Genomic DNA, 47,769 nt, shown 5'->3' on the forward strand with positions numbered 1-47,769 from the left:
AAAGAATCTCATCAAGTAGTTCGACTGCATCGATCGGTGGTACTGAGCGGTCATATAAATCACCCGCTATCACAACAGCATCCGGTTTCTCATCCTCTACTAGTTTAACGAATTGGTTGAGGACTATACGTTGATCCTCTGTCATGTATAAACCATGAACAAGCTTCCCTAAGTGCCAATCGGCAGTATGAATAAATTTCATCATTCTCACCCCATCTTATCTTTCATCATTATACCAGTTTTAGAGATTGATGAAACTTTACAATTATAGGAATCTAAACAACCTAAAAACAGCCCAACCATGAGGTTGAGCTGTTCAACATTGACAATGAAATTAGCGTTTTACTACATTAGCCGCTTGCGGCCCACGAGCACCTTCAACAACTTCAAAAGATACTTCTTGGCCTTCTTCTAATGTTTTGAATCCTTCAGCTTGAATAGCAGAGTAATGTACGAATACATCATTTCCATCTTCAGATTCGATGAAGCCAAACCCTTTTTCTGCATTGAACCATTTTACTTTACCGTTTTTCATGAAAAAAAATCCTCCTAAATCGGCACAGGATAAGTGCCATGTGTAAAATTCACCATTTACAACGTATTGCATCTTCTTACATTACTCGAGTCCATTTCGTAAAGGCTTTCATCTATGAATAATGAGTTATGAAACTTCATTATTCTAGTACCTTTAGATTGTGAAATCATTCGAAACATTTTGGAACAAGTGTCTTGAAAAAAACAAACACGTGCTAACGGCTGTTTTTAATATAACATTTTCAGTCAATTCTGTCAATGTGGATAAATCCGACAAACCCTTATATATCAATGTTTAAACGTGTCGAATCATGACTAAACAACCCGAAAAATTATTATTCCATCCTTCTTTTTTAAGAAGAACATGTATTCCCATTTGCCTAATTTTTTAATTGTTCAGGGAGGTTTTGAATAGATTGCACAACGACATCCAGCTTGGCCTCGATTCGATAAAGCAAGTATAGAGTTACAATAACGGGAAACCCTACCTCGCTTATGAATGGAATGAATTGCTCCACCTCTCACTCCTCCTCTCCTTTTTCAGGTTTCCTTAAATACTCAAGTTTTTAACAATTTTTCAAAGATATGAATATGGAAACAATGTGCTGTTGAAACGCTATAGAATAGCTTTTGTTCTTTTTTAATTTCAAAATCAGCACAAAGCATTTTATCTTCCATTCGTTCAACACCATGCTTTCAAAAGGAGCCAGCTCATTCTTCTCCTGGCTCCTCCGAAAAAATTATATCTCATATTCCGTTACATTTCGCTCAATCACACGGGCACCTTTTATGTTTGCCAATCTTCCTTTAGAACTAAGGAAAGCATTTGAAGCGATAATAGTTTCCATAGCAGCTTTCACCATAGCCTCATCAATCGGTTCTTTCGGTGCATCTACGGTCAAATTTAGACCTTGTCCAAATTCTGTAAGAAACTGCAACTCCAATGTTTTCGCCATATTTTCACCTCCTCATTTAAAACTAAATAACGTGCGAAAAAAAGCTTTTCACACTAGCCAACAATTTCAAAACTATCCGTACGTTCTACGCCGAGAACCGGATAGATTGATAATTGTCCCAATGCTTGTGCAGTTTCAAAAAGCTTGTCTGCTGTTACATTTTTATCAATATTGTTGTAAGTCTTCGCCTTGTAGAGCGGCTCTCCTTTTTCATTCAAGCCTATCTCAAACAAAATTTTTAACTTTGAATCTAGAATCATCGTTTCAGCCATCCTTTTCACCTCCCTCCACCCTTTATATATAGTGAAGAGTAAAAAAAGGACAGGAAGAAAAAAGCTCCACTACAATGGAGCACTGGATGAAATAGCCGTGAGTCTGCTCGTGACGCTTGCTTTCTAGCGGCAGATGCCGAGACTAATCTTTCAGAAGTCAAGCATCTTCTGACTTAAGCAAGTTGTTTCCTTGCCAAGCAAGAATTTGCCAAGCTTTGACTTCATCAACATCCCAATGTCAAGGCACTCCTCCAAAATGAGATGCTAATTTAGCTCTGTCATTTCACTTTTATTCAAACCCTCTTGCAAGAACTTTGTAAACTTCTTCAAGTCGTCTATTGTCGAAATATCAGAATCGAGCATCGGAATCATAACTTTTCTTATTTTTGGAAATAACTTTTCAATTTCTAATCGATATGTCTGCTCATTCTCCTTTCTTTTTGCAATAAATACACCATCCGCTTCATTTGGGATTAACTTGTTGACAATAAGAGTTGTTACACTAATGCCATGATTTCTTAAAACATCCATTGCTTTCCTCGTTTCAAGGATTGGAAGTCTTTCCGCATTTAAAACAAAAAGATATTCTGTCAAATTGGAATCAAGCAAAAGTGTTCGCACCCTTAAAAATTTCCTTCTCCGCTCCTGCAACTTTTCATAAATCGGATCCTCTGTTTTTTCACCATCACCCATCCAACGATGATAGTTTTTTTCATTTACTTGTTGTCTTCTTTCTAGCATCCCATCGATCCATACTCCCATTAATTCAGGCAAAGTTAAAAGCCTGATCGTATGGCCAGTTGGTGCTGTATCAAAAACAATTGCATCATAATGATCGAATTCTTCAATAATGATCGAAGTTAAGCGATCAAAGAGAGCCGCCTCCTCCGCTCCAGGTGTTCCAGCCGCTAACTCAATTTGTCGTTCCACCTCCTGAACCATCGTTGCCTTAACAAGCCCATGTAAATTATTTTTCACTTCGTTTATATAACGCTTTGACTCCTTCTCCGAACTAATTTCAAGAAGGGTTAATTGTTCATTAATTGAAAGCAATTCTCCATTAGAATCAACATGAAATAAATCACCGGTGTTATGTGCCGGATCAGTTGATACAAGGAGAACTTTTTTCTGTAATGAAGATAAGTAGGTAGCTAATGCGGCGGAAGATGTACTCTTTCCAACCCCTCCTTTTCCTCCAACAAAATAGATTTTTTTATTTAGAAGGTCCATCATGACACCACCTTTAACAACAACGAATTCCATCTAAAGGAGAGGTTTTTAATCCCATCCGTAAATGCCATTGATGATAACGTTCAACGAGAAACGGATATAACTCAAGTGTATAATAGAAAGCCGGATTAGGAATTCCTACCATCTCTGAAAAACATATGAGCATAAACAAATCCTCTTCATCTCTAAGTTCTCTTGCAAGTTCAGTGCGATGAGGCTGTTCTAGTATTTCCTCATAGAGGGCAACTGCCTTTTTTAATTGTTCAAAAAAATTCATACTATACACTCCTCTTTTCATAAGGAAATAGAGACTAGTGCTATCTAGTCTCTATTTTTGCTTACATATCTTGTGAAACGGAAGGCGGGTCATTTCTGCGAAAAGCGTTGATTGCTTCTAATATAATCCAAATGACAAGAATCAAAATAATCCCGCCTAGAATAAAGAGTAATAGATTTGTATCGGTTGCACCTAGTCCTGACCAATCAAATACAACTTGCTGCACCATTGCCCACACTGTCATGGCAAAAATAAACACCATCGGAATAAAGGTTGGGAGAAAATTACGCCCTTGCCGTTTTAGCCAAATTGAAATGAGCAATAAGCTAACACCAGCTAATAATTGATTACTTGTTCCAAATAATGGCCATAGTAAATAGCCGCCTGAACCAAAACCATTTGGACCTTTCGGAAGCAAAACAAGAGCTGCGCTAGTACAAACAGCCAAGCTTGTTGCGACATGCACCTTTGATAAAGACCTAATTTTATATTCTTCACCGATTTCCGAAATGATATATCTCATCAAACGAACTGAAGTATCTAATGTCGTTGCCGCAAAGCTTACGACTATAACCGCTACAATTGTTCTTGCCACATCTTCAGGAATCCAGATTCCAGTTGCTAATTGAGCGGCACCGTTGACAAAGTTCCCAAGTCCTCCTCCATTCGCTGCTCCGAAACTGGAATAAGCCGCCATAAAGTCTCCTTTCGTTGCGAAAAGCGTAACACAGGCAATAATGGAAATGAGTGCGAGCGTCCCTTCTCCAACTGCACCAAAGTAACCGACGAATCGAGCATCTGTCTCTTTATTTAACTGTTTGGAAGTTGTTCCAGAAGAAACAAGTCCGTGAAAACCGGATATTGCCCCACACGCAATTGTGATAAATAGCAACGGGAGCCAGGAGGTATCTGTCGCTGCAGCATTCGTCATCGGTGCAGTCACTTTCGGTTGCAAAACAACAAGCCCAGCATAAAGAATAACTAAACCAACCACCAACTGATGGGAGTTAATAAAATCACGCGGCTGCAACAGCTTCCAGACTGGTAAAGTAGAAGCAATATAACAATAGACCATCAAAATAATAATCCAAATAAAGAAAGACATCGCTATCCCATCGAGACCAAATAAAACTGTATTTTCCGCTCCACCAAAAGCTTTTACTAAATCAATTTGCAAAGCTGGAACATTGCTTGCAATAATTGCAACCATATACATGATTGCTAAAGCGACTAGCGATGGGACAAGCATCTTCGCTTTCCTTTTATATACTGCATACCCAATCCAAATGGCTAATGGAATTTGGATAAAAACAGGTAGTACACTTGATGGAAATTGGATAAACAAATTGGAAATTACCCATGCAAAGACAGCATTTACCATTAAAACAAGGATGAGAATAATGAATAAGAACATATTTTTAGCACGACTACCGATAATTTTGCTTGTGATCGTTCCAACTGATTGACCTTTGTTACGAACTGATAATACAATCGTTCCAAAATCGTGTACCCCCGCTGCAAAAATCGTACCCAAAATAACCCATAGAAAAGCAGGTAACCAACCCCAATATACAGCTATTGCTGGTCCAACGATTGGTGCAGCGCCGGCAACAGACGTGAAGTGATGACCCCATAAGACGAGCTTGTTGGTTGGAACAAAATCAACTCCATCTTCAAATCGATGTGCCGGAGTTACATAGTTTGGATCAAGCCGATATATTTTTTCGGCTATCCACCTTGAATAAAAGCGATAACCAAGTGCAAATACAAACATTCCAATTATCGCGAGCCAAATCGAATTCACTTTTCTCTTACCTCCTTTTGTAAAAAATGTCCTACACACCCATGATAATGAAAGCGGATACACAAAGTCAATATATTCTGAATATTATAATTAAATAACGTTTGTTACACTACTTCTCTATTACAAATGAACAAGCATTAAGATAAATTCGGCATATAATATTGTACGCACCATCTATTAACTGGGTCGATTTTCTTACACTCAGACTTGTCATTAAAAATAAAACTACCAGTTGACCACAAACAAACTATAAAAGATTAATTATGGACTCAGAAAAAAGGAGGTTTATTTATGGATTTACTAGACTTCTTAAACAAAAACTATTATATTCTTGTCCCTGCACTGTGGGTAATTGGCTACGCTTTAAAGCAAACTCCAAAGATTGCAAACTGGACAATTATCTGGATTCTTCTAGGTTTATCGATTACAATTGGAACGTTTGCTTTTGGCTTTTCGCCTGATGCAATTCTTAATGGCATCATCGCAGCTGGGGTTGCCGTTCTTGGACACCAAATGTTTAAACAGACATTAGGCGGAAGAAATGGAAAGAGAAAGATCATTACCGTTGAGGAAAAAAAGACGGAGAAAATCGAAGAAACATAAGAAATAATATCATATTTTCTAGATGACTATTACTAAATCTTCGACTTTTTTGGTAATTCCTTTTATAAGCTAGCTTTACAAGCCATCCCTTGCCGATTCCTCCTCGACAGGGGATTTTTTTCACTAGATGTTCCTTTCAGAAACACTTACACCGTACCTAATTAACAAACACTGCTTTATTCAAAATGGACAGAAAGACAACAAAAACAGGTTTTTTGAGGTTTTTTCGATAGTTTATAATACTCCCATTATTTTACACCCCTCGACTCTATCGCTTCAGTTTACAAAGCCGGAGAGAAAAAAATAAATGTTATAATTTTCCGACCCACTCACGCAAAAATCACCATGCAATAATCGTACCAGTTTTATCTCATATTTATGGTTTTAAGCCTTTAGAACTACTTAAAACAAGTTAAACATGTTAAAAATGTAAACAATGATAATATTTTGTCGAAATATGTATAATTTTCGACAATTTTAGGTTATTATAGACGAAATATTGAATTTGGAAAGGGGCAGATATTCCTATGTCTAATGATGCGCTATTAAAAATTGATATTCGAAGGTTAATTACCAAAAGTAACTTAAAATGGTCCATTCGACGAAAAACTACTTTTATTATTTTAGGAGCCACTGTCTTTTCCCTCATCATGGGGGTACCCATTGCTTTCATACAACATCTCATTTTAGAAACAGCTTTATTCGATCTATTTGGACAAGGGATCAAAAGAATAATTGAGACTTATTTTACGATAATTGTTAATTTGCTAGTAATGATCGTGTTCATAGGATTTGGAATCAAACAAATTGTTGTGAAGCCCATCAATAAAATAATAGAAGACTTAAATAATATACAAGGAGAACAGATTGATCTTTCTAAGCAAATTAATGTTGGTACGAAGGATGAATTCAATCAATTAGCAAATGTTTTTAACGGAGTGCTATCACATTTGCACAATGTGATTGAATTAGTTAGAGAAAGCTCCGAACAATTGGCAAGCTCTACAGAAGAGGTCTCCTCTTCTACTCAACAAGTAAAAACCATTTCTAAAGAGGTTTCAGAAAATACATATCAATTGGCTTCTGAAGCTGAAAACGGCCATCGCTCAGTGTCAGAAGTATCCCAATCGTTAAAAGAACTCGTGTCGTTGATTGAAAAAAGTCAAGCTAGGGCATCTGCTACAAATGAAAATAGTAAGGAAACGGTGAGGATTGCGACAAAAGGGAAAGAAAGTGTCGGTCTAGTTATTACTAAAATGAATAATATTAAAGAGAAAGCAAGTGAAACAAAAGAGTTTATTATTGATTTAGATAAATATTCTAAAGAAATTACAGGGATTGCTGATTTGATTTCTAATATCGCAGCACAAACGAATCTGTTAGCTCTGAATGCCTCGATCGAAGCTTCAAGGGCTGGAGAAGCTGGAAAAGGGTTCGCTGTGGTTGCAGAAGAGGTGCGAAAATTGGCGGAAGAATCTACTGAAAGTACCGCAAAAGTGAAAGAAGTGATTAGTAAAATAACAGCAATTTTATCTAAAACGGTTTCAGTTACAGAAGAAAGCCAAAAAGAAGTTAGTGAAGGAGTAATTGTTGTAAATCAAGCTGGTGAATCATTGGATGACATTTTGCAAGCAATCAATGGGACTGTTACTGAGATAAATGAAATCTTAAGCGCTTCAAATGAAAATATCGCCACATCCGATAAAATTGTCCTTGCAATAAATGCATTAAATGATTTTATTGAACAAACCGTATCAAGTACAGAAGAAGTTTCAGCATCGACTCAAGAAACAACAGCATCCATCGATTCTATCGCTGATAACATCGTTCAGTTAAAAGAAATGTCGTCTGCCTTAAGAACAACCGTGCAGCAATTTGCACAAAAAGCATAAAGATGACTTTTTAAGGCTTTGTTAAACACTCCTCTTGCTCAAACCGTTTTTAGCTCATTTCGTGTGAAACCAAGGTTTCATTCGAAATGAGCCAAAAATCACTACCATCCTTTAACAAAGCCTTTTCAAAAGAAAATCCCTCCTAAGTATATAATGCAAGCGCTTTTTTGAGACCAATTTGAAAGAATCGTTCACTAACAAGGCAGTGTCTAAAAGCCATGAAAACTCTTTTTTTTATTCTGTCTCCAATCGCAATTAAATTGCTTCATATTGCCAAACTTTGTCAGATAGATATTTTCGACACTGATTATTAGCAACCAAATATTCTAAATGAGCCAGAGCCTCGCCGATTGCAAATCTCATTTGATGAACATTTACATGTTGAAATAATGAAAGTGTTACCTCATATATTGTTGCTGGTTGCTTAACGAGGAAATATGTAAACTCCAGCCTTTCTTCGTGATGATCAATCAATTCATCAATGCGGCTATTAGCATTTTTAAAAGGCTTAAAGTGCGACGGGAACACATATTGCGCATTTAATTTTTTAATCTTCTCCAATGAGGTAAGAAATGATTGCAATGGATTGGGATTCCCCCTAAACCTGTAAGAAATATTTGGTGATACTTTCGGAAGAATATGATCAGTTGAGAAGAGAATACTTTTCTCCTTATTATATAAAACAAATAATCCATCAGAGTGTCCAGGTGTGCTCATGACTTCGAATTCTAGCTTTCCAAACATAATTTTCATTCCTTCGATCACTTCATGCTGGACAATAGGATATGGCTCAACTCGCGCGGTGAAACTTTCTTCATCGGTCATGAGCTGATCTATTAATTCTTGTGGAAGGCCGCATGTTAAATAGTCTTGGCGCTTCCTTTTTAATGATTCCCTGCCCCAATAAGTTAAACCCACTTCAGCATCTGTTCTTGTCATCCACACATCTGCACCTGTTAACTTTTGCAAACTACCAGCATAGCCAAAATGATCGGGATGACAATGGGTGATGATTATATTTTTAATATGATTTTTAGCAACGATTGGAGCCCAAATATTCCTGGTTACTTCCGAATTCAATCCTGTATCTAAAACCGTTTTTCCATTACTGCCTTCGGCGATAAAACAATTGACATGATTTAGTCGGAAAGGTAAAGGGATGGTTATTTGTTCAATTCCAAACTCAGATAGCATGCTCTTCCTCCTCAATCAATCTCAGGTTGAATTTTATACAAATAAAATGATAGCAATTTTCAGAAACTTATACAATAACTTAAATTTTATCCAGTTAGTCAAAATCACCTTAGTGGTAAAAGGTCTGTCCTTATTGGTATTTAAAACTACATAAAAAACAACACATGTGTGCAGTATTTTTTACTGAAGTACATGTGTTGCCCCCATTTATATCTTTTTATCAACTTCTGACGTGTCAACATTTGTGCCAAACCAATGAACAAGCTTCTCTTTAGCCTTCCCTTTTACTTCATCATCAATATGAACAGCCACTTGAAATAAAGCAACACCAAGCGCTCCTAAGTCATCGGTAAAGCCTACACCTGCCATAAAGTCTGGGATTAAATCAATCGGAAGAATGAAGTATCCAAGTGCTGCTAAAATGGTTATGCGCGCTTTTTTAGGCAACTCAGGCTTCTGAAGTGTGTAATAGAGCAACAGTGCTGTATACACAACCGAATGCCCTGCCTTTAACGCAAATCGCTTTAATTTGCTCCAAAACTTTTGCTCTGAATAGTGCTTTTCCATTCCTTCCATCTCGATCACACCTTCTTTCAACTTGCCTTTTATTATATCTCATCTTCGGCATAATTACATGGACAAGCTAATAAACCTTTAACGCCTCAAACTTAAATCCACCGTATCGATAATTTTGGTTTTTGTACATTTCCTTAACGCTATCCTCTCCATCTGCTACTAAAATAACTTGTTTGTCAGGAAACTCGTCCATGATAAACTGTTGAAGTTGGCTTGCAACTCCTCTCCGTCGATAAGAAGGTAAGATAACGAGGCCGTCTATTTCAACCGTTTCTTTCCCAATAATAGCGTCGACCATGCCAGCTGGATTACCATCATAGTAAGCCATCAACTGCATAAATTTTTGAGTGCCGAAGTTTTTCACATGTATATCTCTTTTTTGTCTTGCAAAATCCGAACTAATCTCTGAATCAATCTCATATGCGAGTTTGAGAAATTGAGGCAAATTTTCATCTGTCACTTTGTCAACCATTATCGAATGATTTTTATCCACCTTGGCAAAATCACTCGGTAAAATATAATAAAATTCTTGAAAACCAATATTAAAACCATTATTTCTTAAATACTGTTCCAGCTCAACAGGTATCTTTTCGTTCTCTAGAAATAAAAGCTTCACATGGTCTTGCCCGTTTTGTTGATGAAAATCTCTTAAATATTGCACCGATTCTACTAACTCTATTAATGTCGGCACTCTCTTAAACTGAATAAAGTTTCCATCATATAATAATAGCATTTCAGCAGTATGGTAATGTTTTATGAACTGATTTTCAAATATCATTTTCCCTCTATAAAAAATATCACTAAACATCTGCGAAGCTCCTTTACTTTCATCAATTATTTATTTAACCCAAAACGAGCGATTCTTTTTAATTTCTGTCACCATTTCTTTTTTCTAATAACACGTGCACCGATGAACATAATAGTACATATGATTGCTATGAATAAAAATCCAGAAAGTTGAAATGTTACCTCAGCAAAATTCATTCACATCAAGCCCCTTTTTCTTTATTATGTGAGCGCACAGGCTCTAGCCAAAATGACAACAAAGACCAAAATGATAATGGTAATAATACTAGATATACAACCACCAGGATGTGAGCCAATGACAGCTTGTAAATAAACATTATTTAAAATTGCACCTGCATGATTCTTCTCTTCCTTTCTGATTAACCTCTCTCTTTCTTGATCAGAAATTGTCATCACCCCTAAACTATCTTTATATTTTGCCATGATACGAATACAATCGATGTTTCTCTATAAAACCAGCATGAAGGTAAACATTTAACGCAGCTTCATTGTCTGACTTGACTGTTAAAGTAATCACCTCAATCTCTTGAAATGAAAAAAGAAATTTCAACCCAGCGATGATTAGGTCTCTACCAATTCTCCGATTTCTAAATGCGGGAGAAACAGCAATAAAATGAATATTCCCTTCAGCAAATTTTGGTTCCGCTTCACAAAAAATGTAGCCGCAAAAATGCTGCTCTAGCTCCGCCACAAATATTTTTTGTTTTTCTCCATGCATGTCAATCATCTCGTCAGCACTAAAATAAGCGTTTGGAAAAGACGCCTTATGAAGGAATCGGATATGTTGAAAGTCTTTATTCTTCATTTCACGAATCGTTACCGGAGTAACTGTTTTTAATGCAAGATGATTCGTTGAAATTTGCAAAATCGAATGCTCTCCACTTTTTACTGCCCCAAGGCTATCCATAAACTGACTTCCATTTACATTGTGCACATTGTAAAATCCATAAAACGCTTCCAACGAAGAAGGGAGATCTTCAATCAATTTTTTCCACATTTGCTCCGCCACTTTTTGCCACTCTGAATGGTCGATAAAAGGGCCCCAGACTTCCGCTTCTTTAGATTCCATATCAATATCCAATCCAAGGACCCCAATTAATAGCCGATTCTGAAATGCACCGATGACAGAATCCGCAAATGCAAGATCGGAAAAATCAGTCGAAAGTGCATGTTTGATTTCCTCACTATCTGTACCACAATACCCGACATGCTGCGTCGGTTGAAGATTCATTTTGCTAATAAAAGTGGAAACTTCATCGATCTCTTTTACTCTTCTAATCTCGATCATACCTATCTCCTTCAACCTTTTTAACTTATTTTATCATATCCTTAAAACCCCTCTGATTAAACTTTTCTATTTATGAAAATAATAAAATTGACATAACACCAAATGGTGTCATATATTTTTATATATAACCTTTTGGTGTTATATTAAATGTTCTGAAAGGAAGAGTGAAAATGGATGATATTAAAGATATACAACAAACGGTGGTCATCAAGGCCCCCATTCAAAAAGTGTGGAATCATGTTTCTACCTCTACTGGGATAAGTGAATGGTTCATGCCGAATGATTTTAAAGCATTAGTTGGATATGAATTTCAAATTCAGTCCCCTTTCGGTCCATCTCTGTGCAAAGTGTTACAAATCGAAGAACCGTATCTTATTTCATTTGCCTGGGACACCGACGGGTGGGTCGTTTCTTTTCAATTAAAAGATCTAGGAGACCGTACAGAATTTACCGTTATTCATGGAGGGTGGAAGGCACCTGATCATGTTGTACCAAAAGCAGGTGAAGACGCCTCAATTATCCGTGACAGAATGAACGGCGGCTGGGCAGGAATTGTTCAAAAGCTTCAAAAGGTAGTTGAAGAATAGGTGGGAGCAGTAAAGCATGATGTCTTTCAAGCAATTGCTGATCCTACCCGAAGAGCGATGCTTCAACTACTTGCCAATAAAAATTTACCTATTTCAGAAATTACAGCCCATTTTCCAATTAGTCGGACAGCTATTGTCAAGCATCTCCATATCCTTTCTGAGGCACAACTTGTTCAAGGAACAAAAGTCGGACGAGAGAAAATCTATCAATTACATCCTGAGCCCCTTGTAGAAGTGAAGGATTGGCTATCATTTTATGAACAATTTTGGAGCAATAAGCTGGCCCTATTAAAGTACCAAATGGAGAAAGATTAAATCGCTTGGACTTATTCCAAGCGATTTTTCTTAAGGAAAGAGCTAAATACAGCTAATGAAATTTCAACCAGTCTTAAATTGTATCCGGTCATATCAGTGATTTTTTTTGCCCATTCTGAGTTCGATTGTAATACTTCCTCTTCTTTTAATCCTTCAGTTGAGCTAAAGTAACTCTTCCAATCATAGAATTCCCAATGGGCTACTTCTTCTTTATATGGGACACGACATTCTAGCAGCGGCTTATGGTAAAGATTTTGTTGGGAAAGCTCGGCGGCTATTAAAAACTCTTTCATCTCAATCGCTTCAAGTTGATAAGATTGCTGCGAAACCTTTCCGTTCGGACGAAAATAGAAAATTTCCACCTCATCATTTTTAGGAAGAACTTGAACAGATGCCGCTGGAAAAAAACCTGAAAGTAACTCATTCGTATAATCTTCACTATTTAAATCCAGCAGTATTGGATTGAGCCATTGATCGCCCAGATCACAGAGGTAGCGATATCCATTCTCATCTTCTGCAACTACCGCAGCATGCGCCCTCTTCGTCTTCATTTTGGAGCCAATTGGATAAGCAGTTATCCCCTCTTTGTGAAAATGATCCAGCAGCCATATTGCTAAATCAAAACAATTTCCTGTAATGCCATATTGTTGACGATGTTCTTTCATAAGAGATATATCACGTTGCTTTTTTTCTGTTCCTAAAGTGCTGTACCAAGCCTTTGTCAAAGTTTCCATAGGAAAGCGGTCAAATTTTCTCCAAACAGATAAAATTTGTTGCGGAGCATTCATGTTTTACACCTCTTTACATCTTATTATTTGTTTTATTTTAGTTTGAGTGATTATGACGACAACTGCTAAAGATTCCTTTTTTCCGCCAGTGCTTCGATAGGCCACAGTGCTGATTTAAGGGACAAAGGATAGCGTAAATTACTGCGTTTAGAAATATTCTCTATCCACGCTCTAAACCCCTTTTTCTATAGTAAATAAGGCACTGCTATTTTTCATAATTGTCTTTCCGATTCCCCTCTACAATTGTTGTCTTGCAACTATTCGTTTAAAATGAAACTATACTTAAATATTGGGTGGTAAAGATGTTTAAAATTTTGCTTATTGAAGACGATACTTCACTATTTAATGAGATAAAGGACAGATTAACAGGCTGGTCTTATTACGTAGCGGGAATTAAAGACTTCGCTAATGTGCTCCAGGAGTTCTCCGCCTGCAAACCTGATTTAGTTATCATTGATATTCAATTGCCAAAATATGATGGCTTTCATTGGTGTCGAATGATCCGTTCCCATTCAAACATTCCGATCGTTTTTCTTTCTTCGAGAGATCATCCGATGGATATGGTTATGGCAATGCAGCTTGGGGCCGATGATTTTATGCAAAAGCCTTTTCACTTTGATGTTCTCATCGCAAAAATACAGGCTATTTTAAGGCGTGTTTACAATTATAGTACAGAGCCGGTTCAGCTAAAAACATGGTGTGGAGCTACTATTGACTATGAAAAAAATACAGTGACAAACGTAAGTGGCACAATTGAATTAACGAAAAATGAAATTTTTATATTGAAACAGTTAATTGAGAAGAAAAACAAGATTGTTACGAGGGAAGAACTAATTCGAAGTTTGTGGGATGACGAAAGATTTGTAAGCGATAATACATTGACAGTAAATGTGAATCGTTTGCGAAAAAAACTGGGAGAACTCGGTCTTGAGCCTTTTATTGAGACAAAAGTTGGCCAAGGTTATATGGCCATTGAAGAGGAAATAGTATGATTAAAAAATATTTACAAGAACGCATGAGCTGGATTCTTTGTTTCCTATTTAGCCAACTGCTCATTATTTTTGTTGCATTTTTAGACACGACAATCCCGTTATTACCGATATTATATAGCGTCTTCTTAGCGACGATTGCCTTTATACTTTTTCTTGCTTTCCGCTATCATAAAGAAACAAGGTTTTTCCTCGCTCTTGAACAATGGGAGCACGATCTTGATCTATCAAAACTAACGATTGCTGAAAGTCCCTTTGAAAAATTGATCGAAGAAAATATCAGCAGTCAAATTGAATATTTAAAACAAATGACGGCTGCTAGCAAAAGGGAACTTGAACAAGAAAAAGATGATTTACTTTCTTGGATTCATGAAGTTAAAACACCTTTAACCGCCCTTCATTTAATGATCGAGAGAATAGACGACATAAAACTAAAAGAAAGAATGAAATATGAATGGCTAAGAATAGAACAGCTTCTCGATCAGCAGCTCCATCAAAGACGTTTACCATTTATGGAAAATGATCTGTACATAGAGGAGACAGATTTAAAAAATATCATTGTCCAAGAAATTAAAGGGCTCCAATCATGGTGCATGCAAAAAAGAATCGGCTTTGAGATTAATCTTGAAAAAATACATGTTTTAAGCGATGCTAAATGGCTGTCTTTTATTATTAGACAGCTACTTACAAATGCAGTTAAGTATAGTAACTCTTCTGATATTCATCTAGATAGCTTCAGTACAAACGGAACGACAGCTCTTAAAATAACAGATTGTGGGCGTGGTATCGATCCGAAAGACCTGCCTCGTATTTTCGAGCGTGGCTTTACTTCAACCTCCCACCATCACGATCATGCCGCGACTGGAATGGGGTTATATTTAGCAAAAAATGCTGCACAAGCTCTATTGATCTCTATCGAGGTTGAGTCGGAATTAGGCAAAGGGACAAGCTTTACCTTAACTTTTCCGAAAAAAAATGAATTTCTCCGCTTAGCAAATAAAGTATTCATTGATTAAGGTGAATAGAACCTTTCTTGCATGTGACAAAAATGTCACATGCTTTTCCATTTTGTTTGTTCAATCGAAGGAAAACACTGATCTCCCCTATTATAATGAGGCTATTAAGAAGAAAAGGAGCGCTTGAATATGTCAATTTTAGAAGCAACGAAAATATATAAAAGCTACGGAAATAAATTTAATAAACAAGAAGTGTTAAAAGGGTTAGATATCGAGATCAAGAAGGGGGAATTTGTCAGTATCATGGGTGCTTCAGGCTCTGGTAAAACAACGTTATTAAATGTGCTGTCATCCATCGACAATACCAGCGAAGGTTCAATAAAGATCGAAGGAAAAGAAATAACTACCTTGAAGGAAAAAGAACTTGCAGAATTTAGAAAAAAACATCTCGGTTTTATTTTTCAAGAATATAATTTATTAGATACACTCACGGTAAAGGAGAATATTCTTTTGCCCCTATCAGTAGCGAAAATTTCCAAACAAGCTGCAGAACAAATGTTTACGAACCTTGCAGAAGAACTTGGGATCTATGAAATTCGAGACAAATACCCAAATGAAATCTCAGGTGGACAAAAACAGCGTACTTCAGCGGCTCGAGCGTTTATTCATGAGCCAAGCATCATTTTTGCCGATGAACCAACCGGAGCATTAGATTCAAAATCAGCTTCTGATCTTCTTCATAAGTTGAGCAATTTAAACAAGAATCGGAAAACAACGATCGCAATGGTCACTCACGATCCCATTGCAGCGAGTTATAGTGATCGCGTCATTTTCATAAAAGATGGCCGTATTTATTCTCAAGCATATAGAGGCGAGCAGAGCAGAAATTCTTTTCTAAAAGACATTATGAAGACACAAGGCGTTTTAGGCGGTGTACATTATGAAGATTAATGAACTAATTTTACGAAATTTAAAAAAGAATATAAAGAACTACTATCTGTATGTATTTGCCCTAGTCTTTAGCGCCGCTTTATATTTCGCCTTTGTCACCCTTCAGTATGATCCATCTTTAGATGAAACAAAAGGCACAGTTAAAGGTGCGGCTGCCATTCGCTCTGCTTCGATTTTACTCGTTGCGATTGTATCGATATTCCTTTTGTATGCCAATAATATTTTCATCAAAAGGCGCAGTAAAGAGATTGGTTTATTTCAACTAATCGGGATGACGAAAGGAAAGATATTTCACATCTTAAATGTAGAAAACTTAATTCTTTATTATGTTTCATTAGCACTCGGTATTTTTGTTGGCTTTGCTGGCTCAAAGTTGATCTTAATGATCCTTTTTAAAATAACAGGGATTAAAACGGAAACAACATTGCGCTTTTCAAGCGAAGCTCTTCTACAAACCGTTGTCATTTTCACGATCGTCTATTTGCTGATTATGCTTATGAATTATTTGTTTATTAAACGACAAACGATCTTATCATTGTTTAGAGTCATTTCATCAACAGAAGGAAAATTAACACGGCTCTCCTTCTGGCAAGTATTAGTTGGGGTTGCCGGAATACTTCTTATTATTGTTGGTTATTATGTTTCCTCAAAACTATTTAGTGGTGATTTCTCGACAACAACTGAATTATTTCTGGCAATGACTTTTATTCTTGCATCCGTTATTTTCGGAACTTATCTTTTTTTCAAAGGCTCAGTCAGCTTCATTTTCCATCTTATTCGAAAAGCGAAAAAGGGTTATTTAAACATTAATGAAGTACTATCTCTTTCTTCTTTAATGTTCCGTATGAAATCAAATGCACTGTTGTTAACGATTATTACGACAGTATCAGCGCTGGCACTTGCTTTATTATCTTTGTCCTATATCTCTTATTACTCTGCTGAAACAAAAGCCAAAAATTATGTTGTCAGCGACTTTGCGCTTACGAATGAAGATGATGCAGAACTTTTTAAAGGCGCATTAGAACAAAAACAAATCCCCTATACGACAACAACTTATAATGTCATTCAGGTTGAAGCTGATCTAAACGATATCATTTTAGAAGATACGGAAGGCTTATATGCAGATGTCGGCAAGTTTATCATCCCTGTCATTAGTGATAAAGAAACTGAAGATTTTGATCTTACTCCTGATGAAACCATTTTTACGGGCTATGATGATCTTCTGCAGAGATTTATGGAATTTGCAGATTCAGGTAAAGTAGTTTTCAAAGGGAAATCAAAGGAATTTTCGCAAAAATATAAAGGATTAAAGAAAGATTTCCTTGTTTCTTGGCAATTTACCGGCGGAGGAGTGCCTGTAGCAATCGTTGATGAGAGCATCTTTACACAATTATCTGCCGATTTAGATCCAGCCATTCAAAAAAGCACATCTGTGTTTGTTGGCTTTGATTTAAAAAATGAAGCTCAGCAGGAGCATGCGAATCAAATTTTTGAAGAACTATTTAACGAAGACTCGATGCATTCATCGCAAATACAAATTAGAAATGTTGAAAAAGGCAATATGGGACTCGTCATGTTTATTGTTGCTTTCTTAGGTTTAACATTCCTTATCACTTCTGGCTGTATCTTATATTTTAAACAAATGGGTGAAAGCGAAGAAGAAAAACCAAATTATACGATTTTAAGAAAACTAGGATTCAGTAAACAAGAACTGATAAGAGGCATTAAATATAAACAATTATTTAATTTTGGAATTCCCCTCCTTATTGGTCTATTACACAGCTATTTTGCAGTACAATCAGGCTGGTTCTTATTTGGTACAGAATTGTGGACACCAATCATCATCGTAATGGCTATCTATACAGTGCTTTACTCAATCTTCGGTTTTCTCTCATTGTTTTATTATAAAAAAGTCATTAAGTTATCGCTTTAAACAAGAGGGTGTTCAAAAACACCCTCAAAAAATATAAACATGGAGACCAAAGATGAGGAAAGCTAAGACTCGGGTAGTACGAAGTGGCCTTTTTAGTGTACGTTTAGCGATTTCACAAATTTTCATTCACATAAATTTAATTCGCGCGACAATTGCAGAAATTTGCGGGAATTGTAGCATAACTTCCGTTTAATGAATGTTGTAAGAGGGAGATTCTATGAAAATAGAAGATGAAATACAAAAACGAATCGAATTCGAAAACTGGATTAGAGAAAATGGTTCATTATTATGTCTATATATAAATAAACAAGTACGAAATAAAGAATTAGCAGAGGATTTATATCAGGAAGTATTAATTTCAGCATATTTGAATTTAGAAAAATTTGAGGCGCGAGCAAATTTTAAGAGCTGGATATATAAGATTGCGATCAATAAATGTCGAGATTTTTGGAGAAAGCAAAAGGTAGTCCAAAAATTTTGGGAGGAAAAAGTATATCATTATGAAATTGAGAAATCGATTCCGCAGCCTGAGGATTATGTGTTAACTAGATGTTCCACAGAGGAAATGCTTGATGCGCTAAACGAATTACCAACGATTTATCAGGAGCCCATTCTTTTATATTATTTTAAAGGTAAATCGTTACGAGAAATAAGTTTAGCGAAAAAATTACCAATAGCTACGGTGAAAACGAGGATAAGAAGAGCAAAAAAAAATTAAAAGAAAAGCCACTATTAAGGGAAATAGTGGCAAATTAACTTTTGCACTAATGCGATGATCAATATAAACAACGACTGCCTTTACAGATTTCCTCTTTATTTTTTTGTATTGGAATGTTCCGACAACTCGTTTGTTATTCCTTCCCGATCCAATTGATAATCATTCGTCAACACTGTCTGAAAATTTTATATTGACTTCCCCCTCTGTCAATTAAGCATCGCTATGATCAGGATTCCATTAGAAGCAGTCAGTAATAGACGGGAGGAACAAGTGCAACAATATTCATGTAAAACCGGCTTAATCGCTGTGGGATAATGTTTAATTATTTGCTTACAAAAACTCGATCAATAGCTGCTACTTCAAGCTCTGTTAATTGGACTTCACCAGCTTTAAGATTACTGATAATCTGTGCAGGCTTTTTTGCTCCTGGAATAACGGCATCAATTGCCTCTCTGGTTAAATACCATGCCAAAACAACATGACCAACCTGACAATGTTTCTCATTCGCTATTTTATGTAATTGTTCTAGTTTAGCCAAATTTTCAAAGTAAGCATCCCCTTTAAATAATGGGTGCTGCTTCTGACTCTCGCTTAATGGTGTATCTCTGTTATACTTCCCTGTTAACAAGCCTTTTGCTAACGGGAAATACGGGATGAAAGAAATTTCTTTCTCCGTCACGTAAGGAAATATCGCCCGTTCCGCTTCCCGGTTGAACAAATTGTAATGGGATTGCAGCACTTCGACATAGCCATCTTGATTTGCTTCCATTAACTGCTCTACATTAAAATTTGAGACACCGATAGCTCTGATCTTTCCTTGCTCTTTTAACCTTTGCAATGCACCTACCGCCTCTGCTTTGGGCGTTGTTTCATCGGGAAAATGAATATAAAATAAATCAATATAATCTGTTTGAAGTCTTCTTAATGAATCTTCTACGCTTGCGGATTATTATTATGAACGACCTTGTTGTCTACAAACGTATAGGACGCTTTTGAGGCGATGACAAAATCATCCCGCTTGCCATGCTCCTTCATAACTTCACCAATTATTTCCTCTGATCTGCCTAAACCATAAAAATAAGCAGTATCAATGAAATTCATACCATTGTTGATTGAGGTAAGAATCATTTTTTTTGAAATGGTTTCATCAATATGATCATAAATATTATGACCACCAACCGCATTCGCACCTAGACCGATTGGGTTAACTTGCAAGTCCGTTCTACCTATATGAACTTTCAACATCCATCATCCTCCTCTCATTTCATACCCTTTTACTATAAACGTCTAATTTTCGAATGGCTAATAAAAAGTTTCAATTTTAAGAATATTTTTCTAAAATTGGTCATGATAAACATTTTCCTTTTGGAGAAACTTTTTTAAATCATCAGCACATAACTGAGCCTTTTGAAAAAAGATACAAAGAAGCGTCTCCCGCTTATATTAACTAAAATATGATTTATTGCTCCAGTGAATAGAGTTCAATTCACTATGTGGGTGCAGTTCCTTTTTTAATCTTCTAAATTCTTCTTCCAATTCGCTTAATGAAAGTGTGTCCAATTCATGTTCTTCTTTTTGACAGATAAAATAAGGTTGAAGCCTACAAATTAATTCTCTTCGCCGCTTTTCTACAGCATGACGAAGCCATTTTCCCAAACATATCTCTCCTTTCGTTCTTTGCAGTAAAGAAACAAAAAACTCCTTTTTCACTGCACTTGACAATAAGCAGGAATAAAGGAGCCATTGGTTGACCAAAAGACTATTTTCTTATTTAACAAATTTGATTACTTGGTTTTAAACTTTTCTTATACTCTATAATGATGTGCAGTGATTGTCAATAACAAACATGAATAAAAAAGCAATATATATATTGCATAATGTAATATATATGTTACACTCAATTTAGAGGTGAGGTTGCAAGGTGCGGAATAACGTGAAAATGGCTCGAATTCAAAGTGATTTGACACAGCAACAACTGGCGGATAAAGTTGGTGTCACTCGGCAAACCATTAGTTTAATAGAGAAGGGGAAATACAATCCAACTTTAAAATTATGTTTAGAGATTTGTTACGCCGTTAACCAATCGTTAGATCAGTTATTTTGGAACGATCAGGAGGAATGAATATATGAAGATAATAAAAGATGAACGATTACAATTGCAAAATTTAAAAAATATTCGCATCGCTTTTATCGTTCAAACGATCGGTATCCTTGCGATTCTATTATATGAAACGTTGACTGCGGGTTTTACGCAAGCTAGAGAAAATCCAGTCTGGCTCGTCTTTATGCTTTCAGCAATAGTGCTTGGTTGGCTAAATCTTAGAATTTCTGTTGACACATACGAGGATACAAATCCGCCCAAAAAACAGGCTCCTTATTATCGCGTTGTCATCCTTTCTTTAGGAATCGGTATCGTGACCATGCTGCTAGCTATATTGGGACCAGACAAAAGTAACTTTAATGAAGCACTGCTTGTCGGCGCTATTGTTTTTGCTTGTTTTCTTGCCACATTTTCATTTGTTCATTTTTTGCGAAAAAAACAAGTCGAAGATTCCGAATAACAAATACAACTTCTTTCATTACGCATTGCCCTCTTCTAGCATAGCTGTGTTTCTCACTCCCGTAGGCAAAGGCCCTTGACTCGAACAAAAACTGAGCAAAGGCCTTGCCCGCTTTAACAATGTAGCTACTTAATCAACCAACGATACACTAACTTAGGAAGAAAGCTTTTAAATCGATATCTCTTCAATACGTTTTCCTCCCTCATCACTCAATTATTAGCCCTTATATATCCACTTTAATAAGTTTACAAAATCTGCTTCTGTCACTTCCTTTGGGTTGCCCTGTGTACATATATCCTTTTGTGCGCTCTTAACAATCTCTGATAAATGCCTCTCGTATGATTGTTCATCAATATTAGCCGCTTGTATAGTTTGAGGAATTCCTAATTTTTCATTAAGCACTTTGACGGCGGTAGAAAGACTGATAACAGCTTCTTTTCGTGTTTGACAAGGCAAGCCAAGCGTCTTAGCCAATTCCATATATTTCTTCGCTGCATTGGAAGTCTGAGAAGTATCATCGCATAACCCGCCATTATACTGGATAATGTAAGGGAGCAGTAAAGCATTGCTTCTTCCGTGCGACAAATGAAATTTAGCACCGATCGCATGAGCCAAACTATGGGTAATTCCTAATGAAGCATTGGTAAATGCAATCCCAGCCATGCATGAAGCTAAATGTAATTTACCTCTCGCCTCCAAATCATTTCCAAATCGGTAAGCTCTAAGCAAATACTTAAAGACGATTGTGATTGCCTTTTCAGCATACAGATCTGTAAATTCCGTCGCTTCAGAAGAAACATACGCTTCTATTGCATGAGTCAACACATCCATTCCAGTATCCGCTGTGACAGCAGGTGGAACCGTTTTAGTCAGCTGCTCATCTAAAATAGCAACATCTGGAATCATCCGTGAATCATTTAGAGGAATTTTAATATTGTTGTCCACGTCTGTAACAACTGAATATGAAGTGACTTCAGAGCCTGTCCCGCTTGTTGTTGGAATCGCAATAAAGAGCGGTTTATTAACCCTTTTATCACTAGGCATTTTATCTTTAATCTGCTCATAAAAAAGCAGGATTGCTTTTGCTACATCAATTGGCGATCCTCCCCCGAGAGCGATTAATACATCTGGCTTCTCTTCAAGAAAAGAAGCAAGACCGTTTTGAACAGTCTCAAGCGAAGGATTGGGCTCAACCTCTGCGAAAATTTTACAAGTTCCTGCTTGCAATCGATCTGTGATAGCATCTGCCATCCCAAATTTAACCATCATTTGATCGGTGACAAGAAAAACCTTTCTTGCCTTTAATTCTTTCAAATAATTAATGGAATCGCTGCCATTATAAATTTTTGGTCCTACAAAAAAGGAATTCATCTGCCGCTACCTCCGTGTTTCTGAACTTATTGCCTTTCAATAATGTGAAAACAATCACATAAATGTGAAAATGAAAAAACTGCAAATAAAAATTGTCGTTGCCGGAGGATCGATATACGTATCAACATACGAGTTAAATGTTTTACCGGCAATTTCACCAAGTACCCCAGCAATAACTGCAAACAATGCGCCGAATAAAATGCTGCCAGTAGCTATTGTTGCGTACCCAGCAACTAAGGTAATATGATGCGTTGCTGGAATGTCAAAACCAAATTGTAAAAGGATCAATAGGGAAGCACTGATAACAAAACCAAGCACATTAATTTGCGTAAGGTCGACAAGATAGGAAATCACTAATCCAAACCCAAGAGAGTAGATGATGACAAATCCTAAGGATTTAGCTCCAGGGATGAACTCCCTTTTCTCTCCGTTCGTAGCAGTAAATTTACCAATCAGTCCTGTTTTTCCAAAAACAAATCGTGAGATAACACAGGAAATAAACACTGTTAAAGCCACTGTATCTACCGGTGTTTCAAAATGGACTAAAACGCTATTAATCAGGTAACCGATGATTCCAAACATCCCGCCAACCAATAAAACTCCAATATCGTCCGTCTTCTTTAAAGGCGTCACTATATCTAATGCACTGTCGAGTTCTTTTCTTTTATTTGCGGCAAATGCCGCAGCGGCAACACCGCCGGCAAACGCAATATGAGGACCTAGCAATGTTCCAAAGACAACATCATTTAAAATCGTGGGTGGCCCTCCTGCGGCGATGACCCCAACGCCAATTAACCCAACAAAGCCGGCAAAAATGAAAGCCGGCAGTGCACCAAATAACGCCCCAAATACCCCACCACCAAATGATGCTAAAATTAATTCCCAAGACATCAAAATCTCTCCTCTCATATCTTTCTCAAAAATGAAGCGTGATGAAGAAAAAATATAAATCTACTTAATTGAAAACAAGTCGTTATTATCTAATGGACAAACCGTCGACTAAAACACATTTTCTTCTCCTCGCAAAGTTTTTGGCCGAAGTTAACCCCTCTCCAGTTGGTCCAGCAATGGTAAAGGTCGTATACCCTTCCCCTCCAAAACCGATTCCAGCATAGGAAGGTCCATTTTTAACAAAGATCGTCGTTTGAATGGCTTTGGCGAATTTAGTAAGATTATCGACGTTCTTTGAATGCATAATCGCTGTATGGCGGAAACCATGCTCAACTTCAACAGCTAAATCAATCGCGGCATCGACATCCTTTACACGAACGATCGGCAAAATAGGCATCATTAATTCTGCTGAAACTAATGGATGATTGCCCTCCACATTCATAATCGCAACTCTAGCATCTGCAGGTGCATCAATTCCAATCTGCCTTAAAATATAGGCAACATCTTTCCCTACAAAATTTTTATTTGCGTGTCCTTTATCGACCACTAATTCGGTTAATTGCTCAATCTGTTCTTTACTTGTGATAAGAAATGCCCCATTTTTTTTCATATAAGATACTAGATAATCAGCAACTTTTTCGACGACTATGACTTCCTTTTCCGCTACACAAGGAAGGTTATTATCAAAGCTGCAGCCATCAATAATGTCCTTGGCTGCCTTTTCTAAATCGGCCGTTTCATCTACGACTGCAGGAGGATTTCCTGCACCTGCACCAATCGCTTTTTTACCGCTTGATAAGACAGCTTTGACAACACCTGGGCCTCCTGTTGCTACCAGCAGCTTAATTTTTTTATGCTTCATCATGATGTTTGCCTGTTCAATTGTTGGTTCTTGCACGGTTGTGATGACATTGTTTGGTCCACCTGCTGCGACAATCGCTTTATTCAAAACTTCTATTGCTTTTATCGATGTTTTTTTCGCCGTCGGATGTGGACTATAAACAACAGAATTCCCTGCAGCAATCATTCCGATAGAATTGCATATAATCGTTTCTGTCGGGTTTGTTGTTGGCGTAATAGAACCGATAACGCCATAAGCAGAAAGCTCAACTACGGTTAAACCGTTGTCACCTGAAAAAGATTCAGTTTTCAAGTCTTCAATTCCTGGACTTTTCTCAGCTGCTAGTATATTTTTACGTACTTTATCTTGGTATTTTCCCATTCCAGTTTCTTCAACTGCCATTTGTGCAAAAAGTTCTGCACTTTCGATCGCTGCTTTACGAATGGATTCAATAATTTTGCCTCTTTCTGCAAGAGAAAGCTTAATAAGCTCTTTTTGTGCACTCTCTGCTGCCGCAATTGCGTCATTCATTTCCAAGAATATCCCATGACCACTGCTACTTTGTGGCTTACTTCCAGCAGAACTCAGTTCTTCCAATACTTTTCTTACGATCTCCTCTATTTCCCGTTCTTGAACAGACATATTAATACCCCTCTTTCATTCGTAAAAAGACTGCGGTTGCTTCCGTCGCTATGACCATATCCTCTTCAACCGTCCCACCGCTGACACCAATGCCACCTATAACTTTCTCTTCAAGTTTAAGTGGATATCCACCACCAAAGGTGACAATTTTCTGATTTGTCATTTGAATTCCATAAAGCTCCGTTCCAGGTTGAATAATCGGAACAAGTTCATGGGTCGCCATTTTTAAAGCAACGGAAGTATAAGCCTTATTCAGCGCAAGCTCTAAGCTTGCTAATAAAGAATTTTCCATACGATGCAATAAGATTGCATGTCCAGCTGAATCGACAATTGAAATCACCACTGGAACACCTATTTCCATTGCTTTTTTTTCAGCAGCTTGTGCCATTGCAGATGCTAATTGTAGTGAAAGACAAAACGGAGCATCGCTACCTTTTAATGCTTTAAGTTTCCCGATAACTTTTGTCTTAATCTCTTCTATGTGACAGTAATATACTTCGGCACGAGCCAGCATAAACAAAAGATCTGATAAACGGTTTACATATTGGATAACTTCACTTCTGACAATCGATGTCTTCGCAAGTTCTACAATCAGTCGCTCTGCTCTACGTATAATCGCTCGTGATAAATGGAGATTAGCGGAGGCGCTTGTATCACCAGGAATGATAAATTCATGAATTGGACCCATTATTTGTTCAAACTTATCGATGATTTCTTCAAATTTAGCTATTTCTTTTTCACTAATCTTACTTGTTAAAAGATCCTTTCCTTTCTCATCACTTGCTAATTCTGCCCCAACAACGAAAAGTTGTTTTTGTATTTCCCTTATAATCGACTTCATTTCATCATTGGCTATTTGCGAAAAAGCGACACCTAACGCCGCATTCGCTTCATCTAGGGTCCCATAACAGGACACCTTGAGGCTATCTTTTGAAATGCGACTCCCGCCTAAAAGCCCTGTCTCACCTTTATCACCTTTTTTTGTATAAATCGCCATTTAGGTCACATCCTCTTAACTTACTTCCATAGAATCGACGATGCCAACAATCGCGGAGTCAATACACGAAGGAGTGGTTCCAAATATATACATGGCAGGCTCCCCTTTTGTCACGAGTACATGTTCGCCCGTTCCAGCTCCTACCGAATCAACCGCAACCTCAAAGGTACCTAAAATGCCGTCCTTCGGATTGACCCGCTGAACAATAAGAAGCTTTTTCCCGACGAGTTCCTCGCTTTTTCTGGTTGCAACAACACTTCCTACGACTAGACCTACATACATTTTTCCATTCACCTGCCCCTATTCTTCTTGAACAATTTTCATTCCAAGCTCTTTCGCTGTATCAAGTGCAAGAGGACTTAAAATGGTTGTACGGGGAATTTCTATTTCCATTCCTCTATCCTTAGCCAAGGCAATATCCTCTCGAGTCAGAATTTTTTTCTTAAAAAAAATCTTCGATTGTTTTTCTGCTGATGTCTGAATGACTTTTGGGGAGAAAGTAAAGATATTTTTTTGAACAGTTTGAAATAGCTCCCTTGCAGCTACAAGCACTACTCCATAGCTTTCCAATAATTCTAGGTAATCGTTCATTTTCTTCACATATGCTTGCTGTCCTTTATTTAAACCAAGGTTTTGCCGAAGAGGGTGCCCAACATCGCAAGCATCCTTCGCAGCAATGAATGGTATGCCGCTCATCAGCATATGTGATGCTAAATTTGTTGCCATATTATCAGCCATTCCCAAAGATACTTTCACCATCGTATTAATGGTTAAAGTTGGGACAATAAAGACGCTGATTTCCTCATAAAAAGGACGTAATTCCTTAATCTCTCTTTCGCAGTACACTTTGGAATTATTAAGTTTCTCCTTTATTAATTGAGGTGTGAGAACATATTCGGCACTATTGGAAAGGAGTATTTGCAAATCCCAACCATCAGCCTGTAGAAGTTGAATCTGTTGCAGTGCTTCTTCAAACCCTCCGTATCCTCCCGTAAAAAGAACGGTTGCTTTTTTCCTTCTTTGCTGCAATCTCCTCAGCACTTCTTCTACAATACTGTCCAATATTAGGTCTGTGTTCGTCATACCTTTCACCTCATTTCAAACTGTTTAAGGCTATGCCAAGCGGGGTGATCAGAAGCGGATGGGCAGGCTTAATTGTTTCAATCCCAATTTCTTTAAAGAAAACTTTTTCAAAATCATCAAAACAGCTTGCGCCTCCTACCACGTAAATTTTTTCCACATCAAAATCTTGAACATGACTATGCACAATTGCTGCCATTTTTTCAACAACTGGCTTTATAACTGGAAAAATCTCATTTTGCTTCGTGCGCTCTTTCTTTAACTGCTCTGCTTTGGTTAGAGGAATTCGATAATGTCCAGCAACAACCAAACTCATATGTGTTCCTCCAGTCGGTTCATCGGCTGTGTAAATGACTTTCCCTTTTTTTATAATGCTTATTCCTGTTGTACCACCGCCAACATCGACAACAGCACCATCTGTTAAACCTAGTACAGAAGCAGCTGCAGTCGGTTCATCAATTACATTTGTCACTTCCATTTCACATGCTTCAACAACATTGGCTATCGCTTTCATATTCCCACCGATGGTACCAGGTGGAACGGCGGTGGCAGCGTGTGTTAAGCGAACTCCAATCATTTCCTCAACTTGCTCCTTTAGTTGTTTAACGATCTGTACAGCACCTACATAATCAACTACCAAGCCGTCCTTCACCACCGAAGCTGGATACGTGGCTCCTGCTACTGGGTTTCCTTGCTCATCAACAACAGAAATAATGATGTTTGCAGTTCCAAGATCGACTCCAACCTTAAAGCTTTCTGTAACTAAGTTTGCCTTCTTTTCATCTATCAACCTTGCAAAGCTTGTTATATAATTGTTGACTTTTTCGAGATTTATAGACATAAGCATCTTTAGCCTTTCCGAATTAGTCCAAGATCGCCGTTGCCCACACCAGCTGCATTTGCTTCATCTGTATCCAAATGCATCTCCAATACATATTTTTCCGAAACGCGAATCAATACATTTTTAAAAATCGTCTTTCTCTCGTCACCTAATTCAACTTCAACTAAATCTTTATCTTTAAGTTGGAACTTTTCGGCGAAATGTGGTGGAACATGGATATGGCGAAATGCGACAATAACTCCCTCTGTGATTTTCAACTCACCACAAGGTCCTTTTAATAATATCCCTGGTGTCCCTGCTATGTTTCCAGACTCTTTAATTGGTGCGCGCACACCAAGCTTGAAGCTATCTGTTCGCGAAATTTCCACTTGTGTTATATTTCGAACTGGTCCAAGAATTCTCACATGCTCCAGTTCGCCTTTGTTGCCGACAATGGTTACCGTTTCTTTTGCAGCAAACTGACCGGGCTGCTGCAAATCCTTCCATTTTGTCAATTGATAGCCAGTCCCAAACAAGATTTCGAGATCCTCCTGCTTTAAGTGGATGTGGCGATTAGATACTCCTATTGGTACGTACGGCTTTTCTCCTATTGTCTGCACTCTCCGCATCACTTCTCGGATAATCTGCTCCTGCAATTGCTCTGTCAATATCATATAAAAATTCCCCTATCCTATTTTCAATCTTTTTTTGCAGGGAGGATGATTTCAACATCTGAGTGTGGTCTCGCAATGACATGAACAGAAATGACATTTCCAACTCTTTCGGCTGCAGCTGCCCCAGCATCCACTGCCGCCTTCACGGCGCCAACATCGCCTCTTACCATTACTGTCACAAGACCAGAACCAATTTGTTGATACCCTAATAAGGCAACGTTTGCTGCTTTAGCCATTGCATCTGCTGCTTCTATTGCCCCAACCAAACCTTTTGTTTCTATCATTCCTAGTGCATCTTTCATTTTCCATACCTCCTCATTTCTTTTCATGAATACATAGTGACCTCAAGTCCCCTTTTCTTCGTGGACAACGCGGGTCTTTACAAATATTGCAAACCTCCGACTCTTCCTTTATATTAATTTCGCTGAAATCTTCCTCTAGATTCTCCATTACATGTAAATCATTATCCTCTGTCTCGTTTTCATCGGCGCCTGTTTTTACTATAGGTTCCTCTTCATTTAAAGGAGAAATGGATACAAGCTTGACATTAGCATTCGCATTTGAACTTGAATTTTCATCTTTGATCATTTTCTCCTCGTGAGCGTTATTAGTTTTTACTTCATCTAACACATCCATTTTTGACGTGTCCGTTTCGTGTGCTCCTCCTTCCGCCTGCTCAACATCGTTTTGCTGTTCCCCAATCATGTTGGGCTTTCCTAGACCAACCGTCTCATTCGAATAAACCATTTTTTCCACACCACTAGCTACTCGTGGAATGATTTGTTTACTAAAAACACGCCCGACTTTCTCTGCGGCAATCACTCCTGCTTCAACTGCCGCTTTTACCGATCCAACATCGCCTTCAATTTTAACCGTTACCATTCCACCACCCTTAGTTAGTTCATACCCAATTAATGAGACGTTGGCTGATTTAACCGCTACATCAGCAGCTTCAACTGCTGCTGCTAAACCCACTGTTTCTATCAATCCTAATGCACGCATGACCATAGAAAAGGTACACCTCCCTTTACTTGCTTTCCTGCAATCTTCTCACCACTATCGCTACTATCCTGGCAATATCTTCTTTCGTTAATGCCTCTCCCAAAAACTCAACATGTTCTAAATCCGTTTCCTGTTCGCCATCAAAAGATTTAAATGGGATTCCCTTTACAAGTCTTGCAGCGTTCGCACCTAAAACTCTTAGTTTATAAGGATCTCTAAGATTGACCTCAAATAGGGGTTGGTTTTTATCAAGCTTCGTATAATGCAGGAGGACCTGCCCGTTTTGATCAATTCCAACGCCAACTCCTAAAGTGGAATCTAGAGCAGCTTGATAGCTAAGTTGCAAAGTTGACTGCTGCTTACTTTCTTTTACAAATGTGGGGATACCTTCTTCTTCAATACCATGTAGCAGCGTACGAAAAAGGGAAGGATCACTCAGCTCTACATGATAATAAACATGGATCGCTTGAATCTCATTTCCATCGTTTATTTTCACTGAATCCTCCCCCCTTGACCAAGAGCCAATATTAAACCAGTTGCTACAGCGTTTCTTGGTCCTTCTGTGCCTCGAATATTCCCTCTTCCAGCCACAACGCTGTATTGAGAAAGTGCATCTGTCACTAACTGAGGTACCTCGAAATCAAGAGCTGATCCTCCTACTAAAACAACAAATTCCATGTCACGAATATTTCCTGTTGGTGAGACCATTGTCAACGCCCGCAATGCATTTGTAACAAAAACCTTTTCTTTTGCTCCACGTCTCACCATTTTTATTTTCTCTACGGATAGTTGTCCTGGAACAGGAATCATACTTCCTTCCTTCAAAATAACAACTCTTGCAAATACATGGGGCTCTAACGGATTCTCAAAAAATTGTACGGTTCCATCTTCATGACGAATATGGAATAAGCTTTCAACCTTAGCAAGGGGGTATTTTTTTATATCCTCAGCCAATCCAATGTCATCTAACCCTAATTCAGAATTGATTAGCATCGTGACCATATCCCCGGCACCCGCTAAATGTACGGATGTTGTTTTTCCTGCTTTCGTCATGATTGATGCATCAGTTGACCCTGCTCCCATATCAACAATGGCAATAGGAACCTTCGTTCCAGGAGTAGAAAGAGCGCCTCTTATGGCCATGTCTGCTTCAACACCACCAACTTCAACTTCTACATTGATTTGAGCGCGCAATTCATTCGCTATCATTTGCATTTGCAGCTTGTCTGCCTTGACCATTGCTGCAATTCCAACGGCATTTTCCATGGAAAATTCTTCTGCTAAGCCACCTTTAACCTTTTGTGGAATAAATGTATTAACGGCTAATAAATCTTGAATTTTTATATCATCTGGATGCTGCTTCGTTAGCTCAGACATTACTTGTCTTACCCGTTCAAGCATCCCTCCAGCATTGGTCCCAGCTTCTCCTTTTATATCTTCAATCGGCGTGGCAGCAGTTAATACTTCCATCATTTTTTCCGCACCTTCATCGACATCAACCGTTAAATTCCGTTTCCCATAAACGGTAATTTTTCCAGCCGGAATGCTCCTCGCTTGCACGTCACCCTTAGGTGTCTTAATGACAACAGCGGAACGGTTACCGATCAAGGCTCTAGCAATTGGAACAATCATTTTCGTTTCTTCACTTGATAAATCAAAAACAGTTGCGATCCCATACGGATTAGCAAGGACTTCTACTACGCCACCGGGAGAAGCCACCTCAATAGCTGCTTTCATTCCAAGCGGAACTTTCTCAATCAGACTGACTTCATCAATAATAGGCATTTTTTTGCCAATCCTGTTGCTAATAAGAACACCGTCGTCCTTCTGTGCTACAGCTCCGGTTATGTTAATCCCTTTATTTAAAGCAGCATTAATAAACCGAGCTGCATCTTCAAAATCAACTTTCTTTCCGATTAATACGATGTAATCATCTTCCTTATTGGCATTGTCCAAATCGATAATATCGATGGTTTTCCCGATGCCCAAGCCCAATCCCCCTGGAGTAGAGGGGTTGTGGCCGATCATTGTTGACTCTGTAATAATCGTCTCCGTGATCGTTTCCATCGCCACATCCCCAATGACAGGGGCTGCCTCATTAATGCGAACTAAGTCTAAATCCTCTACCCTTCGATTAATTTTCCCAAGAGCTTGTTTAATGGCGGCAAGAACACCATGGATATTTTGTCGCGTTCCTTTAATTCCTGTTGTTCGTACAAAATCGCTCGCCAAAAAAGTAACATCTTTATCCTCTGTTACGGTAGCGATGGCAACTTCTGTTGTGGCATTTCCGATATCCACTCCTGCAACCAATTTCATCGATTCTACCTCCCGGAATCTAACGCAAGATGCTAGTCTTTTTTCAATCGATCTCGTTTTTCATAAACTTCAGCCGCTTCTCGAACTAGCTTCGCGTTCATTTTTGCATTAAATTTTCCTTCTAGTTCCTCTGCAATTGCGAGTAATTCTTCTTTTGTAGAACGGTATGGTCTTAATGCATTATATATTTCAAGGATTCGATCGTCTGGAACCGCAATTAGTTCAGCAGCCCTACGGAAATTTTGTGCTAATGGTTTTCTTCCCATTGACTCTGCTACTTGGGCCTGTAATTCTAATGTTTCGGGAGCAATTCGGACATCCTCTGGCGTTACACTTCCATCGATTACACCTTGGAGTGTAATTTGATCCAAATCTTTATTCGTTGGAGTTTTAATAAGTTCAGGTCGTTTTTCCCCTAAAGGATAATCTTTTTGCGCATCAACCTTGACTATCTTGCTATCAGCTTTTCCTGCCTTCTCCGGAACCGTACCCATAGAAGACATAACCTCTTTCACGATCTGCTCAATAAGTTGTTGATTCATACTGCTCACCTCCGTATTAGTTAAATTTCACTTGCAAAGCAGTTGGTTTTTTACTTCGATCAACATGTTCCGTTTCTTTAATATGAAGCAATGCAGCGATGGCCTGATACTTCGGACGTGCCATTTGGTCATTTTTTGTCGGCACAGGGTTTGGTGATTCCCCTTTTGCATATTTCGCTGCATTTTTTCCAATGGCTCGATATGTTTCTGGATCTAGTAGCGGTGCTTGCGGGAACAATTCTAAATTCGATAAAGGCGGCAGATCCTTTTGATGTATAACAGTTGTACCTTTGGATTGAATTCCAATTCCAATTCCTGAACCACTGAATTTCGCTGCTTGGTGAGCGACAAACCCAACATCTGATGTGTGAAAGACACGAATCAAACGAGCTGATATCCCTTCTTCTTCAATTCCAGCGATGATTTCTCTCAACACTTCAGTATGTGGAAGCCCCACTATCGTCTTTGTTTGATGGACACCGAATGCTGCAGCAACCGCAATCACGACTTCATCCTTTCTCGTTCCAATCACTGCAGAACCACTTTCCGTGATTTCTAGTCCTTTCGCGTTGGAAGGAATCACTGCTTGTCTAGTAGTTTGCGTAACTGGTGTTGCTTCTGTCTTTTCCTTCATATTGAAGTCTTTTAAAACCTCTTCTATCACTTCTCTAATTAGCTTCTCATTAATAGTCATTCACATAACACCCCTTTCGGTTTTAATTCACATCTTCTGGACGAATCGCACGAGGAATTGCTTTAATTTCTTCCCATCTAGCGTCACTCATGCGGTAGCCTGTTCCAGGACCTTGATAATCATTTAAATCATTGACAGCGCTGACAATCTTCCAATCTTTATCAATAATCGCTGATGTGTGTAAATAATCACCTGAAACACGTTGTTTTAACATATTTAGGACGCTCTGTGCTACATCATCAAATCCGCCCTTACTTAATGCTTTAACAATGTCAATTCCAGTAATTCCACGCTTCATCATGTCATCTGCCGCTCTTAAATCTTCTACTACATTGCGATCAGGCATATCATTACTTCCGTGTGCATATGTAGCAGCTTCCACTTCTTCGTCTGTGATGGCAGGCAATCCTAAGCCCTCAAAAACGACTTGAATAGCTCTAGCTGCTTTATTTCTAATCGCCACTACTTCCTCCTCAGAAACTGGACGCAATCCTCCGTCTACTTTTAAATCACGCTGCAGCACGTTATAATCATCAAAATCTTCAGCATCAAAATTTGAACCAGCAAACATATTGTCATAGTTTGGCGTAGCACTGTATCCTGAAAAAATAAAATCAGTACCTGGAAGCATTTGCATTAAAGTTCTGGCGGTTCTTCTAATATCAGAATGGGAGAAGGTTTGGTCATTACCTGAGGCAACCTCCATATCCATCATGGTCGTGAATAAATTCTCAGCTAAAACAGCACGAATTCCAGATGGTACTCCACCAGGGACACCGATACAACTAATTGAGCCATTTTGCAGCCCTTGTGATCCGGCACCTTTCGTTACAAAAATACAGCGTGCTTCAAGATATAACATTGATTTCCCTTCAGCATAGCCCATTTGCACCTCAGAGCCAGTACCTGAAGTGAAGCGCATTTTCAAACCACGTGAAGCGTATGCGGATGCGAGAAATGCTTTAGAAAAAGGAGTATCATCGCCATCGACGAAAACAGGCTCTGTTCCATATACAGAAACCGTTTCTGCATAACAGGTAAGTCCCCGCATTCCCATTTCTAACTCTGTCGCTTCTTCAACAGAACATTGCGTTAAAATTCCTCCACGTCCAGTTTGGGCTCCGACTAAAAGACCAAGGGCATTGAAAGGAGCATAACGGACGATTCCTACGGTTGTTTCTTGTTCATCGAAGCCACGTAATGCTGCTTCAGCAGCGTCCGCTGCTATTTGAACTGGATTATCCTTCAAGTTTGTAACATGACATTGGTTAGAAGGAGTTTTTCTAGCTCTCATTTTTTGCAAAGCCATCATTAATTCGACAACGTTCATATCTTTGACAACATCGCAAAGCTTAGCTGGAGTCATCGCCGTGCTAAGAGGAATGATCTTCTCCCTCGGCACATTAATATCGACTAGCATTCTGGCAAACTCGTTCGAATCGATCGACATCGCTTCTTCAGCTTTTTCTAAATTAATCGCATAATCTGCGATGAACGTATCAATAAAGTCAAATTCCTCTCGCTTTTTGCCATCTAATTCCACAACGATGCCACGCTCAATTTTTATACTTGGCTTCGGGTCATTTGGACCACTCATCGCCACAAGTCCCACTTCAGGCCATTCAGCGACAAAACCATCCTGGTTGACCGGACGCTCAGACAACACTTGAAAACGTTTGGATTTCATTGATTTCCCTCCTCAAGTTAGATGTAAGGAACTGTATCTGATACAGGTTCGCTTCCAAGAGTTCCTAATAATTTTTTTCCCACTTCCCGTGCTGCGATTAAAGCTTGCCTTACGGCACCTGAATCACCGCTAAATGTTAAAATCACTTCATTTGAAAAACTGGTTCCTTGAGCTGGTGAACTATAACCAATCACGTCAACATTAGCAGCTTTTACGGCTGTATCAGCTAAAACAACACCGATTGCAGCCGGAGCTCCAACTAGTAAACCGAATGATTTTCCAACTTCAGCATTAAACGCTTTCTCACAAGCGTAACTCGCCCGGGCTGTATATTGGAATTCAAGATGGCCCGCTTCATTGCCATAAACATCACCGAATGTACGCTCTAATTCCTTCAAGGCAACTTCTACAGCACGTCGAGCATCAGCCACATCCTCAGCACCGAATATAATCAGCGAGCCGTGGCCTGCTCCTCCTTTTGTGTCACGCGCAAGTTCAACCGTCAATACTTCTGTATTGGTCGCTTTCACAGCTTCATCGGCTGCCATAATTTGTGGACCTGCACCTGTACGAGCCCCTATAATCCCGATCGAACGATATTTTTTATCTAGCTTCATCGCTTCATGAACACTTGAATCAACATTGGCAATAACAAGTCCGATTGTGTCACCTCGTCCAACACCGACAAACTCTGTTAAACCACAGAAACTCTTTTCCTTTTTTATAGGCTCCGCTTCCTTTGGAGCATCTACCTTTTTCATAACTTCTTCCATGATTTTTTCAATCATTTGTTCCTTCATTTATGAGCACCTCCAAAAAATTATTATTGCTCTAATTTTGGTAAGATCCCTTCTACTTCTGCGTGTGGTCTTGGAATTACATGAATGGATACTACTTCTCCAACTTTTTCTGCAGCTGCCGCTCCAGCGTCTGTAGCCGCTTTCACGGCACCTACGTCACCGCGAACCATAACTGTGATTAGTCCTGAACCGATTTTTTGGTAACCGATTAGCGTAACATTAGCTGCTTTCACCATTGCATCCGCAGCTTCAATTGCACCGATTAACCCTTTAGTTTCTACCATTCCTAATGCTTCTTTAATCATTCTAAGTTCCTCCTCTAAAAAGTGATTTGAGCAAACGTAGAAAAGGAGATTCCTTTGCTACTAATACCCTCCTAACGCCTTACAAGCTTTATAATAGGGCTTTTTTAATGACCCTTCTCTGTACAATATTGGCTAGTATAGATAAAGATTTGCCTTATTTGTGACAAGCAACCAATCTTTTTTTGTGCAGAAAAAGATATTTTTTTGCTCTTGAAGTGGAATTTTTTAACCATACTTTTCTTCAACTCCACTATGAAATAGCACTTTCACTTTTTGTAACTACTTTGAAAGCTTAGAAGAAACTGGGGTTGCTCTAACATTTGAATTGGTTTTAGAAGGGGTCCTAGTCATTGTCTTAATGGATGAAGACAACAAAAAAACACCTGTCTATAACGATGACAGGTGTAACTTTTTGGTTTATATAAACCATTTCCCATTTAAAATACTAGTATGTCTTTTTAACATATCAGATTGTGAACTAATTTCTGCTGCCTGCTTTCGATATTCTGATGGCGTTAAGCCAACAACTTTTTTAAAAACCTTGCTAAAATAATTGGGTTCCTGAAAATTCAATTCCATCGCAATATGAATAACAGGTAAATCTGTTGATTCTAAAAGTTCTTTCGCCTTATCCATCTTTCGTTTCGTTACATAATTAACAAAATTGATCTTTAACTCTTTCTTGAATAGTTTACTTAAATAATAGGGGCTTAAATGGACATGTTCCGCTGCTGCCTCGAGCGTGACCCCTTTTTGGTAATTCTTTTCAATATATTTAAGCACTGCTTGGATTACTCTTATTTCTTGATCACTTTTCGAATCTCTAATCGTATCGAAAATGCTATCAATAAGGATTTTAAGCTTTTTATGGAAATCGCTAGTATTGACTTCATGAAAGGCAGTCCATTCTAGTTTATGTGAGAGGAAAATTCCTTTTTGCTGGCAGATCAAATCCAGCGTCTTAATGAGTGACTGAGTTGTTAAATGGATTTTATCATGATCTTTATCATACTCCGAAAACAATTGTTCGGAAAGAATTTCTGCCATTCTAATGGAGTTATTATAATCTTCTTTGGCCACATAGCCGAGCAAACGTTCCATCGTTTGTTCCAAGTTTATTGTCTGGGCGTGTTCTTGTGATAAATACATATTAACAAGACGAAGAATGTCTGTTTGCCGATATGGCTTTAAAAGATACGAATCTGCTCCCATTTCTAATGCTTTGAATACAAAATCATATGAACCATAATCTGTTAATAAAATAATACGATTTTTGGGATTTCTCCGCTTCATATATTTTATTAAATAGATAATATCCGCACCCGGTATTTTAATATCAAGAAAGGTCATATGAAGATGACTGTTTTCAAATAGCTCTTTCGCTGACTGTGCCGAATTGGCTGCTCCTATTACTCTCGTATTTTCTATTTGTGCAAAAATTACCTTAAGTGCCTCAATAGCGATAATTTCATCATCAACTAATAAAATATTATACATGTGCAGCCCCTCCATTAGATTCCATTGGGATTTTGAATCTAACAGTTGTTCCGCCTTTTCGATTTTGCGCGATTTCAAGCTGATAATCATTTCCGTAAAGTAGTCTCAAATTGAAGTTTACATGTCTAAAACCAATGCCCTTAAATTGATTATCTTGTTCAGAAACTCCTTGTTCTTTCATGAGGCTGTTTATTTTATCTACTGAAATCCCTACTCCATCATCGATCACTTCACAAATGAAATCTTCATTCTCAGCATAACCTTTTACTATAATTGTTCCATTTCCTTCTTTCGGCTCAAGTCCATGAATAATAGCATTATCTAAGAGGGCAACAATAATCATTGGAGGGATTTTGATCGTTCTTAATTCTCTCGGTATATCGATTGAAATGTGCATTCTATCGCCAAAGCGAATTTTTTGCAATTTTAAATAGAGATTCATATATGAAATTTCATCTTCGACGGTAACTAAACTATTATAGCTCGTAATCAAGTACTTCATCATATCGGAAAATGTAAGAATGACATCTTGTGTCTTTGGCGCCTTTTCAATAACGGCAAAGCAGGACATTGTATTGATTGCATTAAACAAAAAATTAGGATTTACTAACAGACGAAAAAATTGATTTTGTTTGGTAAGAAGCGATTTTTCTAGCTCTGCTTGAATTTTCATTTGATCCAATAGCTGCTGATCTTTCGCTCTCAGTTCTTCTTGCACATACTGTGTAATGTCCTTCTCTACCATGCTATTAATGACATGAAACATCATATCTGCAACGGCGGCAATTTTTTCATAAGACATAACTGGTACTTTTTCTAACTCTTTCAAAATCTCTTCATCTTCTTTCCAACCAAGAGATTCGCTCGTAATATATTCAAGGTTCTCATGATCGTCATCACTAGACTTAACTTGTCCAACAAGCATGGAACCAATTAATCGCCCTTTTATTATAATGGGTACTGCAAAATCTACCAGTCCGGTGTGACAACGGTAAATGAAGACACCTTCTCTTCTTGATGCTTCCAATCCACCAAAAGCATCACATTTGAGACAAGTATCATAAAGCTTTGGATTTTTACGGATCTTTTCACAGAAGGACGAAAAGTTACTATACTTTGTAATCGGATTTCCACGAAAATCCACTGTGATCGCAGCTAAACCAGTTGCTTTTGTAAAAGAGTCCTGAACCCTCTGAAGTGCGTCAAAATCAATGATTTCTTGTATATTCATAGAATCATCTCGCTCAATTTATTATCATCAAGTGGACAAGTTTCAATTGGATACATTACTGAGAAGCACTATACATAAAAGACCAAGAAAATATTCACCTTGGTCTTTCTCTGATGCAACATCTCATCTGCTTAGCCTTTAACGAAAATTTGATCACAAATTTTGTAAACATCTCTCGCAATCATTAATTCTTCATTTGTAGGAATCTTCAAAACTTTAACAAGAGAGTGCGGGTAACTGATGTACATCTCTTCTTCATTTAATTTGTTTTGCTCCGGATCCCAATAAACTCCCATGAACTCCAAACCTTTTAATACCTTTGCCCGAATCGTCGAACTGTTCTCACCGATTCCTGCAGTAAAGATCACAGCATCTACACCATTCATTCGCGCTGCATATGACCCAATATATTGGTGAATACGACTAGCAAATATATCGAGTGCCAACTCAGCACGATGGTCTCCCTGCTCCGCTTTCATTTCAATATCTCGAAGATCACTTGAAAAACCAGATAATCCTAATAAACCACTCTCCTTATTTAAAATTGTTAATACTTCATCAACACTTTTTCCTGTTTTCATCATAATAAATGGTATAATCGCTGGATCGATCGTTCCAGAGCGAGTCCCCATCACCACACCTTCAAGCGGTGTAAATCCCATTGAAGTATCAATTGATTTTCCTCCTTCAATGGCAGCAATGCTTGCACCATTGCCTAAGTGACAAGAGATAAGACGAAGGCTTTCGATCGGTCTACCTAATATTGCTGCTGCTCTTTCTGAAACAAATTTGTGCGATGTTCCATGAAATCCGTATTTACGTATGCCATATTTCTTATAGTAATCATACGGTAACGCATACAAATAAGTGCTCTCCGGCATCGTTTGATGGAAAGCGGTGTCAAATACCATTACAGAAGGTACTTCACCTAAAACACGTTGAAATGCCTTTATTCCTAAAATATTTGCTGGGTTGTGCAATGGAGCTAATTCAGTCAGAGGCTCTAGTTTTTTCAACTGCTCTGATGTGACTAACGTCGATTCCGTAAAAACCTCACCACCGTGAGCTACTCGATGACCAACCCCATCTATTTCATTAAATGAGTTAATAATTTGCTGGGCAATTAATCGATGTAAAAGGATTTCAACCGCTTTCTCATGATTGCGGATTTGCACAGTCTCCTTTTTCATCTGTCCATCGACAAGAATTGAGAAAATTGATTCAGTTAAACCAATTCGCTCCACAATTCCCTTTGTAATTACTCGTTCCGCAGGCATTTCGATCAATTGAAATTTTAAAGATGAGCTTCCTGCATTAATGGCCATAATTTTTGACATACACGTATCTCCTCTATTGATTATTTAATATCGTAAGCAATAAGAATTGGTTAATGGATAAGTCAACCATTGATTTAAGGCTGTTAGGAATTAAAATCACTCTTCATGCTCTAAGAGGAGAAAAATATAATGCTGTCAATTTAATGATACATGTACTTATATTTGCAAGCGCATCAATTTTGTTACTAAAATTCGAACTTTATGATTTATTCGAGGTAATTATTGTAATAAAACTGGAAAACCCTTATCAAATTACTAGATTCTATTATGGGAACAGGTAGAAATCTTCCTCATTTTTCAGCTTTGTTAGTGGATGCTACTGATATACCCTCATTAAGAGTACTCTTGTCGCTAGCAGATGCAACACTAGGAAAAAGCAAGGTTTCCCCTCACTTCACCGTGAATAAAATAAAGCAAAATAGTATGATCATTAAGAATGTTTTAAATAAACATGAAAACACTTATATTAAAGGTATTTATTACAATAATGTGAAAAACTCCAATTACTCTGGATGAAATCCCCAATTATTATTGTAAGAGCATATCTTTCTAGGTATAATGGTAATTGTTCAATTCGGGGCTGAATGGGGTACTGGTGTCCTCCGCGGTCTTCAAAACCGTCTGTGTCCTGCGTGCCAGGATAGCTGGGTTCGATTCCCAGGCGGTCCCGCCAATAACCGCGTAACGACGCCATTTGTGCGTTGATTGAATCGGTGATTGTGGTCGATGATTGTGCCGAAGTTCGCAACGGTTTTCGGGCGGTCTAACGCAAGACCGTGCTAGACCGGAAGTAAAAACCGTTTTAATAGTCGGCAATAACCGTACAGTTTCGTGGCTCTTATGCGTTTCATTATAGTCGATAGGAGTCGATAACGTCAATCTTCGACGACTTCCACCGCTGTCACGTCCGCAATGTTTACCCGCTCGAACCCTTCGCCGTCCATCCGCTCAACTCGCAACTGATTGCGTATATTGTCTACGTAATGCACGCGTCCGAATACCTTCGTAAACATGCCCGCTTCCCAAATCGTCACCTCGACCGGCAATCCGTACTCCATTGCGTAGTGTACCCGCTGATTAAATTCCGCCAGTTCATCTTCTCCTACTATCGGCTTGGCAACGCGTTTTGAATCGATATTGTCTTGGCGCAATGCCTCGATATGTTCCGTCAAAAAGAAGCCGTTCCAGTTCGCCATATTCGACATTCCTTTCGGTGTGTTTATCGCAATTATATACGAACATATGTTCTTTAAGCAACCGAAATTTATTAGGTAACGGCGATTTTTATTGGACGTGGTTTCAACGACTCTACAAACTCCGTAAAGCTTTGCGATTGAAACACGCGAAACGGCGCCGCCTTTAATTCGTAGGTATATTCCGATAGTATGAGCAAATGCGGAAACGGTTTCGGCAGTAAGTCGCTGCGGCACAAGTCGATGTACCGGTCGATTTTTTCACGCATTTGCTTTTCCGTATAAATCGTGCGTTGCACCTCGATAAAAAAGTCGGTCTTGCGAAACCTCGCGAATACGTCCGGCTCGGCAACGCCTTTGCGCCCGAATTTCGGCTCAACACGAAACGACTCAAGAGCGCCAAGCTTGCGCATTTCTTTGTAAACGCCGAGTATCGACAGCCAATGGTTAATCTTTGCGCTATTGCGTTTGATGCGTAAGTCTGCGCCATAATATACGTAAGGTTGCACGTGCGTCGAGCGCTGTATATGTCCGTCGCGTAGCAGGCGCAACAGCACCGAGTTTGTGGCGTTTATTGGGCGTTTAAGGTTGGCGAAGTGCAATTCGGATATGCTATCTCTATCCATTACGCGAAACCTGTTTAAATCGGCAATTATCGCTTTATCGCGTTTAGTTAACAACGTAATCCCTCCCATTTAGTCGTTAAATACGTCTTTTTCCGTTAGTGGCGTCACTTCTTTAACCGTTCCTTTTGCAACCATAAACGGACTAAGTAACTCGCGCGCATTCTCCATCGTTAAGTAAGGCGCTTGGATTTCGTATAATTTATCGCTATTCATAATGAATCGACCCTGCGCTTCTATTTCGTGTGCGCCCGGCGTATTAACGATTCGCGCCTCAGTTATGTCGCGTAATTTAAAGCCCATGCTAACGGTAAGGTTTGCGCGAATGGTCGTGTCGAGAACTTTTGCGTTAGGGCGTTGCATCGAAAGGATGGCGAACACTCCGAGCGTGCGACCAATCGCTACAACCTCCGTTAATATGTCCATAATATCGGCGTCCTTCCGCAGCATGACGAATTCATCAATGGCAACTACGAGGTACGGTACGCGGTGTTCCGCCGGCAACTCGTCGACATGACTGACGCCAAACACTTCCGTTAAGTCGCTCCGTCGGTCAAGTTCCGTTTTGATTTCGAAGAGCATTTCGCGAATGTCGTGCGGACTACTTAACACGCACTGAACGTGTTCAACGTTACGGAACAAGTGAAACTCCGACTTTTTGCAATCGCCGAGATACAGCCGCAAGTCGCTCGGCTTTTTCGTGAGGATAAGCGTCGTTAGAATCGACCGTAATTGCGTCGACTTGCCCGAGCCTGTTTCGCCTGCAATCAATATGTGCGGCTGTGTCGTAAGGTCGAACGATACGTATTGCCCCGTGCGGTCTTTGCCGCAAATGATGCCGAGTTTATGGTCGGCGACGACCGGAAGTATAGCGTCGATTTTATACGCTAATTTTACGGGTATTGTCGTAGTAAAAACGGTTAACCTAAATCGCTTGATGTCTCCTTCCAGTTCGATTGATTTGCCGAAATATTGCCGGAATACATAGGCGTTTTTCGTGATTAATTTCGGGTCTAGTCCGTTGGGTATCGTAAATATTATCGAAGTAAATTGCGGGAATAATTTGACGGAGTGTATTTTCGGAAAATAAGGACGTTCGGCATCGCCGAGAAAAAGGCCAGCCGATTTAAATGCGTTGATGAGTCGTTTGCGGTATTTAAGTTTCGTAAGTGTGTCGCGTAGGGTCATCGTAACCACCCGAGCAATGCGTTTGTTTCGATAAAGTAGACGCCGGCAAGCAAAGCCGCCAGTGGCAGGGCGATTCTTAGCGCTGTGCCCAGCGCATGGAATCCGTATGAATCGAGCGTCTTGTCGAGACAGGCGAGCGCAACCGTTGCGCCTCCGGCGACCAGTAGTGTCGGTGTAAATAACATTTTGTTTCCTCCTTTTAACACGTCAGTATTTTCGCGTAGCTGCGGGGTTCACGACGGCTTAACCGCGGTAAGCCTACTGATTAGCTACTCGGTAAATACTTATGTTGCGACCGCGTTAAAATTGCCTGTACCTACTAATTTTTTACCGAATTGGCAAAGGACAACCGCCATCATTTCGACGGCTTGTCCGACAGGTAGAATATATCGTTAACGGGACGACCCAACTTTTCGGATATTTGCAAAGCGATTTCAAGCGTTGGCTGGCGGACTCCTTTCTCGTATCGATTGTACGAGTATACACTAAGTCCTAGAAACGCGGCAAATTCCGTTTGGTTCATTCGGTGGTCATGCCGTAGTGTTTTTAAATTATTGGCGATAGGCATCGTAAGTCACCTCGATTATAAATTCGGCATGTCACGCGTAAAACCCTTTCGCGGGCACAAAAAAAAGCGCCCCGACGTTGAATTGTCGAGGCAGATATTATTTCCAATTTATAATCGTGAGGTTTTTACATTTAGGACAGTTAAAGTTTTCCGCCGTTTTTAAGACCGGCTGTTTTTTCTTGCAATGCGGGCATGCTACTTGTTGCTTGCCGAGTCCTAAGTAAATAATGCCGGTCGACATAAAGAAAAGTCCGATTCCTGGCAAAATGCCGATAATAGTCGCGAATAACAATAAGGATATAAGAACGCCAAAGCCACCGATTACGAATGCGAAAATACGACCGACGCCACTTGCAAAACCGCTTTTCTTACGCTCAATTTCTATCGCTAATTTCTCGTTTGTGATTACGCTTACTTCCGCCATATAACGCCCCTCCCGTTCGTTTTTCCTCATTTTACCGTAATTACTAATATGTACGCAAGGGCAAGCAAATAGTTTCATAGTTTCGCCCACCCTCGCAAATTATCGCTTATTATTCGCCTTTGCTGCGCGCCTTCTCCGTTACGTCATTATCCTTCCAATACGCCCACAACGACGCGCCGCCGAGAAACGCCAGCGAAATAAACGTACTAACGCCTTCCTCGTCGACCGGTATCACGCTATGCCCCGCCATTTCCAGCCCGCTGTTAACGAGCGCCAATGCGAGCAATACAAAGCGCGACACTGTGCCCGCTGTAATCGGCTTAACTTCGTTTTTCTTCGCCATCCTACTTCTCCCCCTTTTTGTCGCCTTGAATCAGTCCGCGCTCGAGCGCCACGTAAATCAACCCGATTGCGTCGCTGTCCGTCAACTCGCCCGCAAGTAACTTCGCCCGCCATGACGGGTCGAGCGCTTTGTCGCCGTGCACGTCAGTGTTTGATAGACGGTTAAGCACGACGGATGTTGCGTTTGTTATTGCGCTTGCTGTCGGTTTATACAAATTGTCCGCCTCCTTCGGTTTAGTAGCGCTATTTGCCGCAGCCGCCTGCTTTTTCGCCAGCTTGAAAGCTTTCGCAATGCCTGCGACGTGTCCTTGCGCCACTTGTTCGATAAATGACGCCTGTTTTAGTTTGGCGGCGTCGCTTGCGTTGTCGATAAATAAGCATTCCGTCAGCACAGCCGGCATTTTTGATTCGCGCAGCACAGCGTAGTTTGCCTCTTTCTTGCCACGGTCTTTTACGCCAGGAATACTCGCCATAATTTCGCTGTGTAGCGCGTCTTGAATCGCTACCGAGCGTGCGCTTGCCGACGTGTGTACGAAATCTTCGTAGCCTGTGCCGCCGCCAGCGTTGATATGAACGGAAAGGAAAAAGTCGGCGCCCCAAGCGTTGGCTGCGTCCGTGCGCTGCTTGAGCGTTAACGACTGGTCGCCCGTGCGACTGAGCCTTACAGTTACGCCGCTGTAATTTGCGAGCAACAGCGATTCAATGCGCTTGGCGATGGTTAGCGTTAAATCCTTTTCGCGGAGTCCGTTGCCGACTGCGCCGGGGTCGGAACCGCCGTGTCCTGCGTCGATAAAAACCTTGACCATTATTGACCGCCTCCCATGCGATTTTTAATTTCGCGTAGTTCGTCGATAACGACGTCGTATTTTTCGCTGAATTTGTCGAGTAAGTCGTGCAGGCGACCTTCGCGCTCTTTGTTCGTCCGCATGACGTAAATAAGGAGCCAAACGAAAAGAATCGCGAATGGCCCCTGCGTTAGAAAATATTTAACTGTTTCCGCATCCATCGATGCACCTCCGATTAGTTGTCATTGATTCAATAATGTATTAAACACAAAATAGTACGATAAAATAAATAAAGCAAAACAAAACCAAATTGAGGAAAAAACAAGGATGGGATTTCGTGTTCTTCTGTATACTACAATCCCTACGAGAGTATATACTATCAATAAAATCAATAATGAAAGTACTACGCCCCCTATACCCATATACACACCTCCAATAAATTAATCCTCATCTTCAATGTCATAGCCCATTTCGATAAGTTTTTTCGCTACTTCTTCTCGTAAGTTTGACAAATTAGGAACATCCCTAAACTTGTACACTCCGCTCATTACCGCCGTAAACCACGTTTTTACAATGATACTGTTTTCGTTAAACATACTATTCAACCTCCTTATTAATATCCAAAATACTACCCACAACATCACGCAAATTAAAAAGAGCCGGAACATCATTAAATGTCACCGCCCCTTGATTAATTTGTCTAATCCATGCCTGTACTGTGATTGATTTTTCATTAAACACTACTTGTCACCTTCCTGTTGCAATGCCATTAATAAAGTTAACTCAATTATTGCGCTGTCTAAATCTTTTTTCACCGCCTCTATTTTTTCTTCTACAGTCGGCTCAATATCAAGGTATTTGTAATATATTTTCGACCCATCCCACATCCTTATAAATTCTCTCCCTTCTTCGGGCTGTGGCATTTGGTCAATTAAAAACCCTTCTAGTAACAGTTCGTGTTCTGTTTTTCCTCCTGCAAACGGAAAGTAATCAACAAAGTAGACCTCGCCCAAATCATTGACCTTTATAAATATTCGTCCCACATTTTTCACACCTTTCTTTATTGCGATGTCGGATACACGAAATAAACGTTATACAACGGGTCATCAATATTCCTAGAAGAGTAAAGTATGTTTGATAGGTCATTTAAATCAACAATCTCAATATACGCTACGATTCTATTGCTGTTTGATGATTGAAAATACGCAAGACGGTAGTCATCTAATAATGCACACCCAGCATAAACAGACCCACCAGAACTTGTACCATAAGTAAAAGCAGGAGAACGACTGTACAATGGGGATGTAGTTCCGTTTTCTATATCGACAGACCTTACATAAATAGTTAAAGTGCCTCGATGTTCGGTTTGTCCCGTTGGTAGTGTAATCGTTTGGGACACCCTTACCATTTTAGTTAAATCATCTGTGATATTAGCATAAACAAAATCGTTATACGATCCTGTTGATTCATGTATTACTCGATTTAAATCTGTATCGTATAAGGCTATATAATTTGTGAGTGACGTATACCTAACTAAAAAACAAAGATACTTATCTTTAATTACTCTTATCGGCAATAAATTTGCACTTGAAAGCGCCGTAGTTGCTATGATGTCACCCGTTTCCCCATTGACTTTAGCCATTTGGCTAGTGCTAATATTATTAAACCATAAATCCTCTTTTTCAAAATATAGACCATGTTTGTTTCTTTCGGTTGAAGGTAGTTCAGTTAAGTCGCTACCGTCTGGATTAATTGTGTATGTCGTAGTTCTGTATCTAACGTGGATTTTATTTCTTCGGCTGTCGTATCCAATAGATATGATTGAGGTTGGCTGAGGGGTATCTGTACCGATGCGCTGGTCCCACAGTTGAGTACCTAAAACCATATCAAATGCAGCAATTCTTGATGAATCAATCTGAAATACCACTATTCCTTTGGATTTAATGACACAAAACACGGAATTACGCAAACGGTCGTGGTGTACAGTTAACGTGGTATTTATGTTCTTGTTTTCTTTTATTAAATTATTACTTCTGTCATACAACCTTGAATCATAAGTTACTGGGTTAAGTAAAGGACGCACGACAGAAAACGCTCCATACAAAAACCGAGCAGATTTTTTGTTCCCGAAACCGTGGTCATAAAGGCGCTCTGAAACTCCAAAATCGGAAAAATGTTCTTTTAAAAACGGCATTAGCGCTTCACCTCGTTTTGGATATCACCATTACTATTCCACGTCAAATCAAAGATTTCTGTTTTTAGGACAGTCGTTCCATCTTGTGCGTAATACGTTATCGTTTGAACAGTGTATACATTATCCACCATGTTACTCAACACCGATTTACGATATAAAGTGCCACTTTGCCTACGCCATTCAACCACCGTATATTTATCGTTATTGTCTAAGCCCGACCGGTATACATTCAACGGTCGTTTTAATTCATCAAGCACCCCTTCAAGATTGTTAGAATCATAATTGTGATTAGCATCCGCCACTAAAACAGCCGAAGCATTGACATTTTGCATAGCAAACAAATTATTTACCGTACCGCAAAGGATACTGTTTCCTCGTTGGTCTGTGATATTAGCTTGCGATATTGACGTAACCCCAGCGCCAATATAGACATCAGCTATCCCCAACTCGTAAATATCAGCGTCTCTCTGAAGTTCGGGCGCTAACGGCGT

Annotated in this window: 58 protein-coding genes, 1 tRNA gene and 3 pseudogenes (1 of these 62 cut by a window edge); 12 read left to right on the forward strand and 50 right to left on the reverse strand. The window is 39.1% G+C overall.

Annotation, left to right across the window (positions count from 1 at the left end; all coding sequences use genetic code 11):
* The 8 genes from PZE06_RS02915 to PZE06_RS02950 all read right to left on the reverse strand — a co-directional run.
* Window positions 1–202, reverse strand: the 5' end (the start) of a protein-coding gene (locus PZE06_RS02915) for an exonuclease SbcCD subunit D (protein WP_150914221.1). Its footprint begins 947 nt before the window's first position; only the first 202 of its 1,149 coding nucleotides appear in the window; its start codon is at window positions 200–202; the stop codon falls past the left edge of the window.
* A 132-nt stretch (window positions 203–334) separates the two neighbouring features.
* Window positions 335–535, reverse strand: coding sequence for a cold-shock protein (locus PZE06_RS02920; protein WP_150914112.1), 201 nt, complete (start codon window positions 533–535; stop codon window positions 335–337).
* 379 nt (window positions 536–914) lie between these two features.
* The gene (locus PZE06_RS02925; protein WP_150914114.1) at window positions 915–1,052 is read right to left on the reverse strand and encodes a YvrJ family protein; all 138 of its coding nucleotides are present in this window, start codon (window positions 1,050–1,052) and stop codon (window positions 915–917) included.
* Between the two features lie 222 nt (window positions 1,053–1,274).
* Entirely contained in the window at window positions 1,275–1,490 is a 216-nt protein-coding gene (locus tag PZE06_RS02930) for a DUF2922 domain-containing protein (protein ID WP_150914116.1), read from the reverse strand.
* Window positions 1,491–1,543: 53 nt separating this feature from the next.
* Complete coding sequence (locus PZE06_RS02935) at window positions 1,544–1,762, reverse strand: DUF1659 domain-containing protein (protein WP_150914118.1); 219 nt, start codon at window positions 1,760–1,762, stop codon at window positions 1,544–1,546.
* Between the two features lie 264 nt (window positions 1,763–2,026).
* Complete coding sequence (locus PZE06_RS02940) at window positions 2,027–2,992, reverse strand: ArsA family ATPase (protein ID WP_150914120.1); 966 nt, start codon at window positions 2,990–2,992, stop codon at window positions 2,027–2,029.
* A gap of 13 nt (window positions 2,993–3,005) precedes the next feature.
* Entirely contained in the window at window positions 3,006–3,269 is a 264-nt protein-coding gene (locus PZE06_RS02945; RefSeq protein ID WP_150914122.1) for a cory-CC-star protein, read from the reverse strand.
* 61 nt (window positions 3,270–3,330) lie between these two features.
* The gene (locus PZE06_RS02950; protein ID WP_150914124.1) at window positions 3,331–5,073 is read right to left on the reverse strand and encodes a carbon starvation CstA family protein; all 1,743 of its coding nucleotides are present in this window, start codon (window positions 5,071–5,073) and stop codon (window positions 3,331–3,333) included.
* A 291-nt stretch (window positions 5,074–5,364) separates the two neighbouring features.
* Here PZE06_RS02950 and PZE06_RS02955 point away from each other — a divergent pair, with 291 nt between their 5' ends.
* Window positions 5,365–5,676, forward strand: coding sequence for a phage holin family protein (locus tag PZE06_RS02955; RefSeq protein WP_150914126.1), 312 nt, complete (start codon window positions 5,365–5,367; stop codon window positions 5,674–5,676).
* Window positions 5,677–6,203: 527 nt separating this feature from the next.
* Entirely contained in the window at window positions 6,204–7,568 is a 1,365-nt protein-coding gene (locus PZE06_RS02960) for a methyl-accepting chemotaxis protein (protein WP_150914128.1), read from the forward strand.
* Between the two features lie 255 nt (window positions 7,569–7,823).
* Here the strand turns inward: PZE06_RS02960 and PZE06_RS02965 are convergent, their stop codons facing one another.
* The 5 genes from PZE06_RS02965 to PZE06_RS02985 all read right to left on the reverse strand — a co-directional run bounded on the left by PZE06_RS02965 (window position 7,824) and on the right by PZE06_RS02985 (window position 11,433).
* Entirely contained in the window at window positions 7,824–8,762 is a 939-nt protein-coding gene (locus tag PZE06_RS02965; RefSeq protein ID WP_150914130.1) for an MBL fold metallo-hydrolase, read from the reverse strand.
* Window positions 8,763–8,969: 207 nt separating this feature from the next.
* Window positions 8,970–9,338 carry a YkvA family protein gene (locus PZE06_RS02970; protein ID WP_095308593.1) on the reverse strand — a complete coding sequence of 123 codons (369 nt, stop codon included), beginning with the start codon at window positions 9,336–9,338 and terminating at the stop codon, window positions 8,970–8,972.
* A 67-nt stretch (window positions 9,339–9,405) separates the two neighbouring features.
* Complete coding sequence (locus tag PZE06_RS02975) at window positions 9,406–10,146, reverse strand: GNAT family N-acetyltransferase (RefSeq protein WP_150914132.1); 741 nt, start codon at window positions 10,144–10,146, stop codon at window positions 9,406–9,408.
* Window positions 10,147–10,346: 200 nt separating this feature from the next.
* On the reverse strand, window positions 10,347–10,538 hold the full coding sequence (locus PZE06_RS02980; RefSeq protein ID WP_150914134.1) for a hypothetical protein: 192 nt from the start codon (window positions 10,536–10,538) through the stop codon (window positions 10,347–10,349).
* 16 nt (window positions 10,539–10,554) lie between these two features.
* The gene (locus PZE06_RS02985) at window positions 10,555–11,433 is read right to left on the reverse strand and encodes a GNAT family N-acetyltransferase (protein WP_150914136.1); all 879 of its coding nucleotides are present in this window, start codon (window positions 11,431–11,433) and stop codon (window positions 10,555–10,557) included.
* 170 nt (window positions 11,434–11,603) lie between these two features.
* Between PZE06_RS02985 and PZE06_RS02990 the strand changes: the two genes are divergently transcribed.
* Together PZE06_RS02990 and PZE06_RS02995 are read left to right on the forward strand one after the other, a co-directional pair.
* Window positions 11,604–12,020, forward strand: a complete 417-nt coding sequence (locus tag PZE06_RS02990; RefSeq protein ID WP_150914138.1) for an SRPBCC family protein — start codon at window positions 11,604–11,606, stop codon at window positions 12,018–12,020.
* Window positions 12,021–12,335 carry an ArsR/SmtB family transcription factor gene (locus PZE06_RS02995; RefSeq protein ID WP_150914140.1) on the forward strand — a complete coding sequence of 105 codons (315 nt, stop codon included), beginning with the start codon at window positions 12,021–12,023 and terminating at the stop codon, window positions 12,333–12,335.
* Window positions 12,336–12,346: 11 nt separating this feature from the next.
* Here PZE06_RS02995 and PZE06_RS03000 read toward each other — a convergent pair whose 3' ends face one another.
* The gene (locus tag PZE06_RS03000) at window positions 12,347–13,123 is read right to left on the reverse strand and encodes a hypothetical protein (protein WP_150914142.1); all 777 of its coding nucleotides are present in this window, start codon (window positions 13,121–13,123) and stop codon (window positions 12,347–12,349) included.
* A gap of 302 nt (window positions 13,124–13,425) precedes the next feature.
* On the opposite strand from PZE06_RS03000, the gene PZE06_RS03005 reads away from it, so the two are divergent.
* The 5 genes from PZE06_RS03005 (at window position 13,426) to PZE06_RS03025 (ending at window position 18,670) form a co-directional block, all read left to right on the forward strand.
* On the forward strand, window positions 13,426–14,115 hold the full coding sequence (locus PZE06_RS03005) for a response regulator transcription factor (protein ID WP_150914144.1): 690 nt from the start codon (window positions 13,426–13,428) through the stop codon (window positions 14,113–14,115).
* On the forward strand, window positions 14,112–15,128 hold the full coding sequence (locus PZE06_RS03010) for a sensor histidine kinase (RefSeq protein WP_150914146.1): 1,017 nt from the start codon (window positions 14,112–14,114) through the stop codon (window positions 15,126–15,128). The genes PZE06_RS03005 and PZE06_RS03010 overlap by 4 nt, the downstream gene beginning before the upstream one ends.
* Before the next feature lie 129 nt (window positions 15,129–15,257).
* On the forward strand, window positions 15,258–16,019 hold the full coding sequence (locus PZE06_RS03015; protein WP_150914148.1) for an ABC transporter ATP-binding protein: 762 nt from the start codon (window positions 15,258–15,260) through the stop codon (window positions 16,017–16,019).
* On the forward strand, window positions 16,009–17,952 hold the full coding sequence (locus PZE06_RS03020; RefSeq protein ID WP_150914150.1) for an FtsX-like permease family protein: 1,944 nt from the start codon (window positions 16,009–16,011) through the stop codon (window positions 17,950–17,952). The genes PZE06_RS03015 and PZE06_RS03020 overlap by 11 nt, the downstream gene beginning before the upstream one ends.
* A 217-nt stretch (window positions 17,953–18,169) precedes the next feature.
* Window positions 18,170–18,670 (forward strand): RNA polymerase sigma factor, encoded by a 501-nt coding sequence (locus tag PZE06_RS03025; RefSeq protein WP_150914152.1) that lies wholly within the window; start codon window positions 18,170–18,172, stop codon window positions 18,668–18,670.
* Window positions 18,671–18,992: 322 nt separating this feature from the next.
* Here PZE06_RS03025 and PZE06_RS03030 read toward each other — a convergent pair.
* Window positions 18,993–19,915 (reverse strand): annotated as a pseudogene (locus tag PZE06_RS03030) (aldo/keto reductase).
* Window positions 19,916–20,113: 198 nt separating this feature from the next.
* Window positions 20,114–20,326, reverse strand: a complete 213-nt coding sequence (locus tag PZE06_RS03035; protein ID WP_191963138.1) for a Fur-regulated basic protein FbpA — start codon at window positions 20,324–20,326, stop codon at window positions 20,114–20,116.
* Between the two features lie 265 nt (window positions 20,327–20,591).
* Here PZE06_RS03035 and PZE06_RS03040 point away from each other — a divergent pair, with 265 nt between their 5' ends.
* Together PZE06_RS03040 and PZE06_RS03045 are read left to right on the forward strand one after the other, a co-directional pair.
* Window positions 20,592–20,792 carry a helix-turn-helix transcriptional regulator gene (locus PZE06_RS03040; protein WP_150914154.1) on the forward strand — a complete coding sequence of 67 codons (201 nt, stop codon included), beginning with the start codon at window positions 20,592–20,594 and terminating at the stop codon, window positions 20,790–20,792.
* A 4-nt stretch (window positions 20,793–20,796) separates the two neighbouring features.
* The gene (locus tag PZE06_RS03045) at window positions 20,797–21,231 is read left to right on the forward strand and encodes a hypothetical protein (protein WP_150914156.1); all 435 of its coding nucleotides are present in this window, start codon (window positions 20,797–20,799) and stop codon (window positions 21,229–21,231) included.
* 216 nt (window positions 21,232–21,447) lie between these two features.
* Here the strand turns inward: PZE06_RS03045 and PZE06_RS03050 are convergent, their stop codons facing one another.
* The 20 genes and pseudogenes from PZE06_RS03050 to PZE06_RS03145 all read right to left on the reverse strand — a co-directional run bounded on the left by PZE06_RS03050 (window position 21,448) and on the right by PZE06_RS03145 (window position 39,961).
* Window positions 21,448–22,602, reverse strand: a complete 1,155-nt coding sequence (locus PZE06_RS03050; protein ID WP_150914158.1) for a 1-propanol dehydrogenase PduQ — start codon at window positions 22,600–22,602, stop codon at window positions 21,448–21,450.
* 54 nt (window positions 22,603–22,656) lie between these two features.
* A complete protein-coding gene (locus PZE06_RS03055; RefSeq protein WP_150914160.1) occupies window positions 22,657–23,493 on the reverse strand; it encodes a DUF7973 family transport facilitator in 837 nt (278 codons plus the stop codon).
* Between the two features lie 85 nt (window positions 23,494–23,578).
* The gene (locus PZE06_RS03060; RefSeq protein WP_150914162.1) at window positions 23,579–24,976 is read right to left on the reverse strand and encodes an aldehyde dehydrogenase family protein; all 1,398 of its coding nucleotides are present in this window, start codon (window positions 24,974–24,976) and stop codon (window positions 23,579–23,581) included.
* A gap of 1 nt (window position 24,977) precedes the next feature.
* Window positions 24,978–25,973 (reverse strand): cob(I)yrinic acid a,c-diamide adenosyltransferase, encoded by a 996-nt coding sequence (locus PZE06_RS03065; RefSeq protein ID WP_150914164.1) that lies wholly within the window; start codon window positions 25,971–25,973, stop codon window positions 24,978–24,980.
* Window positions 25,974–25,988: 15 nt separating this feature from the next.
* Window positions 25,989–26,255, reverse strand: a complete 267-nt coding sequence (locus PZE06_RS03070; protein WP_150914166.1) for a EutN/CcmL family microcompartment protein — start codon at window positions 26,253–26,255, stop codon at window positions 25,989–25,991.
* Between the two features lie 18 nt (window positions 26,256–26,273).
* The gene (locus PZE06_RS03075) at window positions 26,274–27,056 is read right to left on the reverse strand and encodes a flavoprotein (RefSeq protein WP_150914168.1); all 783 of its coding nucleotides are present in this window, start codon (window positions 27,054–27,056) and stop codon (window positions 26,274–26,276) included.
* Between the two features lie 10 nt (window positions 27,057–27,066).
* Window positions 27,067–27,894 (reverse strand): ethanolamine utilization protein EutJ, encoded by an 828-nt coding sequence (gene eutJ / locus PZE06_RS03080; protein WP_150914223.1) that lies wholly within the window; start codon window positions 27,892–27,894, stop codon window positions 27,067–27,069.
* A gap of 8 nt (window positions 27,895–27,902) precedes the next feature.
* The gene (pduL, locus tag PZE06_RS03085; protein ID WP_225310593.1) at window positions 27,903–28,502 is read right to left on the reverse strand and encodes a phosphate propanoyltransferase; all 600 of its coding nucleotides are present in this window, start codon (window positions 28,500–28,502) and stop codon (window positions 27,903–27,905) included.
* Between the two features lie 68 nt (window positions 28,503–28,570).
* Window positions 28,571–28,849: a BMC domain-containing protein gene (locus PZE06_RS03090; RefSeq protein WP_095308454.1), complete on the reverse strand. Its 279-nt coding sequence runs from the start codon at window positions 28,847–28,849 to the stop codon at window positions 28,571–28,573.
* A 439-nt stretch (window positions 28,850–29,288) separates the two neighbouring features.
* Window positions 29,289–29,555, reverse strand: a pseudogene (locus PZE06_RS03095) (BMC domain-containing protein); the annotation flags it as partial.
* A 19-nt stretch (window positions 29,556–29,574) separates the two neighbouring features.
* Window positions 29,575–30,045, reverse strand: coding sequence for a glycerol dehydratase reactivase beta/small subunit family protein (locus PZE06_RS03100; RefSeq protein WP_150914174.1), 471 nt, complete (start codon window positions 30,043–30,045; stop codon window positions 29,575–29,577).
* Window positions 30,042–31,868 (reverse strand): diol dehydratase reactivase subunit alpha, encoded by a 1,827-nt coding sequence (locus tag PZE06_RS03105; protein WP_150914176.1) that lies wholly within the window; start codon window positions 31,866–31,868, stop codon window positions 30,042–30,044. The genes PZE06_RS03100 and PZE06_RS03105 overlap by 4 nt, the downstream gene beginning before the upstream one ends.
* Before the next feature lie 32 nt (window positions 31,869–31,900).
* On the reverse strand, window positions 31,901–32,410 hold the full coding sequence (locus PZE06_RS03110; protein ID WP_150914178.1) for a diol dehydratase small subunit: 510 nt from the start codon (window positions 32,408–32,410) through the stop codon (window positions 31,901–31,903).
* A gap of 16 nt (window positions 32,411–32,426) precedes the next feature.
* The gene (locus PZE06_RS03115) at window positions 32,427–33,104 is read right to left on the reverse strand and encodes a propanediol/glycerol family dehydratase medium subunit (protein WP_150914180.1); all 678 of its coding nucleotides are present in this window, start codon (window positions 33,102–33,104) and stop codon (window positions 32,427–32,429) included.
* Window positions 33,105–33,126: 22 nt separating this feature from the next.
* A complete protein-coding gene (locus tag PZE06_RS03120; RefSeq protein WP_150914182.1) occupies window positions 33,127–34,791 on the reverse strand; it encodes a propanediol/glycerol family dehydratase large subunit in 1,665 nt (554 codons plus the stop codon).
* A 17-nt stretch (window positions 34,792–34,808) separates the two neighbouring features.
* Window positions 34,809–35,591: a propanediol utilization microcompartment protein PduB gene (gene pduB, locus PZE06_RS03125; protein ID WP_095308421.1), complete on the reverse strand. Its 783-nt coding sequence runs from the start codon at window positions 35,589–35,591 to the stop codon at window positions 34,809–34,811.
* A 23-nt stretch (window positions 35,592–35,614) separates the two neighbouring features.
* Entirely contained in the window at window positions 35,615–35,896 is a 282-nt protein-coding gene (pduA, locus tag PZE06_RS03130) for a propanediol utilization microcompartment protein PduA (RefSeq protein WP_095308416.1), read from the reverse strand.
* A gap of 417 nt (window positions 35,897–36,313) precedes the next feature.
* Complete coding sequence (locus tag PZE06_RS03135; RefSeq protein WP_150914183.1) at window positions 36,314–37,393, reverse strand: helix-turn-helix domain-containing protein; 1,080 nt, start codon at window positions 37,391–37,393, stop codon at window positions 36,314–36,316.
* Window positions 37,386–38,624, reverse strand: coding sequence for a PocR ligand-binding domain-containing protein (locus tag PZE06_RS03140; protein WP_150914185.1), 1,239 nt, complete (start codon window positions 38,622–38,624; stop codon window positions 37,386–37,388). Before PZE06_RS03140 ends, PZE06_RS03135 begins: the two co-directional genes overlap by 8 nt.
* A gap of 131 nt (window positions 38,625–38,755) precedes the next feature.
* Window positions 38,756–39,961 (reverse strand): acetate kinase, encoded by a 1,206-nt coding sequence (locus PZE06_RS03145; protein ID WP_150914187.1) that lies wholly within the window; start codon window positions 39,959–39,961, stop codon window positions 38,756–38,758.
* Between the two features lie 576 nt (window positions 39,962–40,537).
* On the opposite strand from PZE06_RS03145, the gene PZE06_RS03150 reads away from it, so the two are divergent.
* Window positions 40,538–40,634, forward strand: a tRNA-Sec gene (locus PZE06_RS03150).
* 202 nt (window positions 40,635–40,836) lie between these two features.
* Here the strand turns inward: PZE06_RS03150 and PZE06_RS03155 are convergent.
* The 14 genes and pseudogenes from PZE06_RS03155 to PZE06_RS03220 form a co-directional block, all read right to left on the reverse strand.
* Window positions 40,837–41,157: a YolD-like family protein gene (locus tag PZE06_RS03155; RefSeq protein WP_191963139.1), complete on the reverse strand. Its 321-nt coding sequence runs from the start codon at window positions 41,155–41,157 to the stop codon at window positions 40,837–40,839.
* Between the two features lie 71 nt (window positions 41,158–41,228).
* On the reverse strand, window positions 41,229–41,834 hold the full coding sequence (locus tag PZE06_RS03160) for a replication-relaxation family protein (protein ID WP_225310589.1): 606 nt from the start codon (window positions 41,832–41,834) through the stop codon (window positions 41,229–41,231).
* A gap of 15 nt (window positions 41,835–41,849) precedes the next feature.
* Window positions 41,850–42,965 carry an FtsK/SpoIIIE domain-containing protein gene (locus PZE06_RS03165; protein WP_150914193.1) on the reverse strand — a complete coding sequence of 372 codons (1,116 nt, stop codon included), beginning with the start codon at window positions 42,963–42,965 and terminating at the stop codon, window positions 41,850–41,852.
* Complete coding sequence (locus PZE06_RS03170; protein ID WP_150914195.1) at window positions 42,962–43,150, reverse strand: hypothetical protein; 189 nt, start codon at window positions 43,148–43,150, stop codon at window positions 42,962–42,964. The genes PZE06_RS03165 and PZE06_RS03170 overlap by 4 nt, the downstream gene beginning before the upstream one ends.
* Before the next feature lie 170 nt (window positions 43,151–43,320).
* Window positions 43,321–43,533, reverse strand: a complete 213-nt coding sequence (locus PZE06_RS03175; protein ID WP_150914197.1) for a helix-turn-helix transcriptional regulator — start codon at window positions 43,531–43,533, stop codon at window positions 43,321–43,323.
* A 97-nt stretch (window positions 43,534–43,630) separates the two neighbouring features.
* The gene (locus tag PZE06_RS03180) at window positions 43,631–43,957 is read right to left on the reverse strand and encodes a hypothetical protein (protein ID WP_150914199.1); all 327 of its coding nucleotides are present in this window, start codon (window positions 43,955–43,957) and stop codon (window positions 43,631–43,633) included.
* A 109-nt stretch (window positions 43,958–44,066) separates the two neighbouring features.
* Entirely contained in the window at window positions 44,067–44,300 is a 234-nt protein-coding gene (locus tag PZE06_RS03185; RefSeq protein WP_150914201.1) for a phage holin, read from the reverse strand.
* Between the two features lies 1 nt (window position 44,301).
* The gene (locus PZE06_RS03190) at window positions 44,302–45,105 is read right to left on the reverse strand and encodes an N-acetylmuramoyl-L-alanine amidase (protein ID WP_150914203.1); all 804 of its coding nucleotides are present in this window, start codon (window positions 45,103–45,105) and stop codon (window positions 44,302–44,304) included.
* Complete coding sequence (locus PZE06_RS03195) at window positions 45,105–45,305, reverse strand: BhlA/UviB family holin-like peptide (protein WP_150914205.1); 201 nt, start codon at window positions 45,303–45,305, stop codon at window positions 45,105–45,107. Before PZE06_RS03195 ends, PZE06_RS03190 begins: the two co-directional genes overlap by 1 nt.
* Window positions 45,306–45,524: 219 nt before the next feature.
* Window positions 45,525–45,680, reverse strand: a complete 156-nt coding sequence (locus tag PZE06_RS03200) for a hypothetical protein (protein ID WP_191963140.1) — start codon at window positions 45,678–45,680, stop codon at window positions 45,525–45,527.
* Between the two features lies 1 nt (window position 45,681).
* On the reverse strand, window positions 45,682–45,825 hold the full coding sequence (locus PZE06_RS03205) for a hypothetical protein (RefSeq protein WP_191963141.1): 144 nt from the start codon (window positions 45,823–45,825) through the stop codon (window positions 45,682–45,684).
* Window positions 45,825–46,127 (reverse strand): hypothetical protein, encoded by a 303-nt coding sequence (locus tag PZE06_RS03210; protein WP_150914207.1) that lies wholly within the window; start codon window positions 46,125–46,127, stop codon window positions 45,825–45,827. The genes PZE06_RS03205 and PZE06_RS03210 overlap by 1 nt, the downstream gene beginning before the upstream one ends.
* A gap of 17 nt (window positions 46,128–46,144) precedes the next feature.
* A complete protein-coding gene (locus PZE06_RS03215) occupies window positions 46,145–47,278 on the reverse strand; it encodes a hypothetical protein (RefSeq protein ID WP_150914209.1) in 1,134 nt (377 codons plus the stop codon).
* Window positions 47,278–47,769 (reverse strand): annotated as a pseudogene (locus PZE06_RS03220) (hypothetical protein); the annotation flags it as partial. The pseudogene PZE06_RS03220 and the gene PZE06_RS03215, both read right to left, overlap by 1 nt.

Source organism: Robertmurraya sp. DFI.2.37 (genome assembly GCF_029211245.1).
GTDB lineage: Bacteria > Bacillota > Bacilli > Bacillales > Cytobacillaceae > Robertmurraya > Robertmurraya methanolica_A.

What these genes read in the sequence shown, in the direction of transcription:
- PZE06_RS02920 (WP_150914112.1), bottom strand. Translation starts at nt 535, where the DNA reads ATGAAAAACGGTAAAGTAAAATGGTTCAATGCAGAAAAAGGGTTTGGC.
- PZE06_RS02930 (WP_150914116.1), bottom strand. Translation starts at nt 1,490, where the DNA reads ATGGCGAAAACATTGGAGTTGCAGTTTCTTACAGAATTTGGACAAGGT.
- PZE06_RS02935 (WP_150914118.1), bottom strand. Translation starts at nt 1,762, where the DNA reads ATGGCTGAAACGATGATTCTAGATTCAAAGTTAAAAATTTTGTTTGAG.
- PZE06_RS02940 (WP_150914120.1), bottom strand. Translation starts at nt 2,992, where the DNA reads ATGGACCTTCTAAATAAAAAAATCTATTTTGTTGGAGGAAAAGGAGGG.
- PZE06_RS02945 (WP_150914122.1), bottom strand. Translation starts at nt 3,269, where the DNA reads ATGAATTTTTTTGAACAATTAAAAAAGGCAGTTGCCCTCTATGAGGAA.
- PZE06_RS02955 (WP_150914126.1), top strand. Translation starts at nt 5,365, where the DNA reads ATGGATTTACTAGACTTCTTAAACAAAAACTATTATATTCTTGTCCCT.
- PZE06_RS02960 (WP_150914128.1), top strand. Translation starts at nt 6,204, where the DNA reads ATGTCTAATGATGCGCTATTAAAAATTGATATTCGAAGGTTAATTACC.
- PZE06_RS02965 (WP_150914130.1), bottom strand. Translation starts at nt 8,762, where the DNA reads ATGCTATCTGAGTTTGGAATTGAACAAATAACCATCCCTTTACCTTTC.
- PZE06_RS02970 (WP_095308593.1), bottom strand. Translation starts at nt 9,338, where the DNA reads ATGGAAGGAATGGAAAAGCACTATTCAGAGCAAAAGTTTTGGAGCAAA.
- PZE06_RS02975 (WP_150914132.1), bottom strand. Translation starts at nt 10,146, where the DNA reads ATGTTTAGTGATATTTTTTATAGAGGGAAAATGATATTTGAAAATCAG.
- PZE06_RS02980 (WP_150914134.1), bottom strand. Translation starts at nt 10,538, where the DNA reads ATGACAATTTCTGATCAAGAAAGAGAGAGGTTAATCAGAAAGGAAGAG.
- PZE06_RS02985 (WP_150914136.1), bottom strand. Translation starts at nt 11,433, where the DNA reads ATGATCGAGATTAGAAGAGTAAAAGAGATCGATGAAGTTTCCACTTTT.
- PZE06_RS02990 (WP_150914138.1), top strand. Translation starts at nt 11,604, where the DNA reads ATGGATGATATTAAAGATATACAACAAACGGTGGTCATCAAGGCCCCC.
- PZE06_RS03000 (WP_150914142.1), bottom strand. Translation starts at nt 13,123, where the DNA reads ATGAATGCTCCGCAACAAATTTTATCTGTTTGGAGAAAATTTGACCGC.
- PZE06_RS03005 (WP_150914144.1), top strand. Translation starts at nt 13,426, where the DNA reads ATGTTTAAAATTTTGCTTATTGAAGACGATACTTCACTATTTAATGAG.
- PZE06_RS03010 (WP_150914146.1), top strand. Translation starts at nt 14,112, where the DNA reads ATGATTAAAAAATATTTACAAGAACGCATGAGCTGGATTCTTTGTTTC.
- PZE06_RS03015 (WP_150914148.1), top strand. Translation starts at nt 15,258, where the DNA reads ATGTCAATTTTAGAAGCAACGAAAATATATAAAAGCTACGGAAATAAA.
- PZE06_RS03020 (WP_150914150.1), top strand. Translation starts at nt 16,009, where the DNA reads ATGAAGATTAATGAACTAATTTTACGAAATTTAAAAAAGAATATAAAG.
- PZE06_RS03025 (WP_150914152.1), top strand. Translation starts at nt 18,170, where the DNA reads ATGAAAATAGAAGATGAAATACAAAAACGAATCGAATTCGAAAACTGG.
- PZE06_RS03045 (WP_150914156.1), top strand. Translation starts at nt 20,797, where the DNA reads ATGAAGATAATAAAAGATGAACGATTACAATTGCAAAATTTAAAAAAT.
- PZE06_RS03050 (WP_150914158.1), bottom strand. Translation starts at nt 22,602, where the DNA reads ATGAATTCCTTTTTTGTAGGACCAAAAATTTATAATGGCAGCGATTCC.
- PZE06_RS03055 (WP_150914160.1), bottom strand. Translation starts at nt 23,493, where the DNA reads ATGTCTTGGGAATTAATTTTAGCATCATTTGGTGGTGGGGTATTTGGG.
- PZE06_RS03060 (WP_150914162.1), bottom strand. Translation starts at nt 24,976, where the DNA reads ATGTCTGTTCAAGAACGGGAAATAGAGGAGATCGTAAGAAAAGTATTG.
- PZE06_RS03065 (WP_150914164.1), bottom strand. Translation starts at nt 25,973, where the DNA reads ATGGCGATTTATACAAAAAAAGGTGATAAAGGTGAGACAGGGCTTTTA.
- PZE06_RS03070 (WP_150914166.1), bottom strand. Translation starts at nt 26,255, where the DNA reads ATGTATGTAGGTCTAGTCGTAGGAAGTGTTGTTGCAACCAGAAAAAGC.
- PZE06_RS03075 (WP_150914168.1), bottom strand. Translation starts at nt 27,056, where the DNA reads ATGACGAACACAGACCTAATATTGGACAGTATTGTAGAAGAAGTGCTG.
- eutJ (WP_150914223.1), bottom strand. Translation starts at nt 27,894, where the DNA reads ATGTCTATAAATCTCGAAAAAGTCAACAATTATATAACAAGCTTTGCA.
- pduL (WP_225310593.1), bottom strand. Translation starts at nt 28,502, where the DNA reads ATGCGGAGAGTGCAGACAATAGGAGAAAAGCCGTACGTACCAATAGGA.
- PZE06_RS03090 (WP_095308454.1), bottom strand. Translation starts at nt 28,849, where the DNA reads ATGAAAGATGCACTAGGAATGATAGAAACAAAAGGTTTGGTTGGGGCA.
- PZE06_RS03105 (WP_150914176.1), bottom strand. Translation starts at nt 31,868, where the DNA reads ATGAAATTGGTTGCAGGAGTGGATATCGGAAATGCCACAACAGAAGTT.
- PZE06_RS03110 (WP_150914178.1), bottom strand. Translation starts at nt 32,410, where the DNA reads ATGAATCAACAACTTATTGAGCAGATCGTGAAAGAGGTTATGTCTTCT.
- PZE06_RS03115 (WP_150914180.1), bottom strand. Translation starts at nt 33,104, where the DNA reads ATGACTATTAATGAGAAGCTAATTAGAGAAGTGATAGAAGAGGTTTTA.
- PZE06_RS03120 (WP_150914182.1), bottom strand. Translation starts at nt 34,791, where the DNA reads ATGAAATCCAAACGTTTTCAAGTGTTGTCTGAGCGTCCGGTCAACCAG.
- pduB (WP_095308421.1), bottom strand. Translation starts at nt 35,591, where the DNA reads ATGAAGGAACAAATGATTGAAAAAATCATGGAAGAAGTTATGAAAAAG.
- pduA (WP_095308416.1), bottom strand. Translation starts at nt 35,896, where the DNA reads ATGATTAAAGAAGCATTAGGAATGGTAGAAACTAAAGGGTTAATCGGT.
- PZE06_RS03135 (WP_150914183.1), bottom strand. Translation starts at nt 37,393, where the DNA reads ATGTATAATATTTTATTAGTTGATGATGAAATTATCGCTATTGAGGCA.
- PZE06_RS03140 (WP_150914185.1), bottom strand. Translation starts at nt 38,624, where the DNA reads ATGAATATACAAGAAATCATTGATTTTGACGCACTTCAGAGGGTTCAG.
- PZE06_RS03145 (WP_150914187.1), bottom strand. Translation starts at nt 39,961, where the DNA reads ATGTCAAAAATTATGGCCATTAATGCAGGAAGCTCATCTTTAAAATTT.
- PZE06_RS03155 (WP_191963139.1), bottom strand. Translation starts at nt 41,157, where the DNA reads ATGGCGAACTGGAACGGCTTCTTTTTGACGGAACATATCGAGGCATTG.
- PZE06_RS03165 (WP_150914193.1), bottom strand. Translation starts at nt 42,965, where the DNA reads ATGACCCTACGCGACACACTTACGAAACTTAAATACCGCAAACGACTC.
- PZE06_RS03170 (WP_150914195.1), bottom strand. Translation starts at nt 43,150, where the DNA reads ATGTTATTTACACCGACACTACTGGTCGCCGGAGGCGCAACGGTTGCG.
- PZE06_RS03175 (WP_150914197.1), bottom strand. Translation starts at nt 43,533, where the DNA reads ATGCCTATCGCCAATAATTTAAAAACACTACGGCATGACCACCGAATG.
- PZE06_RS03180 (WP_150914199.1), bottom strand. Translation starts at nt 43,957, where the DNA reads ATGGCGGAAGTAAGCGTAATCACAAACGAGAAATTAGCGATAGAAATT.
- PZE06_RS03185 (WP_150914201.1), bottom strand. Translation starts at nt 44,300, where the DNA reads ATGGCGAAGAAAAACGAAGTTAAGCCGATTACAGCGGGCACAGTGTCG.
- PZE06_RS03190 (WP_150914203.1), bottom strand. Translation starts at nt 45,105, where the DNA reads ATGGTCAAGGTTTTTATCGACGCAGGACACGGCGGTTCCGACCCCGGC.
- PZE06_RS03195 (WP_150914205.1), bottom strand. Translation starts at nt 45,305, where the DNA reads ATGGATGCGGAAACAGTTAAATATTTTCTAACGCAGGGGCCATTCGCG.
- PZE06_RS03200 (WP_191963140.1), bottom strand. Translation starts at nt 45,680, where the DNA reads ATGTTTAACGAAAACAGTATCATTGTAAAAACGTGGTTTACGGCGGTA.
- PZE06_RS03215 (WP_150914209.1), bottom strand. Translation starts at nt 47,278, where the DNA reads ATGCCGTTTTTAAAAGAACATTTTTCCGATTTTGGAGTTTCAGAGCGC.